This window comes from Corynebacterium sp. MSK047, from assembly GCF_030232285.1.
In the GTDB taxonomy this organism is placed as follows: Bacteria; Actinomycetota; Actinomycetes; order Mycobacteriales; family Mycobacteriaceae; genus Corynebacterium; species Corynebacterium jeikeium_D.
In genome coordinates this window covers 1-57,671 of the sequence record NZ_JASPJI010000006.1, presented here as the reverse complement: position 1 = coordinate 57,671, position 57,671 = coordinate 1, and the positions used below count along the sequence as shown (strand labels likewise).

At 56.7% G+C, this 57,671-nt stretch carries 50 protein-coding genes and 7 tRNA genes (1 of these 57 running past the window's edge); 24 read left to right on the top strand and 33 right to left on the bottom strand.

From position 1 onward, the window contains the following. The 4 genes from feoB to QP981_RS03560 all read left to right on the top strand — a co-directional run. Positions 1-418 carry the 3' end of a ferrous iron transport protein B gene (feoB, locus tag QP981_RS03575; protein WP_284857440.1) on the top strand. It extends 1,556 nt beyond the left edge of the window, so only the last 418 of its 1,974 coding nucleotides appear in the window; the start codon falls outside the window, past its left edge; it ends in the stop codon at positions 416-418. Between the two features lie 102 nt (positions 419-520). Continuing rightward, positions 521-838, top strand: a complete 318-nt coding sequence (locus QP981_RS03570; protein WP_016422622.1) for a FeoC-like transcriptional regulator — start codon at positions 521-523, stop codon at positions 836-838. Positions 839-913: 75 nt separating this feature from the next. Next, complete coding sequence (hflX, locus tag QP981_RS03565) at positions 914-2,521, top strand: GTPase HflX (protein ID WP_049189640.1); 1,608 nt, start codon at positions 914-916, stop codon at positions 2,519-2,521. 116 nt (positions 2,522-2,637) lie between these two features. Beyond that, positions 2,638-3,981, top strand: a complete 1,344-nt coding sequence (locus QP981_RS03560; RefSeq protein ID WP_224433128.1) for a uracil-xanthine permease family protein — start codon at positions 2,638-2,640, stop codon at positions 3,979-3,981. A gap of 92 nt (positions 3,982-4,073) precedes the next feature. On the opposite strand, the gene QP981_RS03555 is transcribed toward QP981_RS03560, so the two are convergent. The 5 genes from QP981_RS03555 to lexA form a co-directional block, all read right to left on the bottom strand. Beyond that, positions 4,074-4,346, bottom strand: a complete 273-nt coding sequence (locus tag QP981_RS03555) for an HPr family phosphocarrier protein (protein ID WP_016422625.1) — start codon at positions 4,344-4,346, stop codon at positions 4,074-4,076. Positions 4,347-4,486: 140 nt separating this feature from the next. Continuing rightward, complete coding sequence (locus QP981_RS03550; protein WP_049189641.1) at positions 4,487-6,646, bottom strand: PTS fructose transporter subunit IIABC; 2,160 nt, start codon at positions 6,644-6,646, stop codon at positions 4,487-4,489. A 35-nt stretch (positions 6,647-6,681) separates the two neighbouring features. Further along, complete coding sequence (locus QP981_RS03545; RefSeq protein WP_016422627.1) at positions 6,682-7,653, bottom strand: 1-phosphofructokinase family hexose kinase; 972 nt, start codon at positions 7,651-7,653, stop codon at positions 6,682-6,684. Continuing rightward, positions 7,650-8,429 (bottom strand): DeoR/GlpR family DNA-binding transcription regulator, encoded by a 780-nt coding sequence (locus tag QP981_RS03540; protein WP_016422628.1) that lies wholly within the window; start codon positions 8,427-8,429, stop codon positions 7,650-7,652. Before QP981_RS03540 ends, QP981_RS03545 begins: the two co-directional genes overlap by 4 nt. 93 nt (positions 8,430-8,522) lie before the next feature. Further along, positions 8,523-9,224, bottom strand: coding sequence for a transcriptional repressor LexA (gene lexA / locus QP981_RS03535; protein ID WP_016422629.1), 702 nt, complete (start codon positions 9,222-9,224; stop codon positions 8,523-8,525). 865 nt (positions 9,225-10,089) lie between these two features. Here lexA and nrdR point away from each other — a divergent pair. Further along, positions 10,090-10,572: a transcriptional regulator NrdR gene (nrdR, locus tag QP981_RS03530; protein ID WP_042388651.1), complete on the top strand. Its 483-nt coding sequence runs from the start codon at positions 10,090-10,092 to the stop codon at positions 10,570-10,572. On the opposite strand, the gene hrpA is transcribed toward nrdR, so the two are convergent. From hrpA to QP981_RS03515, 3 genes are all read right to left on the bottom strand, one after another. Further along, entirely contained in the window at positions 10,569-14,588 is a 4,020-nt protein-coding gene (gene hrpA / locus QP981_RS03525; RefSeq protein ID WP_284857437.1) for an ATP-dependent RNA helicase HrpA, read from the bottom strand. The two genes, nrdR and hrpA, sit on opposite strands and share 4 nt — an antisense overlap. Before the next feature lie 94 nt (positions 14,589-14,682). Further along, positions 14,683-15,615 carry an oxygen-dependent tRNA uridine(34) hydroxylase TrhO gene (gene trhO, locus QP981_RS03520; protein WP_016422632.1) on the bottom strand — a complete coding sequence of 311 codons (933 nt, stop codon included), beginning with the start codon at positions 15,613-15,615 and terminating at the stop codon, positions 14,683-14,685. A 61-nt stretch (positions 15,616-15,676) separates the two neighbouring features. Then, positions 15,677-17,179: a DUF1846 domain-containing protein gene (locus QP981_RS03515; RefSeq protein ID WP_070643044.1), complete on the bottom strand. Its 1,503-nt coding sequence runs from the start codon at positions 17,177-17,179 to the stop codon at positions 15,677-15,679. 216 nt (positions 17,180-17,395) lie between these two features. Here QP981_RS03515 and QP981_RS03510 point away from each other — a divergent pair, with 216 nt between their 5' ends. Together QP981_RS03510 and QP981_RS03505 are read left to right on the top strand one after the other, a co-directional pair. Then, entirely contained in the window at positions 17,396-19,498 is a 2,103-nt protein-coding gene (locus tag QP981_RS03510) for a neutral/alkaline non-lysosomal ceramidase N-terminal domain-containing protein (RefSeq protein ID WP_070643042.1), read from the top strand. A gap of 142 nt (positions 19,499-19,640) precedes the next feature. Next, positions 19,641-20,858 (top strand): hypothetical protein, encoded by a 1,218-nt coding sequence (locus tag QP981_RS03505; RefSeq protein ID WP_284857436.1) that lies wholly within the window; start codon positions 19,641-19,643, stop codon positions 20,856-20,858. Positions 20,859-20,983: 125 nt separating this feature from the next. On the opposite strand, the gene ahpD is transcribed toward QP981_RS03505, so the two are convergent. Then, positions 20,984-21,508, bottom strand: a complete 525-nt coding sequence (ahpD, locus tag QP981_RS03500) for an alkylhydroperoxidase, AhpD family (protein ID WP_038628796.1) — start codon at positions 21,506-21,508, stop codon at positions 20,984-20,986. 5 nt (positions 21,509-21,513) lie between these two features. Next, complete coding sequence (locus QP981_RS03495) at positions 21,514-22,110, bottom strand: peroxiredoxin (protein WP_016422637.1); 597 nt, start codon at positions 22,108-22,110, stop codon at positions 21,514-21,516. 105 nt (positions 22,111-22,215) lie between these two features. On the opposite strand from QP981_RS03495, the gene QP981_RS03490 reads away from it, so the two are divergent. Continuing rightward, the gene (locus tag QP981_RS03490) at positions 22,216-23,148 is read left to right on the top strand and encodes a hydrogen peroxide-inducible genes activator (RefSeq protein WP_101738653.1); all 933 of its coding nucleotides are present in this window, start codon (positions 22,216-22,218) and stop codon (positions 23,146-23,148) included. A gap of 78 nt (positions 23,149-23,226) precedes the next feature. Here QP981_RS03490 and QP981_RS03485 read toward each other — a convergent pair whose 3' ends face one another. Together QP981_RS03485 and QP981_RS03480 are read right to left on the bottom strand one after the other, a co-directional pair. Further along, positions 23,227-25,746: a DEAD/DEAH box helicase gene (locus tag QP981_RS03485; RefSeq protein ID WP_284857460.1), complete on the bottom strand. Its 2,520-nt coding sequence runs from the start codon at positions 25,744-25,746 to the stop codon at positions 23,227-23,229. 42 nt (positions 25,747-25,788) lie between these two features. After that, on the bottom strand, positions 25,789-27,006 hold the full coding sequence (locus QP981_RS03480; protein ID WP_284857434.1) for a PAC2 family protein: 1,218 nt from the start codon (positions 27,004-27,006) through the stop codon (positions 25,789-25,791). 262 nt (positions 27,007-27,268) lie between these two features. On the opposite strand from QP981_RS03480, the gene QP981_RS03475 reads away from it, so the two are divergent. Continuing rightward, positions 27,269-28,348: a DUF4192 domain-containing protein gene (locus tag QP981_RS03475; RefSeq protein ID WP_284857433.1), complete on the top strand. Its 1,080-nt coding sequence runs from the start codon at positions 27,269-27,271 to the stop codon at positions 28,346-28,348. A gap of 26 nt (positions 28,349-28,374) precedes the next feature. On the opposite strand, the gene galE is transcribed toward QP981_RS03475, so the two are convergent. The 6 genes from galE to QP981_RS03445 form a co-directional block, all read right to left on the bottom strand. After that, a complete protein-coding gene (gene galE, locus QP981_RS03470; protein ID WP_259802988.1) occupies positions 28,375-29,358 on the bottom strand; it encodes a UDP-glucose 4-epimerase GalE in 984 nt (327 codons plus the stop codon). Continuing rightward, on the bottom strand, positions 29,355-30,035 hold the full coding sequence (locus QP981_RS03465; protein WP_070438300.1) for an iron-dependent transcriptional repressor DtxR: 681 nt from the start codon (positions 30,033-30,035) through the stop codon (positions 29,355-29,357). Before QP981_RS03465 ends, galE begins: the two co-directional genes overlap by 4 nt. A gap of 303 nt (positions 30,036-30,338) precedes the next feature. Further along, positions 30,339-31,328, bottom strand: a complete 990-nt coding sequence (locus QP981_RS03460; RefSeq protein WP_016422644.1) for a sigma-70 family RNA polymerase sigma factor — start codon at positions 31,326-31,328, stop codon at positions 30,339-30,341. Positions 31,329-31,464: 136 nt separating this feature from the next. Next, positions 31,465-31,899 (bottom strand): D-aminoacyl-tRNA deacylase, encoded by a 435-nt coding sequence (dtd, locus tag QP981_RS03455; protein ID WP_070602501.1) that lies wholly within the window; start codon positions 31,897-31,899, stop codon positions 31,465-31,467. After that, entirely contained in the window at positions 31,900-33,465 is a 1,566-nt protein-coding gene (locus QP981_RS03450; RefSeq protein WP_284857432.1) for a DUF7782 domain-containing protein, read from the bottom strand. It lies immediately after the preceding gene. A 38-nt stretch (positions 33,466-33,503) separates the two neighbouring features. Further along, positions 33,504-34,043 (bottom strand): DUF3099 domain-containing protein, encoded by a 540-nt coding sequence (locus tag QP981_RS03445; RefSeq protein ID WP_284857431.1) that lies wholly within the window; start codon positions 34,041-34,043, stop codon positions 33,504-33,506. Positions 34,044-34,217: 174 nt separating this feature from the next. On the opposite strand from QP981_RS03445, the gene QP981_RS03440 reads away from it, so the two are divergent. From QP981_RS03440 to QP981_RS03425, 4 genes are all read left to right on the top strand, one after another. After that, entirely contained in the window at positions 34,218-34,466 is a 249-nt protein-coding gene (locus QP981_RS03440; protein WP_005509477.1) for a DUF3039 domain-containing protein, read from the top strand. Continuing rightward, on the top strand, positions 34,463-36,208 hold the full coding sequence (locus tag QP981_RS03435; RefSeq protein ID WP_284857430.1) for a DEAD/DEAH box helicase: 1,746 nt from the start codon (positions 34,463-34,465) through the stop codon (positions 36,206-36,208). Before QP981_RS03440 ends, QP981_RS03435 begins: the two co-directional genes overlap by 4 nt. Positions 36,209-36,247: 39 nt before the next feature. Next, on the top strand, positions 36,248-36,688 hold the full coding sequence (locus QP981_RS03430) for a hypothetical protein (RefSeq protein ID WP_016422649.1): 441 nt from the start codon (positions 36,248-36,250) through the stop codon (positions 36,686-36,688). A gap of 282 nt (positions 36,689-36,970) precedes the next feature. Continuing rightward, positions 36,971-38,578: an SLC13 family permease gene (locus QP981_RS03425; protein WP_284857429.1), complete on the top strand. Its 1,608-nt coding sequence runs from the start codon at positions 36,971-36,973 to the stop codon at positions 38,576-38,578. Between the two features lie 328 nt (positions 38,579-38,906). On the opposite strand, the gene QP981_RS03420 is transcribed toward QP981_RS03425, so the two are convergent. Both QP981_RS03420 and ppgK read right to left on the bottom strand, forming a co-directional pair. Next, the gene (locus tag QP981_RS03420; RefSeq protein ID WP_049193023.1) at positions 38,907-40,463 is read right to left on the bottom strand and encodes an RNA polymerase sigma factor; all 1,557 of its coding nucleotides are present in this window, start codon (positions 40,461-40,463) and stop codon (positions 38,907-38,909) included. A gap of 395 nt (positions 40,464-40,858) precedes the next feature. Then, positions 40,859-41,614 (bottom strand): polyphosphate--glucose phosphotransferase, encoded by a 756-nt coding sequence (ppgK, locus tag QP981_RS03415; RefSeq protein WP_070642196.1) that lies wholly within the window; start codon positions 41,612-41,614, stop codon positions 40,859-40,861. Positions 41,615-41,732: 118 nt separating this feature from the next. Between ppgK and QP981_RS03410 the strand changes: the two genes are divergently transcribed. Beyond that, a complete protein-coding gene (locus QP981_RS03410; RefSeq protein ID WP_284857428.1) occupies positions 41,733-42,311 on the top strand; it encodes an inositol monophosphatase family protein in 579 nt (192 codons plus the stop codon). Beyond that, positions 42,257-42,625 (top strand): inositol monophosphatase family protein, encoded by a 369-nt coding sequence (locus QP981_RS03405; RefSeq protein ID WP_284857427.1) that lies wholly within the window; start codon positions 42,257-42,259, stop codon positions 42,623-42,625. The genes QP981_RS03410 and QP981_RS03405 overlap by 55 nt, the downstream gene beginning before the upstream one ends. A gap of 9 nt (positions 42,626-42,634) precedes the next feature. Here the strand turns inward: QP981_RS03405 and QP981_RS03400 are convergent, their stop codons facing one another. Beyond that, positions 42,635-43,243, bottom strand: a complete 609-nt coding sequence (locus QP981_RS03400) for a LytR C-terminal domain-containing protein (protein ID WP_168168393.1) — start codon at positions 43,241-43,243, stop codon at positions 42,635-42,637. Positions 43,244-43,446: 203 nt separating this feature from the next. On the opposite strand from QP981_RS03400, the gene QP981_RS03395 reads away from it, so the two are divergent. After that, the gene (locus QP981_RS03395; protein WP_016422655.1) at positions 43,447-43,743 is read left to right on the top strand and encodes a DUF4193 family protein; all 297 of its coding nucleotides are present in this window, start codon (positions 43,447-43,449) and stop codon (positions 43,741-43,743) included. A gap of 110 nt (positions 43,744-43,853) precedes the next feature. Here the strand turns inward: QP981_RS03395 and QP981_RS03390 are convergent, their stop codons facing one another. Next, positions 43,854-44,330: a DUF3093 domain-containing protein gene (locus tag QP981_RS03390; protein WP_070866761.1), complete on the bottom strand. Its 477-nt coding sequence runs from the start codon at positions 44,328-44,330 to the stop codon at positions 43,854-43,856. Between the two features lie 166 nt (positions 44,331-44,496). Here QP981_RS03390 and dut point away from each other — a divergent pair, with 166 nt between their 5' ends. The 3 genes from dut (at position 44,497) to QP981_RS03375 (ending at position 47,248) form a co-directional block, all read left to right on the top strand. Further along, complete coding sequence (gene dut / locus QP981_RS03385) at positions 44,497-44,949, top strand: dUTP diphosphatase (RefSeq protein WP_070602517.1); 453 nt, start codon at positions 44,497-44,499, stop codon at positions 44,947-44,949. 118 nt (positions 44,950-45,067) lie between these two features. After that, positions 45,068-45,847 carry a DUF3710 domain-containing protein gene (locus QP981_RS03380; RefSeq protein ID WP_070602519.1) on the top strand — a complete coding sequence of 260 codons (780 nt, stop codon included), beginning with the start codon at positions 45,068-45,070 and terminating at the stop codon, positions 45,845-45,847. 135 nt (positions 45,848-45,982) lie between these two features. After that, positions 45,983-47,248, top strand: a complete 1,266-nt coding sequence (locus QP981_RS03375) for a class I SAM-dependent RNA methyltransferase (RefSeq protein ID WP_284857426.1) — start codon at positions 45,983-45,985, stop codon at positions 47,246-47,248. On the opposite strand, the gene QP981_RS03370 is transcribed toward QP981_RS03375, so the two are convergent. Next, the gene (locus QP981_RS03370) at positions 47,249-48,550 is read right to left on the bottom strand and encodes an HRDC domain-containing protein (protein ID WP_284857424.1); all 1,302 of its coding nucleotides are present in this window, start codon (positions 48,548-48,550) and stop codon (positions 47,249-47,251) included. It lies immediately after the preceding gene. A 40-nt stretch (positions 48,551-48,590) separates the two neighbouring features. Next, positions 48,591-49,145, bottom strand: a complete 555-nt coding sequence (locus QP981_RS03365; protein ID WP_016422661.1) for a DUF3000 domain-containing protein — start codon at positions 49,143-49,145, stop codon at positions 48,591-48,593. A gap of 170 nt (positions 49,146-49,315) precedes the next feature. Here QP981_RS03365 and hemE point away from each other — a divergent pair, with 170 nt between their 5' ends. The 3 genes from hemE (at position 49,316) to hemQ (ending at position 52,792) form a co-directional block, all read left to right on the top strand. Further along, positions 49,316-50,425: a uroporphyrinogen decarboxylase gene (hemE, locus tag QP981_RS03360; RefSeq protein WP_049173035.1), complete on the top strand. Its 1,110-nt coding sequence runs from the start codon at positions 49,316-49,318 to the stop codon at positions 50,423-50,425. A gap of 105 nt (positions 50,426-50,530) precedes the next feature. Further along, positions 50,531-52,009 carry a protoporphyrinogen oxidase gene (gene hemG, locus QP981_RS03355; protein WP_284857422.1) on the top strand — a complete coding sequence of 493 codons (1,479 nt, stop codon included), beginning with the start codon at positions 50,531-50,533 and terminating at the stop codon, positions 52,007-52,009. A gap of 84 nt (positions 52,010-52,093) precedes the next feature. Further along, positions 52,094-52,792 (top strand): hydrogen peroxide-dependent heme synthase, encoded by a 699-nt coding sequence (gene hemQ, locus QP981_RS03350; protein ID WP_049173031.1) that lies wholly within the window; start codon positions 52,094-52,096, stop codon positions 52,790-52,792. A gap of 91 nt (positions 52,793-52,883) precedes the next feature. Here the strand turns inward: hemQ and msrB are convergent, their stop codons facing one another. The 3 genes from msrB to QP981_RS03335 all read right to left on the bottom strand — a co-directional run bounded on the left by msrB (position 52,884) and on the right by QP981_RS03335 (position 55,514). Next, positions 52,884-53,309, bottom strand: coding sequence for a peptide-methionine (R)-S-oxide reductase MsrB (gene msrB, locus QP981_RS03345; RefSeq protein WP_048733231.1), 426 nt, complete (start codon positions 53,307-53,309; stop codon positions 52,884-52,886). Continuing rightward, entirely contained in the window at positions 53,302-54,558 is a 1,257-nt protein-coding gene (locus tag QP981_RS03340; protein WP_284857421.1) for a glycosyltransferase family 87 protein, read from the bottom strand. Before QP981_RS03340 ends, msrB begins: the two co-directional genes overlap by 8 nt. 143 nt (positions 54,559-54,701) lie before the next feature. Further along, positions 54,702-55,514, bottom strand: a complete 813-nt coding sequence (locus QP981_RS03335; protein WP_284857420.1) for a dihydrofolate reductase family protein — start codon at positions 55,512-55,514, stop codon at positions 54,702-54,704. A 103-nt stretch (positions 55,515-55,617) separates the two neighbouring features. Between QP981_RS03335 and QP981_RS03330 the strand changes: the two genes are divergently transcribed. Beyond that, complete coding sequence (locus QP981_RS03330; RefSeq protein ID WP_150963133.1) at positions 55,618-56,115, top strand: ferritin; 498 nt, start codon at positions 55,618-55,620, stop codon at positions 56,113-56,115. Between the two features lie 334 nt (positions 56,116-56,449). On the opposite strand, the gene QP981_RS03325 is transcribed toward QP981_RS03330, so the two are convergent. The 6 genes from QP981_RS03325 to QP981_RS03300 form a co-directional block, all read right to left on the bottom strand. Further along, positions 56,450-56,522 (bottom strand) — tRNA-Gly (locus QP981_RS03325). A 27-nt stretch (positions 56,523-56,549) separates the two neighbouring features. After that, a tRNA-Val gene (locus QP981_RS03320) sits at positions 56,550-56,624 on the bottom strand. A gap of 66 nt (positions 56,625-56,690) precedes the next feature. Next, positions 56,691-56,763, bottom strand: a tRNA-Gly gene (locus QP981_RS03315). Between the two features lie 27 nt (positions 56,764-56,790). Further along, positions 56,791-56,865, bottom strand: a tRNA-Val gene (locus tag QP981_RS03310). Positions 56,866-56,897: 32 nt separating this feature from the next. Next, a tRNA-Cys gene (locus tag QP981_RS03305) sits at positions 56,898-56,968 on the bottom strand. 66 nt (positions 56,969-57,034) lie between these two features. After that, positions 57,035-57,107: transfer RNA gene (locus QP981_RS03300), tRNA-Gly, on the bottom strand. 348 nt (positions 57,108-57,455) lie between these two features. On the opposite strand from QP981_RS03300, the gene QP981_RS03295 reads away from it, so the two are divergent. After that, positions 57,456-57,530, top strand: a tRNA-Val gene (locus tag QP981_RS03295). The last annotated feature ends 141 nt before the right edge of the window (positions 57,531-57,671 follow it).

Here is a 57,671-nt window from a genome sequence, read left to right as displayed (position 1 = left end):
CGCATACGGTGCAGTCAGCGAAACTATTGCTCCTGTGTTTAACCCGGCAGGTTTCGGTACATGGTCTCTGACAGGTCCGTTGGTGACGGGCTTTGTGGCCAAGGAAGCCGTCATTTCTACCTGGGCACAGACCTATGCAGTGGAGGACGTCACCGACTCCGATTCGAGCGAACAGGCCTCCAGCCCGCTCGCGGAGAATATTCGACGTGACTTTGACAATGCATCCGATGGACATGGATTGGCAGCAGTCTGGGCCTACATGATCTTCCTGCTGGCTTACACACCGTGCGTGGCTACGCTCGCGGCACAACGTCGAGAGATCGGCTTGAAGTGGACGGGCTTCGGTTTGCTAGCGCAGCTGGTCGTTGCATGGGCACTGGCCGTGATTGTTTTCCAAGGGTTGAAGCTGTTCCTGTAAAGCCTCGTTGATTCCTAGTAGCTTCGGCAAAGCTACTAAGTCACACTTGCGAACTAGAAATCAGATCCAACAAGAATCGCGATACGGAAAGGAGCTATCGCCGTGGGACTCTTTAGAGCCAGGAAGAATACGACGGTTACTCGTCGGCCTTCAGAAGCCGTTCAGGATGCAATTGCGCAGGGCATTAGCTCCCGACGCAAGATTTGCGAAATCACCGGATTGCAGCGAGCAACGGTAGACCTCATCCTTGACCGCATGGAACACACCGGCCAACTGCGCCGGGAATCCCTCGGTGGCATGTGCCCAGGCGGAGGTTGTTCCAACTGCGGAATGTCCGACAGCGGTACGTGTACTGGTGGTAGTTCTAAGAGTGGTCCGGTCGCACTGGTTCTGACACGCAGGCCACCTTCTGCAGCCTAAGTCTTGAGCTTCGGCTCGGTATTCTCCGCACACAATGCGGAGAATTTGGCTTGTCATGCGACAATAGCAGCTAGTATGACGAATTTTTCCAACAACTTTGATGAGGTCAGCGACGAAACGTCGCAGCAAGCTCGCACCTCGCACGAGATGGACGATTTTTTCATCGACGCTAACGATGCTGGCGAAAACGCCGATAGTGCCTCCGGGGATGCGTTCGCAACGGACGTCGGCACGCAAAGGGAACCTACCGTCGGTGATTTGGATCTGGAGGCGCGTTCCTCTCTGCGCCGGCTGACCAGGTCAGTAGCACATACTGAGTCTGAAGAAGTGATGGTCGAGTACCGTCAGCTCCGACTGGAACGCGTGGTGCTGCTCGGTGTCTGGACATCCGGGACCCTTCAGGAAGCTGAAGTGGCGATGGAGGAGCTCGCCGCACTGGCAGAGACTGCAGGTTCGGAAGTTTTAGAGATGGTGCTGCAGCGCCGCGATAAGCCGGACCCTGGTACTTACGTGGGATCTGGCAAGCTCAACGAGCTTCGCGATATTGTCGCCTCTACCGGCGCAGATACAGTTATTTGCGACGGTGAACTGTCTCCCGGTCAATTGGTGGCGCTGGAGGATCGCCTTGACGCCAAGGTTATTGACCGCACCATGCTGATTCTGGATATCTTTGCTCAGCACGCGAAGTCCAAGGAGGGCAAGGCGCAGGTCTCGCTGGCACAAATGCAGTACCTGTACACGCGTCTGCGCGGCTGGGGCGGCAACCTATCGCGTCAGGCTGGTGGTCGCGCGGGCTCCAACGGCGGCGTGGGTCTGCGTGGTCCGGGTGAAACTAAGATCGAAACCGATCGTCAGCGCCTACGCCAAGATATGGCGCGAATCCGCAAGGAATTAGCTGGCATGAAGACTGCGCGTGAGATCAAGCGCGCACGTCGTAAGGCTGGACACCTGCCGCGCGTGGCAATTGTCGGCTACACCAACGCGGGTAAATCTTCGTTGCTCAACGCACTGACAGGCGCTGGTGTGCTGGTGGAAGACGCGCTGTTTGCAACGCTGGATCCGACGACTCGTCGCACCAAGCTTCGCGACGGTCGCACGGTGATTATGACCGATACGGTCGGATTTGTTCGCCACTTGCCGACGCAGCTCATTGAAGCTTTTCGCTCGACCTTGGAAGAGGTGCTCGAAGCCGACGTCATCATGCACGTCGTAGACTCCTCTGACCCATTCCCGCTGGAGCAGATTAAGGCTGTCAACAAAGTCATCAACGAAATCGCGGAGGAAGAAAAGGCCGAGATTCCGCCCGAGCTGTTGGTAGTCAACAAGGTGGACAAGGCCGATGGCATTACCCTGGCGCAACTGCGCCACCAGCTCGATGATGCGGTCTTTGTCTCTGCGCGAACGGGTGAGGGGATTGGTGAACTGGAGACCCGACTCGAGCTTGCTCTCAATGAGTTGGAGTCTCACGTCCATATGTTGATTCCCTATGACAAGGGCAATATTGTCTCCATGCTCCACGAAGATGCGACCGTGCTGTCGGAGACATGGACAGAGCAAGGCACCCAGATGGATGTGCGTTTGCCCACTAGCCTCGCGGATGAACTGTCGGCATACCGCATCGAACCTGCAGCGGATCCTCACTTCACGGCGGATGCGAATGAGGATAGTAGCAACGACGCCTAGTCGGAAAAGGGAGAGCGGAGTTGGAATAGGGAGAGCGACAAAGAGCTCCGGCAGTCCTGGGTTTAATGCGGTATCCGTGGCGTGATCTGCGGTGGGCATCCACTAGCATTACAACCATGAATTCTACTTCTGACGCGGAGACCCAACAGGGAACCTCCGCAAATCCGCCTGCTGAAAACGCCGAACGTGGCCGTCTTTTCGGTTGGGATATTCACGGTGACGGTCGAAAGATTGCACCGGGAGCCGTGGTGGCTCCCAACGAACGCCTCGATTGGCCTCGTACAATTGGCATTGGCGCACAGCACGTCATTGCCATGTTTGGTGCAACTCTTCTGGTGCCGCTGTTGACTGGTTTCCCAGTCAATACCACACTGCTGTTCTCGGGTATCGGCACGATTGTCTTCCTGCTAATCACCCGAAACCGCTTGCCCTCTTACCTGGGCTCGTCGTTTGCCTTCATCGCACCACTGACCGCGACACAGGCGCAGGGTATTGGTGTTCAGCTCGGTGTCGTGCTCTGCGCCGGCATCGCGCTCATGCTCGTTGGCTGCGTTGTAAAGTTCGCCGGCAAGCGTGTCCTCGATGCAGTGATGCCACCTGCAGTAACCGGTGCCATCGTCGCTCTCATCGGACTTAACCTGGCGCCTGCCGCCACGGAGAACTTCGCCACTCAGCCGTTGGTCGCATTTGTCACGATGGCATCCATTGTCTTCGCAACCGTCGCTGGCCGCGGTATGGTCAGCCGTCTGGGTGTCCTTATCGGCGTACTAATCGGCTGGGTCTTCGCCGCTGCCACTGGAAATCTCTCGCCCGAGGCTACAGAAACTGTCGGCAATGCCGCCTGGATTGGTCTGCCCGCATTCCACGCGCCGGAGTTCCACTTCAATGCGATGCTGATTGGTCTGCCCGTCATCGTAGTACTCATCGCAGAGAATGTCGGTCACGTCAAGGCTGTTGCTGCCATGACCGGCCGAAACCTCGATGACATCGCTGGCGATGCTCTTATTGCAGACGGTCTAGCCACCACCATCGCCGGTTCAGCTGGTGGTTCTGGTACCACTACCTACGCTGAAAATATCGGTGTTATGGCCGCTACCCGTGTCTATTCGACCGCAGCTTACTGGGTGGCAGCTTTCACCGCCATTGCACTGGCTTTCATTCCAAAGTTCGGCGCACTCATCTTGACCATTCCTACCGGCGTGCTCGGTGGGGCAACGATGGTGCTCTACGGCCTGATCGGTTTGCTCGGTGTGCGCATCTGGATGGACGAAAAGGTCGACTTCAACAACCCGGTTAATCTCACCGCTGCCGCCACCGCGCTGATCGCGGGTATCGGTAACCTCACCCTCGACATTGGTTCGCTGACGCTGGAGGGTATTGCTTGGGGGTCGGTCGGCATTATTATCGGCTATCCAATTTTGAACTGGCTCTACAATCGCATCGGCGAGAACCGCTCGTAGGCCACCCGTCCAGGGCAGAATCTCGCACGAATGCTTAACGACGGACCCCGTGACCGTTGCCACGATGTTTCGTCGTTAAGCTCTTTTGCTTTTTAATCGCTCAGGTCTTGGGCGATGAGTTCGGCGATTTTCTCTACCGCAACCGCGTTACTACTGGTCACAGTGACTTCATCGCCGAATTCGGCACCGAGTGCCATGAGCATCAACGAGGATGAAGCATCGGCCGGTTCGTTGTCGGGCTCGTCTGAGTCAAGGAGCTCGACCAGAATTTCTTCCTGAAAACGGGAGGCACGCTCAGCGATGACCGTTGCAGGGCGGGCATGAATACCCACCTTGGAGCCGACGTGGACATGTTGAGTAACCATGCGAGCGGCATCCTGCCTTTCTGCTTCTCGATTTCCTCGATGCCATTTCTGAGCTTAATAGGTTGCCCGGATGGGTTGGGGAATGTTTGCTGAAAATCGTAGAAATGCTCGTTGGGATAAACCAGCCGGTGCGGTAAAAACTACGCTTCCGCTGAAACGTCTGCTTCTAGGTTTTGATTATCGGTGCTGACTTGCCGCGGCCACAGGCTTTTAGCTGCCACAACGAGAATTGCTGCCACTATGCTGCCCAAGACGATTGCAGTAAGCCATGCGACAGGGTTGTCGATTGCAAACAGCACAAAAATACCTCCGTGCGGAACACGTGTGGCCGCACCCAAAGCCATTGAGGTGCCACCGGTGACGGCACCGCCAATCACAATCGACGGAATCACACGTAGCGGATCTGCGGCGGCGAAGGGAATTACTCCCTCTGAAATGAAGGCCGCACCGAGCACCCAGCCCGCTTTGCCGTTTTGACGCTCCGCCGAACTGAACAGCTTTGGTCGGAGCACAACTGCCAGAGATGTAGCCAATGGAGGTACCATGCCCGCCGCCATCACAGCGGCCATAACCTTCCATGATGCGGGATCTGCTGAGGCGATGTTTGCGACGGCAAAAAGATAAGCAGCCTTGTTGATCATTCCGCCCATATCCACGCACATCATTGCGCCGAGAAGACCACCGAACAGGAACGCCGCCGTCGTATCCAGTGATTGCAGCCACTGCTGCAGAGCCGTCATCAGCCACGCCAGCGGCATCCCGAGCAGCAGGTACATGGTGAGCCCAACGGACATAGCGCCGAGCATAGGAATCACGACAACCGGCATCAGCGGTCGCAGCCAGTCCGGGACTTTCATCCTCAACAGTAGGGCTACAACTAGTCCCGCCAGGATGCCTGTCACCAGGCCCCCAAGGAAGCCGGCGCCAACCGTGACCGCGATGGCACCGCCAATAAAGCCTGGTGCAATGCCGGCTCTGCCAGCCATGCCAAAGGCGATATAAGCACTCATTACAGCCACAATGACCTGCATGCCGTGGTTGCCAATGGCAAAAAGCGCCGAGCCGAGATACAGCCACAGCCCACTACGATCAATTAGCACGGTGCCGAGATCTTCTGTCGGCACAGCAATCGGGGCATCGAGTCCGATAATCTCCGGCAGCCGCAAATCCCTAGTCACGGCGTCAGCTACTACACCAACCTGATGACCGCCGACGAGGAATCCCAGCGCAATCAACAACCCCGATGCGGCCACGAACGGCACCATATAGCTGACACCGGTCATAATGGCATCACGAACCCAGTGTCCGAAGGCTTTGTCACCGCCTAACGATGATTTATGTGCCCCCACCTTCGTAGTTGCTTGTACCCTCTCAGATGAAGGGTCTGCGCCTGTAGTACCGGTTTGCGAACCGGCCTCCTTGTCGTGGTCATCCTTAGGTTGCGGCGCCTTTCGGTCGTAGGCGCGAACCCGTGATTGTTCTGCTTTTGCCTTCGCTTGTTTAATAACCGCAGTAGGTTCATTGACTGCCTTACGAATTGGCACTTTGACCTGTGGTTTATCGCTGAAGCGCTTAAGCCCCGTAACCCCAATATCGGCTGCGATTACTAGCACGTCGGCCCGGACAATTGCCTCTGCGGGGGCTTCCTGGGTTCCTGCCGAGCCCTGCGTCTCTACAGTTAGTGTGACATCAGACATGCTTTCTGCCGCGCCAGTAAGCGCTTCGGCTGCCAAATAAGTGTGTGCGATGCCCGTGGGGCAGGCCGTGATGGCGACGATATTGGTCTTCGCCGGAGGTTTTTTCGCTTTCCGACGAGGCGCTTTGGTGACGTGCTCGCTAATGATCCGGGCAGTCTCTTCATCGCTTTCAGCACCGCGAAGAGCTGCGCGAAACCCCTTATCGCGAAGTGCTTTTGCGAGTGCGGCCAGAATATCGACGTGGACATCGCTGTTACTAGATGGGACACCAATGAAAAAGAGCAGGTCCGCCGGCCCATCTGGTGTGGTGAATTCTGTAGCGCTGGTTAAGCGGGCAAACATCAGGGTCGGCTTCGACCAGTCCTCATGGCGGCAGTGGGGGATGGCTATCCCTCCCGACAGACCTGTCGGGGCCTTCTCTTCGCGTTCGAGGGCTGCTGCGACGATGCCGTTGCTGTCGGTGGCGCGGCCGGTCTCTACAGCTTTAGCGATGAGATAGTTAAGGATCTTCTCCTTTTGCGGACCGATATCTAGGTCAAGGAACACTGTCGACTCATCGGCTAGGTCTGATGCAATAGCGGAAAAATCTGCCGAAGAAGACATGGTTTTCTAATGCTCCTTATCTAGGCATCGAAAAGCTAAGTGTCGAGCTGCCATAACCGGCCGGCCTCGGGGTGAACCTGTTCTGGATAGGGGATGGTCGTACCGGGAAGACTGGTTGCCGCCGCCCCATAAGCTACGGCGGTGGTTAGTGCATCTTGGTAGCTATCACCGCGTTCGCGGGACATAACGTAGCCGGCCAAAGCACAGTCTCCAGCACCGACCGTCGACTGAGCGACTATCGAGGGGGAGGTAGCAGCGAAACAACCGCCTGACTTCACTGAAAGCACCGCCCCTGCTTCGCCGAGAGTGGCCAGGACTTCGGAAACGCCAAGCTCGTTCAGCGCACGAGCAGCCTGCGCTACGGGAAGATAGTTCCCTTCGGCTGCAGCGGCCTCAAGTTCTTCGCCGTCCTGATCAATGATTTGACCAAGTTCGTAGGCGTTCGGCTTCATCAAAAAAGGTCGCACCTTTGGAAATGCGCGAACGACCTCAGTCAGTGGGCCGTCGCTCGTATCCATAGCAACACGAATATTCGGGTTGACCGAATACACCGCCTCGGTGCATTGAACGTAAAAATCCCTGGGGACACCAGGGGGCAATGAACCTGCGAAAACTACCCACGTGGCGTGTTTAGCATGGTGGATAAGTTTCTCCAGGACACGCCTACGGTGCGCTTTCGTCAATGTCATGCCAGGGGAATTGAGCTTGGTGGTCGTCCCATCTGGCTCTGCGAGTGTGAGATTAACGCGGGCTTCGTTAGTCGTGTTGATGGCTTCATGGGGTATGCCAGAGACTTCCAACAGGCGCGTGAATTTTCCGGAGTCCGATGCCGGGTAGAGCGCGAGCGTCTTTTCTCCGGCGTAGTGCAACGCCTTGGACACATTAATTCCCTTGCCACCAGCCATGTCCTCAGCCATTGGTAGGCGGAACACGCCACCTCGCTTGAGCTCCGTATCGAGTCGAGCAAGTCGATCGATTGACGGATTTACAGTCAAGGTCAGGATCATGAAGCAACCACAACCTCGACACCTTGCTCCCTGAGATCGTTGACGAACTGTTCCGGGGCAGAGGAATCTGTAATCACGACGTCGATATCTTCCAATGCTGCAAAGCTGACGAGAAAGTCGCGGCCAAGTTTCGTCGAGTCCGCCATAACGATGACCTTGCGCGCATTCGTAATCATCGCGCGCTTTACCGCCGCTTCCTGCGGATCAGCAGTAGAAAGACCGTGGTCAATTGTCAAGGCATTAGAACCAATGAAAGCGACATCGGCACGCATAACCGCGAGAGTGCGGAGTGCCGTATCGCCAGCAACCGCCTGAGTAATGACGCGAACTTGGCCGCCAAGGAGTTGAAGCTCAATGCGGTTCGATCCTGCGAGTGTGATGGCGTTGGGAAGAGAGTTTGTGACAACCGACCAACGGCGGTTATCAGGGGAGTGGACCATCAGCTCTGCAAGAGCCTCGGTGGTAGTTCCAGCATCGAGAAAAATTCCACCACCAGAGTCAGGCAGAAAATCCGCAGCACAGCGGGCAATAGAGAGCTTCGCGTCCTTTTGCGCGTTCTTTCGAGCGGCAACTGAAAACTCAACAGTCTGAAAAGAACGAGTAGCCACAGCGCCACCGTGTACGCGGTGAACTGCGCCCTCTGCATCCAACTGAGCTAGGTCACGGCGAATCGTCTCTGCTGTGACATCGAAAGCTTCCGCAAGATCAGCGACCGTCACGCGCCCTTCGACTGCTGTCAAAGACGCAATCTTCCGGCGGCGTTCCTCTGCGTACATTCCCCGCTCCTTAGCTGTTAAGAAATTTCAGCTTTACTATCTGTTCCCAGTATGCCCGTTTATGTCTGTTTCGGGCAACGAAAATGTGGGAAATTAGAGGCTGCGTAGGACGCTGACAATCTTGCCGAGGATTTTGGCGTGCTCCGCGGGGAGTGGGTCAAAGGCGCGATTATGGGGCATGAGCCACTTGCCAGCAGCGTCTTCGTGCCATTCCTTGACTGTTGCTTCATCTTCAAACAGGGCTGCAACGAAATCTCCCTGTTCGACCACGTCTTGGGAACGGACTACCACCCAGTCTCCGTCGAGAATGCCCGCGTCAACCATGGAATCACCCACGACCTTGAGTAGGTATAGCTGACCAGAGCCCGTAATCTCCATCGGAAGTGCCATGTGACTTTCCACATGCTGCTCCGCCAAAATAGGGTTGCCAGCCGCAATCTGTCCAACGATAGGAACGAAGATTGGCTCTGGCATGTCCTCTGGCATCTCGGGAGTTTGGGTGGTGCCAGTAGCCTTTGGCCCAGGCTTTACCGGAGTGAAAGTGCCAGCGGAGGACTTCGAATCCCTTACGTTTACCGCGCGGGGTTTGTGTGGGTCGCGGCGGAGAAAGCCCTTCTTCTCCAACTCCTTGAGTTGGTATGCCACCGACGAGGTGGAATTCAAGCCCACAGCATCCCCAATTTCTCGAATGCTCGGTGGGTATCCGCGAAGTACGACGGCATCCGAAATGACGTCAAGAATCCGACGCTGCCGATCGGTGAGTGTTTTAGGGTTCGCTTTCTTCTTTTGAGCCATGGAACATCCCTTCTCAAACTCTTTCGAATGAATCATAACTCAAAACTGTTCGAATCGTCGAGCATCGAACACTGTGCGCCCTTGAATTCTTTAGAAAACGTGTACATTATCCGTGCTCGGAGGCGGTGATGATGTCGAAAATCGAAAATAAATCCGGATAGCAGTAGACAATATTCGAACATGGTGTTATAAATCGAACATGACAAGTTACTCGAACAGTCGTTTGATGAAAGGGTCTAGACGGATTCTCCGCATCCGCCCTTGGACATAGTCTCCACAGCGTCGGGAAACGGTCGTACAACTCTTATTCTCTCCAGGCCGGCAACGGTGGGAGAGTCAACGTTGGAAAGGGAGAAAACATGATGTCTACGGTTTCAACCGCACTTGGTGTTAGCAGCACATCTGATATTGACTTTTCTCAAGTTTCCGAGCTCCCTGCTCGGACGACACGGAAAGCCCCGTTGGTGTGGGGTGAACGTAGTGCGTCTTGCACACAGCACATCGTTCGGCCCGGTCAGCGTGCACGTATTGCACAGCGCAATCGAAATGGGGCTTCATCGGCGCGAATGCGGAGGGACAGGTCGCGGCCCAGTCATGTCTCGGTCAACTACGGGCGTCCGTCTCTATCCGTTAGCAGGGCGCAGCAGTCCAATCGTAGTGATGTATCCGCAGGCACTAACCTGACTCGCCTGATGGCGGTATGGGCTCTAGGGCTTGGTGCTTTCTTCGGAGTTTTCGGCAGCATGGTCTTTGAACAGGGACAAAGTGAGGCGGTCGAAAGCACCTTTACGTCTACGTACGCTTCCTACTCCGCGCAATAATCATTCCAGTTTCCGGTGTTGGGGTGGGACGTAGACTGGAGACCGTGTATTGCCAGTTTTGTCATCATGATCAGACACGAGTCTTGGACTCACGGTTGATAGATAACGGTATGGGGATTCGTCGCCGAAGGGAATGCCTGAATTGCGGCAAACGTTTTTCTACGATTGAACGCTCGCAGCTGATGGTCGTTAAACGGGATGGAATCCCTGAGGAATTCAACCGCGAAAAGGTTATCCAGGGTGTTCGACGTGCGTGCCAGGGGCGCGAAGTATCAGAGTCTCAGCTGAAGAAACTTGCACAAAAAGTGGAGGAGAGCCTCCGCGAGAAAGGGACGCCCCGGGTGGACTCAAACGATATCGGCCTTGCCATCCTTGAGCCGCTCAAAGAACTGGACGAAGTTGGCTATCTCCGCTTCGCTTCGGTGTACAAGTCCTTTTCCTCCGCGGACGATTTCGCGCAAGAGATTGCCAGCATGCGCAAGGGGAAAGGACCGCAGGCTAATGGCAACGAGGTTAAAAAGAACTAACGCAGTTTATCCACACGTTTCTTTATTCGAGTCAGGGATACGCTCTGGGCGGTACCCAGCCGTTGTGCGAAAAGGCTGACGCGCAGCTCTTGAATGAGCCACTGAATATCCCGTACCTCCGCGGAATTCGAACGTGCCTTAGGCAGCTGCTGAAGCTTTGCCGCCAAGTATTCGCGGGCCTCAGTCACCTCATCTTCACGTTCGGCATCACGGTCCGGGTCACGGTTCATTTCCTCAAGCCGAATCTCCATCGCTTGGAGATAACGTGGCAAATGTCGTAGGTGCTGCCAACCGTGCCTTGCCACAGCGCCCTTAGGGAACATGAACTCCAGCTGGCGACGCATATCGTTAATAGCATCGCCTTCCCACTTGTTTAGCTGATTTACCACCGAGACATAACGAGGCATTGCCTGGGCAACGCCGACGACCAATTGGCGCACCTCTGAGGCGACTCCAGAACGAACGTGTTCGAGTAGTTTGTCGAATTCCTTCGGATCGCGGACCGGGCCGCCGGCAGCCATCATACGGTCGCGAATCACTGCGACACGGCAGTCCTCGACAAGCCCATCGGCGCCCCCATGTGGCCATGCGTCCACGCCAACACGTTGCTGGAGTGGAAGCCCCTTAGTCATTTGTGCACCATTTACTGGGCAATCCCGCAACAACATTGTCAAATTTGTGGTCGCCAACGTCGCCTCAGCCTGAGCCTTAGTTGGTTTGACCTCAATGGCCACGCCATCCTTGGTGGTCACCAGCGTCGGATACATCGTGACGGACTGACCGTCGACAGTACTTTTGACCGTTTCTGAGACGGCGCCCAAGTTCTCTGAAGTCCACTTTTTCACAGCTTCGCGTGCTGCAGACTTCGAACGTTTCGACACAGCAGTTGAGACCGTCGAGGCATGCTTGTCTCGAAGCGCAGCAAGATCCCGGCTCTGATCGACGATCTTTCCATGGCGGTCGACCACTGCGTAGTTAAAGCGCAAGTGTGCTGGCAGCTTCGAAGGGGCAAAGTCTGCACCATTGATGCCCGAGCCTCCGAGTCGTCGTAAAGCATCGGCAAAAACATCGACGAAGCGGCCTGAGTACGGAGTCATCGTCTCCAGCGCGCGGCGTGCGAAATCCGGGGCGGGGACAACGGACTTCCGCAGTGCCTTCGGCAGAGTGCGAATGTAGGCTTCCGCGAGCTCAGCGCGAAGACCTGGTACCTGCCAGTCGAAGCCATCTTCACGCAGACCTGCAAGAAGAGGCACGGGGACACGGAGAGTCACACCGTCATCAGGGGCGCCCGGTTCGAATTTATAGGACAGAGAGAAATCGACCGAGCCCTGCTGCCACATTTCGGGGAAGGCGTTGTCGTCGATGTCGCCGGCTTCGGGGTTGAGGAGCTTATTGGGATCAAAGTCCAGTAGATTTGGCTGCTTGGGCTTAGTTTTCTTCCACCAGCGGTCAAAATTGGTGGCCGTGGTGATAGAGGCGGGCAGCTTGGAGTCGTAGAACGCGTAGAGCACGTCGTCATCGACGACAATGCCGCGGGAACGCTGCTTTTCCTCGATCTTCTCGGCTTCGGCAAGTTTGGCCTGGTTGTTCTTGAAGAACTCGTGATGTGTGTTCCATTCGCCGTCGACAAGCGCAGAGCGAATGAAGATCGAGCGGGCGGCGTCGGCATCGACTCGGTGATATGGCACCAGGCGATCAACCACCACGGGCACGCCGTAGAGCGTCGACTTCTGGTAAGCCATCGCTGCACCGCGCTTAGTAGACCAGTGAGGCTCTGAGTACTGGTGCTTGAGCAGATGAGGGGCTACCTTCTCTACCCACTGCGGCTGAATCGTGCCGACGTTGCGCGCAAAAGTGCGCGAGGTCTCGACGATTTCCGCAGCCATCACCCAGCGAGGCGGCTTCTTTGCCAACGCGGACGAGGGGTGAATGAGGAACTTAGTGTTGCGGGTGCCAGTAAATTCCTTGCCCTCGCCCTCGCGCGTACCAATCATCGATAACAGACCCGGTAACAGTGACTTTGCCACCTCGTCGGGATTGTCGACACCGTTGGTTGAGCTGCGGGCCGAAAGATGCCAGCCCAGCTCGGCCGTTGCCTGGTGGAGCTGACGCACCAAGTCCTGCCACTCGCGAACGCGCAGATAGTGGAGGTACTCGCGCTTGCACATCTTGCGGAATTGGTTACCGCTAAGCTCGCGACGCTTTTCCTCCAGGTACTCCCAGAGCTTCAGTAGGGAGTTGAAGTCGCTGGTGGTGTCCTTAAAACGGGCATGTAGCTGATCTGCCTGAGCCTGGAACTCCAGTGGACGTTCGCGAACATCCTGCAGAGACAAAGCGGCGACAATGACGGTTACCGCCCCAAGAGTGGTGTTCTCGTACCCTTCGACCAGTATGCGGGCAAGACGCGGGTCGACTGGGATACGGGCAATTTGTCGGCCGATGTCCGTCAGCTCGGGGGCATCAGACCCCGACGTGGTGGTAATAGCCTGAAGCTCTGTGAGCAGGTTAATGCCATCGCGGATTGCTTTGTGCTCTGGTGGCTGGACAAAGGGGAAGTCCTCAATCGCGCCTAGCCGCAGTGAAATCATTTGCAGTACAACCGACGCGAGATTGGTGCGCAGAATCTCCGGATCCGTAAACTCGAGGCGCGAGAGAAAATCCTCTTCGCTGTAGAGACGAATCGCCACACCATCAGCTACACGGCCACAGCGTCCAGAGCGCTGATTCGCGGATGCCTGGCTGATGTCCTCAACTGGCAGGCGCTGCACCTTCGTGCGGGTGGAGTAGCGGGAAATGCGTGCGGTACCAGTATCGACGACATACTCGATACCAGGGACCGTCAGCGACGTTTCCGCAATGTTGGTCGCCAGCACAATGCGACGCCCGGAATGCGGAGTGAAGATCCGATGCTGCTCTGCATTAGATAGCCGACCGAATAGTGGAACGGCTTCTACACCTTTCCAGTGTTTGCCCTCGATGGCTTCGGCAGCTTCTCGGATCTCTCGCTCACCCGAAAAGAACACCAGGATATCGCCGTCGCCAAGCCGCATGAGCTCTTCACACGCTGCGATAACACCATCGATCTGCTCGATGGCGACTTCCTTTTCTTGCCCATTTTTCGCAACAACGGTCCGCACCAGCGGGCGATAGCGGATTTCCACCGGGTAGGTGCGCCCCGACACCTCGATGATGGGCGCAGGGTGCTCGTCGTCAGGCGCGAAATGACGAGCGAACCGTTCCGGATCGATCGTCGCCGAAGTGATAATGATTTTCAGATCTGGGCGCTGCGGCAGAATATGCTTTAAATATCCCAGCAGGAAGTCGATGTTGAGGCTGCGTTCGTGCGCCTCATCGATGATGATGGTGTCGTACTCGCGCAGCAGTCGGTCGAGGCCAATTTCGGCCAGTAGGATACCGTCGGTCATCAGTTTGATGCAGGTATCCTTGCCCACGCGGTCATCAAAACGCACTGCATAGCCGACGTGCTGTCCAATCTTTTCGCCCAGTTCATGGGCGATGCGCTCCGCGACGGAACGCGCCGCAATACGACGTGGCTGAGTGTGACCAATCTTGCCCCGCACGCCACGTCCCAGTTCGAGGCATATCTTCGGGATCTGCGTAGTCTTACCAGAGCCAGTCTCACCAGCAATAATGACGACCTGGTTGTTTTCAATTGCCTCTGCAATGTCGTCGCGGCGCGCGGACACCGGCAACTGGGCAGGGTAGGTGATGCGAGGAATCGCTTTACGACGATCTTCTAACCGCTCCAGCGCAAAGTCGAGGTCTGCAGAGATTGCAGACAGCGCCTTCGGCGCGGATGCTCGCTTTAGCCGGCGTCGGAAGGACCGAGCCTCCCGAATCGGCAATTGATCAGCGAGCTGGTAGAGCTCCTTTTTACGCGTGTCCTTAGCAGGTTTGCCAGAGCGCTGTGGCCTGGCGGAATTGCGGTGGCCGGAGTGGTGGTTTCCCGACTGGGCACGTGGAGCTGGTTTATCAGAACGGCTAGGAGTACTCATGGTTGCCTACTAGATTAGCCGCGTCTGGGGAGACAACCCACATCTGTGCTGATTAAGAGGTGCTCGAGATAGTCCGATGGCAGCAGGGAGCGTCCTACTTTGCCGCCGCTAGCTCTTCGGCAACTTCCTTGCAGTCCTCGCGCCCACAGTGCTGTGTCTCGGTGTGCTCCCAGCAATCATCGCAAATAAGCACCTGACGACGGCAGGTATCTTCGTTGATGCAGTTCTGGAAGGTGTTTGTGGGCTTGCCGCAGTGGACGCAGTGCCCGAGCTGTACGTAGTCCTCGTCTTCGATGCCATCGCCAAACTCCATATGCATGCGCTTGTCGAAGACATAGAGGGAGCCTTCCCACAGCCCCTTATTGCCAAACTTTTCGCCGTAGCGCACAATACCGCCGTCGATTTGGTAGACCTCTTCGAAACCGCGGTTCTTCATAAGTGCGGAGAGGATCTCGCAGCGGATGCCGCCGGTGCAGTAGGAGATAACCGGCTTGTCCTTCATCCAGTCGTACTTACCGGATTCCAGTTCGTCGATGAAGTCGTGCGTGGTCTTTACGTCCGGGACGACAGCGTTTTTAAACTTGCCAATCTCGGCTTCCATTGCGTTGCGGCCATCGAAGAAGATGACATCGTCGCCGCGTTCCTCGACCAGTTTATTGACCTCTTCCGGCTTCAAATGTGTGCCGCCGCCAATGACACCATCGACATCGACTTTCAGCTCACCCGGAGCACCGAAAGCGACGATTTCGTCGCGAACCCTGACGGAGAGTTTTGGAAAGTCATCAGCGCCGCCTTCGCTCCACTTGAACTGCATGGAGTGAAAAGCGGGGTACTGCTTGGTTTTCTTGATGTACTTCTTGCAGGCATCGAGATCACCGCCGACGGTGCCATTGATGCCGTGCTCGGACACCAGAATGCGGCCCTTGAGCCCTAACGACTCGCAAAGATCGCGCTGCCACAGCATGATGGCACGCGGATCGGACAGTGGGGCGAACTGGTAGTACAGAAGAATCTTGCTGATGCTCACGGGGACTATTCTAGTCTGCTCTCTCAGTTATCCTATTTTCGGCGTGAGCTGCTGGTATGGCTTAGTGCTTCTGATAGAGAGCCTTCTTCTGGTACTTAGGCTCCGAAGTCACTAGCACACCGAGGTTGCGGAAAATTGTTTCGTCCACGCTGCCCAGAATGGTAGTGGTGTGGACATCACAGTTTCGAAGGTTCTTCAGCTCGGCGAGGGCTGCGCGGGCATCGTCGCTGGTGGCCGCCGACACGGAAAGGGCGATAAGAACCTCGTCGGTATGCAAGCGGGGGTTGCGGCTGCCCAGGTGATGCGTCTTAAGCGTTTGAATTGGCTCAATGGCAGCAGGGGAGAGCAAGTGCAAGTCCGGGTCGATATTGGCGAGCTTCTTGAGAGCGTTGAGGAGCATTGCTGCTGAGCATCCGAGTAGTTCAGAAGTCTTGCCCGTGATGATTGTGCCATCGTGCAATTCGATTGCGCTGCCCGGCGCCCCGGTAGATTTCTCAACTTCAAGCGCTGGTGCGACGACTCGGCGGGCGGCTGTCGACACGTTGGCCTTGCTCATAATCATGGCAATGCGCTGCGAGACTTCGTCGTCTGCGCTGTTCTTGTGTTCGTCGACAAGAGCCTTGTAGTAACGGCGAACGATTTCCTGGTTGGATGCCTCTCGGCACACTTCGTCATCGTCGATACAGTAACCGGCCATATTGACGCCCATGTCGGTCGGTGACTTGTACGGTGACTCGCCCGCGAGCTTCTCCAACAGAGTGCGCAGCAGTGGGAAGACCTCGACATCACGGTTATAGCTGGTGACCTTGGTGTCATAGGCGGCCAAATGAAAAGGGTCGATGAGATTGATGTCATCGAGATCAGCCGTTGCCGCCTCGTAGGCCAGATTTACCGGGTGTTCGAGTGCCAGGTTCCAGATAGGGAAGGTCTCAAACTTTGCGTAACCGGAACGAATTCCGTGTTTGTGATCGTGATAAATCTGCGATAGACAGGTCGCTAGCTTTCCAGAGCCCGGGCCCGGCGCTGTAACAACGACCAAGTCCCGCGACGTTTGCGCCCATTCATTCAGCCCGAAGCCGGCTTCACTGACAATTTTCTCCGTGTTTGTCGGGTAGCCCTCGATATTGCGATGGCGGATGACGCTCAATCCGAGTCGCTGTAGGCGCTCAATGAAGTTCTTTGCCAGGGTGTTGTCGTCGGAAAGCTGCGTGACGACGACGCTGCCGACTAGAAACCCGCGTTCACGAAAGACATCGACGAGGCGCAGCACATCGTCTTCGTAAGTGATGTCGAGGTCAGCGCGGACCTTGTGGCGTTCCAAATCCTTGGCATTGATGCACACCATGATTTCCAGATCGTCTTTGAGGCGATCGAGCATAGCGATTTTATTGTCAGGCGTGAAGCCGGGGAGCACGCGCGAGGCATGCATGTCATCAAATAGCTTGCCGCCCATTTCGAGATAGAGCTTGCCGCCTTCACCTGCGATGTCTGCGCGCCGCTTCTTAATATGAGCGGATTGCATTTCGATGTACTTTTCGCGGTTAAAACCGACAGCCTGAGCCATGGTGCCCTTTCTGAAGTTGTGTCTGCGGGGAGCGCGCTAAAGCTTGCGAAATTCTACTGTGTCCATGGTAGTGATACTGCCTTGCGAATGTTGTATCGGTTACTGCTGTCGCGGGGGGAATTTTGGGAACTTTGGCTTATTAGGCCACGCGTAGGGGATTGTCTGATTAATCTCCCATGTATTGATATTCAAAAAGAAATATGAAGAGGATGTGACATGCTCGATCCCCAGATGGCATCATCGTCGAATTCGGCAGAACCAACCGCACGCGCCCCGTACCAAGTGGGCAGGCGAGGCTTCCTCGTCGGAGCAACTGCCGTGTCAGCTGCGAGTATGATGCCTGCCGTAAATGGTGCATCAAAGGCAAACGCCGCTCCTGCAAACGGGGCTTCTGCCGCCGCGGGGAATTCGACCACCAATTTGAATGTCGGTCGAGGAATGGCTGACATGACAGGCGAGCCACTCGGCGCTGGCATGAACGGGTATGCGGTCATGGACCAGACCACCTCGGGTCTGCGTCTTCGCCAGATGGCGCGTGCATTCATCTTCGGTGATGACAACGACAACCGTGTCGTCCACGTCACCGCAGATATGGGGCTCATGTTCCAGTCCATCCAGATGGAAGTTCTGCGGCGACTGCGAGCTCTCTTCGGAGACCTCTACCACGAGGGCAACGTGCTTATCTGCGCATCTCATACGCATGTCGCGCCGGGTGGTACATCGGGCCATCTTATGGTCGACCTGACTACTCTCGGATTCCGTCCCGTCACTTTCGAAGCTGTAGTCGTCGGTGTGGTCAAGGCTATTGAACGTGCACACGCTGATTACCAGCCGTCGACTATCCACCTGACCAAGGGGATTGCCCAGGATGCGGGTGTTAACCGCTCCCTGGAGGCATTCAGGCGTAACCCCGAGGAAGAACAGCGTCTTTTCCCCGACGGAGTCAACCCGGAAAGCCATACACTGCACGTGAGTCGTGGTGGTCGCGAAGTCGGCTTCATTAACTGGTATGGAATTCATCCGACCACCTTCGGCCCCGAGCACACCATCATCGACGGCGACAACAAGGGCTACGCAGCATGGAAGGTCGAGGTCGACCGCGGGGTTACCCACCGTGAGCCGGCCGATGCCCCCTTTGTCGCCGCATTTACCATGTCGTGCCCGGGTGACATCAGCCCGAACATGGGGCTCGTGCCAAATTCGGGTCCCGGCAACGGAGACGAAGCAGAGTCCGCCCGCATTCTCGGGCAGCGTCAGATTGACGCTACCCAAGGCCAGACCATTGCACTGCCAGGAGGCGGAATCTCCACCGTCCACAAGTGGGTCAACCTCGGCGATGTCGACATCGATGGCCAATTCACGCCCGATGGCCAGCCACACCGCACTGGACCTGCAATCCTCGGTGCGGCCTTCGCAGCCAGTAGCCAGGAGGACGGCGGCGGCGAACCGGCCCTAGGTTTCAACGAGGGTCAGCGTGGAGGCACACCGTGGGTACGTCAGCTCAATAACGTCGTACTCCCGAAGAATATCGGGGAGATTCAGGGTGAGAAAGAGTGCCTGCTGCCAGTGGGCTACATCGATGGTCTTCTCCAGCAGACCCATATGTTCTCCATCACCCGCATCGGTGGCTTCACCTTGATCACCAACGGCCTTGAACCCACCACGATGTCGGGTTACCGCATGCGTCAGCACGTCGCCGAAGTCCTCGGCGTTCCAATCGACACTGTCATCTGCCAGGGCTACACCAACAGCTATGGACACTACGTCGTTACCCCAGAGGAATACGATCAGCAGGACTACGAGGGCGGCGCGACGGCTTTCGGCAAGTACACGCTCAGTGCGATGATCTCCATCTATCACGATCTCGCCCACGCGCTTGCCGACGGCATGGCTGTCGACCCGGGTGGTGCTGCAGGTGATCTCACTGGCATCATCCCGCCGTCGCCAGCAGGAGGAAAGATTATCGATTCCGCACCAATGGGCAAGAATTTTGGTGACGTGCTCGAATCGACTGCAAGCATCACGGTAGGGCAGAAGGCCGTTGCCCAATTCGTCGCGGCAAATCCGAATAACGACTTGCGACTGGAAGACGGCTACCTACTTATCAAGAATGACCGCGGCGAGATTGTTTCCGACGACTGGGACCAAGCAACTGTCATTGAGTTTGCCAAGGACGGTATTTATACCACCGCCAAGGTCACTTGGGAGACCGCAGGAGTCGCGCCGGGCAAGTATGACATCATCGTGCGTGGTAGCGCGTTGGGTGTCGGTGATTCACTGAACGAATTCGAGGGAGTCGCCGCGGTGGAGCTCGTGTAAGAACGTCCAATTAAATACGTCCATGCGCATAATGTGACTTATACTTCGGCCTTTAAAAACTCATCAAGGGCTTGTCTCACGTATAGTCCGTTGTGCGCATTATTTGTATGTATCCGTCAATTTGGCAGGAGCAATTTGCTTCATGAGTACCTCAAACGATCCATATAGCAACAACGATCCTTACGGTGACGGCAGCCGGGACAATGAGTCCAATAACTATGACTCCCAGAGTCACGGTTTTCCCAACGATGGTTCGCAGGATTACAACCCTTACGGGTTCGATTCGGACGCACAACATGGCCCGCGTGGACCAGAGGATTCGCCAGAGTGGAATCAGGCTTACGGCCGTGAACAGGCTTATGGCGAAATTCCTTCTTACGGTACTGGCGAGTCTCGCGATAGTTATGCCGGGCAACCCTATGGTGCGGACTCGAGCTACTGGCAGCAACCGGCAGGTGGGAATCCTGCAGCCGGCGCGCTTGCTCCAGGTGTCAACATGCCAGGTGGCGATGAGCCGCCGGTGAAGCCTGTGGCACAGGGGTCGACGAAGGTCGACATTGGACGTGCCTTTTCCGCGGCGTTTCGTAGTCTAAACAGCAATTTTGCTTCCTGGCTTGGCATCATGCTGACGTTCTTCGCCGTACTAGTTGCCCTGATTGTTGGCGCAGCGGCAATTCTCTTTGCATCTGGTGACTTCGATCCGGACTTTGAGCCGAACTATCCAGGCGATGTTCCGTTTGAGGATTTAGGGTCGATGTTCGCGACTCTCGGCGCGATGGCACTCCTATTTGCCGTGGGCATGTTCGCGATGCAGGCATTTATGCTGCGCGGTGCATTCGAAGCTGTCGACGGCCGAGTGCCGAGCTACGGTACTTTCTTCCGTGTAAACCGGTGGGGATCTCTTATCGGTGCCTACATTGTCACGTTCCTGGTGGGGCTGCTCGCCATGCTTCCGGGGATGGTGCTCTTCATCGCTGGAGTATCCCTGTCTGCCAACGGCAGTGAAGCTGCAGCTGCGATGATTCCACTGGGCTACTTGGTTTTGTTGTTGACGTCGATTTTCATCATGCCAATTACAGCGACTATGCCACTACTTGTTTTCGATGGTCGAGCAACTGCGCTTGAGGCGCCGGTTGTCGCTTGGCGCCTGGTAAAGCCCCAATATTGGACGATGCTTGTTGCATTCATTCTGACGTCGATTGTTTCTTCCGCAGGTGCGATGCTCTTCTATATTGGCATCCTGTACACAATGCCGCTGGCTATGCTGGTTCAGGTGCACATCTACCGCCAGCTCATCGGTGGCCGGCGAGTTATTAATGACGCGCAGGAAAATCCGGGCTATTACCCTCCGCAGCAGTAGCCGAAACGAATAAGAAAAAGCGCCCAAGGAACCGGTACAAATTGGTTCCTTGGGCGTTATTTGATCAGCAGGAAATCCTGCGGGGGAGCGTTCGACTATCAAAGCCGAACGTATCCTCCTAATATTTAGCGGGTAGCCTCAGCGAAGACAGCCTGTGCAATGCCAGAGACGGTGCCTGCAATCTTTACAGCTTCCCAGACCTGCTCCTTGGTCAGACCAGCATCGCGGACGACCTTTGCGTGGGAGGTCACGCATGCTTCACAGCCGTTGATGGCAGAAACTGCCAGAGACCACAGCTCGAAGTCTTCCTTCTCGGCACCCGGATTGGAGATGATGTTCATGCGCAGACCGAACTTGACCTGTGCGTAGTCATCACCGAGCATGTGGCGAGTGCGGTAAGCGACGTTGTTCATGCCCATAACGGTGGCCGCACCAAGCGCAGACTCGAAAGCCTCGTCAGACAGGTGCTCCTTGGCTTCCTCAGCAATCTCGGAGAAAACGGTCTCGTTGCGGGTGGCAGCAGCAGATGCAAGCAGGGTACCCCACAGCTGCTGTTCGGAGAGTTCCGTAGAACGGGTGAGAGTGCCAAGGTTCAGCTTCATGTCCTTGGCGTACTCCGGTAGGCCGGAACGAAGGTTATCGATGCTCATATGAGTTACTTCAGCTCCTGCTTCAGAACATCCATCTTGTCGATGTTCTTGGTCGGGTCATTCTTCTGCCAGTTACATGCGCAGACCTCTTCAGACTGAAGAGCGTCGAGAACACGCAGAACCTCGTCAACGTTACGACCGACAGCGTCCGGGGTAACGGAGACGAACTGAATGATGCCGTCCGGGTCAATGATGAAGGTTGCGCGGTCTGCAACACCGTCAGCGTTCTCGACGCCGAGTGCACGCATCAGGTCGTGGCGGATGTCGGAGAACATCGGGAACGGGATGTCCAGCAGTTCCTCGTGGGTTGCACGCCAGTTGAAGTGGGAGAACTCGTTGTCGCCAGAGCCACCGAGAATAACGGTGTCGCGGTCTTCGAATTCCTCGTTCAGCTTGCCGAATGCAGCAATCTCAGTCGGGCAGACAAAGGTGAAGTCCTTCGGGTAGAAGAAGACGACTTTCCACTTACCCTCGTAGGACTCATTGGTTACCTGCTCGAAGTAGTCATCCGGAGAAGAAGCGTTTGCATCACGCAGGTTGCCGCCCTTCAGAGCGGTCAGAGAAAACTCGGGGAACTTGTCGCCAACAGTCAAAATTGCCATGGAATCCTCCTGAATGTATTCCTTTTGGGGTCACACACCATTATGCCTATGGATTCCCGAACCGTCAAGAGGAAAAAGTTAATAAGCTCGTGTAGGCTTATAGGTATGCGTAATAGAGATTATCGGCCCACTTTGCCTCAGTTACGTGCCTTTGTCGCGATTGCCGATACCGGTCACTTCGGTCAAGCCGCTGCCCGCCTCGGCATTTCACAGCCCAGCCTGTCACAAGCGCTTTCCACCCTTGAGCAGGGACTGGGGGTGCAGCTTGTAGAGCGTTCGACTCGCCGAGTGCTGGTGACGCCACTCGGTCGCGGTCTGATTCCATATGCCCGCCAAGCATCTGAAATTGTTGACGAGATTGTTGCTCGCGCCTCTGGCCGTACAGATGATTTGTCCGGACCACTATCCATTGGTGTTATCCCTACGGTTGCTCCATACGTGCTGCCCAACTTCCTCCAGTTGGTTCGTGACGAGCTGCCAGATCTAAAGCCTAGGATCGTCGAAGAGCCGACCGAGCGCCTCATCGAATCACTTCGCTCCGGCACCATTGATGCAGCCATCATGGCACTGCCGTCCGATGTGCCTTCCTTTGAAGAGATTTACCTCTACGACGAGGAGTTCTACATCGTCGTGCCAGAGGATCATCCGCTGGCAGGTAAGGATGACGTAAAGCTTGAGGCAATCAGGGACTTGGACTTGCTTCTGCTTGACGATGGTCATTGCCTGCGCGACCAAGTGTTGGATATTTGTCGCAAGGTCGATGCTGTTCACGGCGAGACCTCCAGCTTGGAAACACGGGCGGCTTCTCTATCGACCGTCGTGCAGTGTGTTGCCGGTGGGTTGGGGCAGTCGCTTGTACCGGAATCGGCTGTCAAGATTGAGGCCGACCGCCCCGGCCTGGCTGTTGCACGATTCGAAGGTCCGGCACGGCCGGGACGCACCATTGGGCTGGTTCACCGCGCATCATCGGTACGCGGCGGCGAGTTCAATCGAATTGCCGAACTGGTACGGCAAGCATACATAGACGCTGTTGCCTAAAGCTCTCTTGGCGCATGCCGCAGTAGCGTACGAAATAAGCAAAAACCGGGCTGGCAGTTCCAGCCCGGTTTTTCGCGTCTATCCCTGAATAATTCGCAGCGATGCCAACCTGACCTCGCCGTATTCATCAGATGCAGCCAAGTCAATATCCGCTTCAAAGCGCCAACCGTGGTCGCCCTCGGGATCATCAAGTATCTGAATCACGTGCCACAAGCCCTCACCAGCCTGGCGGTCAATCGAAATCATATCGCCACCGCGAGCCTTTGCATCGATGCCTAGGTCATCGTATTCATCGAAGTAGTCATCCATCGCGGCAGGCCAATCCGGTGCGTCGTCGAGGTAGTTGTCCAGGTCGGCCAGCTCCTCCTCCTTTTCAAAGGCAAAGAGCTGCACGTGGCGGAACATGAGATTGCGCACCATACGGGTGAATGCACGTTCGTTGCCCGTAAGGGGCCGCGACTCGTCGGTGCCAAAAGCCGCTTCCTTGAGAGTTTCCTCGTCCAATGGCTTGTCCGGATCGGCCATCTGCGCCCATTCATCCACCAAGGAGTTATCCACCTGTACAACGAGCTCGCCGAGCCATTCCACAATGTCCCGGAGCTCCTCGTTAGCGGCTTCCGGTGGGAGAGTATGTCGCAAAGTGCGCCAGGCATCGGTGAGGTAGCGCAAGAAAATACCTTCGGAGCGGGCAATTCCATACTCAGATACCACGTCCGAGAAAGTCATGGCCTTTTCCACCATCTCGCGCACCACAGACTTGGGCGACAGCAAAAACTCACGCACCCACGGGTGGCCTTGAGCATAGGTGTCGAATGCACCCTCCAGCTCGTCGGCAAGCGGCATCGGCCATGTGATGTCTTCGACGATGTTCATACGTTCGGTGTAATCAACGCCTTCGGCCTTGAGCGCGGCGATCTCTTCACCGCGTGCCTTTTTCTGCTGCGCGATGAGCAGTGGGCGAGGGTCTTCCAGAATTGATTCAAACACACTGATGACATCGAGTGCGTAGTTCGGGCTGTCCTTATCCAGCAGTTCGAGCGCGGCGATCGCAAAAGGCGACAGCGGCTGATTGAGCGCGAAGTCACGCTGCAGCTCCATTGTCAGCTCGGAGCGGCAGTCATCGCCCTCGCCATGCGTGACGACGATTCCCGCGTTGACCAAACCGCGGTAGAGCTCAATTGCGGTCAGAATAGCCTCATTTTGCTGGTGGCGGGTGTCGTGATTGGTGCGCAGCAGATGACGCATGTGTTCGTAGGTATCGCCACCACGAGCAATGACGTTGAGCAACATACCGTTGGTAACTGCAAAGCGGCTGGTCAGCGGCTCTGGCGGCTGAGAAACGATTTTGTCGAAGGTCTTCTCTGACCAGGTCACTTCGCCCTTGGGAACAGACTTCAGCCGCAACTTTTTCAGTTTGGCCTCATCCTGGCCGGCCCGGCGCCGCAGCTTGGCGTTTTCGATTTCGTGTTCAGGTGCTTCGACAACTACGGTGCCCTCGGTGTCGTAGCCAGCACGGCCGGCGCGTCCAGCAATCTGGTGGAACTCGCGTGACTTGAGAATACGGCTACGACGGCCATCGAACTTGGCCAAACCGGTAATCAGCACCGTGCGAATAGGCACGTTGATACCGACGCCGAGGGTATCCGTGCCACAGATGACCTTCAGCAGACCAGTCTGAGAGAGACGCTCAACCAAACGACGGTACTTCGGCAGCATTCCCGCATGGTGGACGCCAATGCCCTGGCGCACCAACTTGGAAAGAACTCGACCAAAGGCCGTGGTAAACCGGAAATCGCCAATCTCTTCGCGAATCCGCTCCTTTTCCTCCTTCGTCAGCAGCTTCAGACCGGTCAGTGCTTGCGCCTGTTCAGCTGCTTGGCGCTGGGAGAAAAAGACAATGTAGATTGGGGCTTTGCCGGATTCCAGCAACTCCGCCAGCGTGTCATGAACTGGTGTGTAGACATAGTGGAAATCCAGCGGTACCGGGCGCGTCGTACCTGTAACGAGGTTGACGTCGAGTCCCGTGCGTTCCTTCAAGTCGGTTTCAAACTTCGAGGTGTCTCCGAGAGTGGCGGACATCAACAGGAATTGGGAACGGGAAAGCTCGAGCAAGGGCACTTGCCATGCCCACCCGCGATCGGGATCCGCATAGAAGTGGAATTCATCCATTACCACCTGGTCAATATCGGCGTCGGCCCCGTCGCGCAGCGCGATATTGGCGACAATTTCCGCAGTTGCGCAGATGATGGGTGCACCACCGTTGACGGTGGCATCGCCGGTCATCATACCGACGTTCTCAGCGCCAAAGACCTCGCAGAGGGCAAAGAACTTCTCGCTTACCAAGGCCTTAATAGGCGCCGTGTAAAAGCTGCGTTGGCCACGGGCAAGCGCGCAGAAATGGGCGGCGATAGCCACCATCGACTTGCCCGACCCCGTTGGAGTGGCAAGGATGACATGGTCGCCACCGGCCAAGCCGATAGCGGCCTCTTCCTGCGCCGGGTAGAGCGTGATGCCCTGATCCCTGGTCCAGGCAATGAACGAGTCCCTAATCGCATCGTCGAAAAGGGACTCTGGAACCTCAGCTAGGTCGGGAAGCATTTCAGATAGTGACACGCTTCCCACCCTAGCGGTAACCCCGGATTAGAAGCGGAACCAGGGCTTCCAGCCGCGCCGACGGCGAGGCTTTTCCGGTTCACCGGATTCGTCGCTTTCCGCCTGCTCTTCCCGAGGCTGTTCAGACTCGGGCTGTTCTGACTCAGGCTGTTCGGCAGTGTCGTCTACAGAAAACTCCGCAGACCTATCGTCCGCCGAGGCCGACTCGGGTTCTTCCGAGTGTGCGTCAGTGTCCTCTGATGTAGTTGCCGAGGAATCCGAGTTGGCCGGGGTCTCCGGCTCGTCGTCAAGCAAGGAAGAATCCTCTACTGGACGCAGTGGTTGAGAAGCGAGGAACTTCTCGAACTCAGCGCCAATCTCGTCGGCCGAAGGCATCTCGCCGTTAGGTCCAAGCAGTGGAGACGTCTCCAGCTCTTGACGACGTTGAACTTCCTGGTCGTACTGTTCCTCGAGAAGATTGACCAGCTGAGAGACCTCGCCGGAATCATTCGTCTGCGTATTGAGCAGCTCCGCCACCCGCGCGGATTCCTTCTCCAACGCCTCAAGCGGGAGCTCGAGCTTGGCTAGTTTTGCTACCTCCTGCAACAGCCGCAGTGACGCCAGCGGATACTCAGTGGCCGCAACATAGTGTGGCACCTGTGCGGTGAAACCAAAGGCATCACAACCGCGGCTTGCGAGCTCGTACTCAATGTTCAGGCTCGCAGCCCCCGGAACTGTGACGCGGTTTCCCCAGGTATGCATATCACCGAGTTTCCGCTTATCTGTGCCGTGGGCGATGATGCCCAGCGGTCGGGTGTGCGGAACCGTCATCGGCGCCGAGTACAGCGACACAGTCCGACCGACATCGTAGCGCTCCGCCAAATCTGCCACGGCAGTCGAGAAAGCCTCCCACCGCATGTCTGGCTCAGGGCCAGAAAGCAGCAAGAACGGCTTACCGACGTTGTCGCGAACCACATTGAGTGACAGGTTCAAATCGGATACATCCACAATCTGGTCGTGGTTCATCGTCACAGAGGGACGGCGAGAACGATAATCAATCAGCTCGTCGATAGAAAAGTTCACCAATGGACGGTGCTCGAGAGCATCCAGCAGGAAACTAGCTGATTCCGAGACGGCATTACCGGCATCCGCATAACCGCTAAGTGCAATGACCAGGGTCAGATGCCCCTCGCTTCCCGTTACGTCAGGAACCGGGAAAACTACCTCGTACATATTGCCCTGAGGCTTGTCGGTCGGATCACTCACGTTCGACTACCTCCTGCATCACATTTTTCGTCATTTGAAGTAAACAACCACGATACCGCAGAAATTATTCCAGTTATCCACAAGTTGAAAGTAGTCCACAGATGGGTCGATTTTTCCGGTCGCGCACAAGCAAGGCTATTGCGGATTCGATAACAATGAGAGCCACCAGATGGCGAGAGGATTGTCCGCTGGCGAGCTAGTCCAATGGGGGAAAAGGGGTAAGGAATCAATGGTAAATAAAAAGAACTTTGGTGCAGGAAAAATGCCTGAGATCGAGCCGAGTGTCTTTCTGACGAACCTGCCGGGAATCGTTGGATTCTATCCTCGGGGGCAGGTAGTGATTGCGGCGTTGTACCGTCAGCAGGTCGAAGATCTCATCGATGGCAAGGTCGAGTTTGACCCGACGGCGCATGCTGGCCCGATGCTGATCAAGGATGTGGCTTCGATGGAGAGCAATCCTGACTTGGTGCGGGCAGCTGCGGACTTCCTGCTCGATGAAGGATGCACTCACGCAGATGTGTTTATCATCGACGAATCCTGGGGGATTGAAAAGGACTCCACACCTATTACAGGCTGGCTGCGAGAAGGCGGCCTGCATGAGGTGCGTTTGGCGGGTGTTTCCACTATTGCTGCGGGGGAAGTTGTCACGGACGAGCAGGGAGAGATTGTCGGCATTGTCGGTGACAGTCTGATGACCGAGAACGCAGATCTAATCTCTCGGCAGGGAGAGCAGATTTTCAAAAACTATGAGGAGTACCGCAGCTATTTTCGCGGTGGCCAATTCCGCGACAGTAAAGACAGGGCTCTGATTGAACGCCTCCGGGAACGAGCGACAGCCGTTGAGCAGCCTAGGAAGCTCAAAATTGGTTCGGACAATCCCGCGCTCATCGAGCATTTCGACATGCTAAAAGCGGCCGTGGAAAACGTGGCCGATGGTGTGATGGATGCACATGAGGCGGTTCGCGATGAAACCGCGGGATATGCCATTGCTGCAGCACTGACCAACGTCACCTTGCGCGATATGTCCATGATTTTCGTTACTACGCAGTTGGCGCAATCAATGGGAGAAATCTGGCGCGAGGCCGCAATCGTCCACCGCGGCAGCCTGCGTGCTAACGCTTTAGCGTGTTTTGCCATCGCAAAGTTCGCGGCTGGGCTGGAGAACTATGCGCAAACAGCTCTCGATGAGGCAGCGGGGGAGCAACCGAATCATTCACTGACTCAGTTGCTGGAAATTGCGGTCGCCAATCAAATTGTGCCGAGGTGCGTCGGCACAATTCTTGGGGCAGCACAAGAGGTACTGCGCAGGGTATACAAGGTGAAAATGCCGCGTATTGATTAGCGCCCCTGCAAGCTGTACTGCAGTACCTAGCGGTGCGCCGAGTGGGCTCGGTCGCCGAGGTTCTTGGTGTACTCCCATGCATCGGCGACGATGGTTTCAAGCTCCGTCTGGTTGGGCTTCCATCCGAGCTCGTCCATGGCACGCTGAGAAGAGGCAATAAGGGTTGCCGGATCACCGGCTCTACGCGGTGCATCCTCAGCAGGAATCGGGTGACCAGTGACCTTACGGCAGGTCTCAATAACCTGGCGAACCGAAAAGCCGTCGCCAGAACCGAGGTTGAAGATACGGTGGGTTCCCGGCGTGTTGGACTCCAGTGCCAAGACGTGCGCATCGGCGAGGTCTTTGATGTGGATGTAGTCACGAACCGCGGTGCCGTCCGGAGTCGGCCAGTCATTGCCAAAGACCATAATCTTGTCGCGGTGACCGAGCGCAACCTGCAGTACCAGGGGGATGAGGTGAGTTTCCACCTCACGGTTTTCGCCAAAACCGCCCCAGGCACCCGCCACATTGAAGTAACGCAAGCTGGTAGCGCCGATGTTGTATGCCTTGGCGTAAGACGAGATGGCGTAGTCCATGGCCAGCTTGGTGGCACCGTAAGGGTTGGTCGGTGCGGTTGGCATGTCTTCGGTAATTGGTGTCTTCTCTGGCTCACCGTAGGTTGCAGCTGTCGAAGAGAACACCAGGTTATTCGTACCGGTATCACGCATTGCGTCGAGTAGCTTCAGGGTTTGGCCCACATTGTTGTGCCAGTAGTCGGAAGGAACCTCAACAGACTCGCCAACAAGCGATTTCGCAGCGAAATGAACGACGCCGTCGAAGCTGTCGGAGGACAGAACCTCGTAGGCCTTGTCCGCCACATCACCCTCGACTAGGGTCGCGCCCTCCGGCACTGCATCACGGTTGCCAACAGAGAAGTTGTCCAGAATGGTGACGTCGTGGCCAAGAGAAATCAATACTGCCGAGCACACGCTACCGACGTAGCCGGCACCACCAGTGACGAGGAGTTTCATTTGATAATCACCATGATTGCGTGAGACAGAGTATCCGGAATGTCAAGAGAATGATCACCACGGGCGAGAGTCACGCGGCCGGCGGCAACCTCGGCAAGTGCCTCAGTACCCGGCATAATTCCAGCCTTGTGGAGACGCTTCATGTAGCTCTGCTCGACCTGCAGGATTTCGTTAATCTGGACGATCTCAACGGTGTACTCGCCGGGGTTTAGATCGGACAGTCGGCGAACGTTCTCTAACGGCTCTGGTGACTGAGTCCCACCGAGGTCTCCCAAACCGGGAATCGGATTGCCGAATGGGGAGCGTGTGTAAGAGTCAAGCACGTCGAGAAGTTTGCGCTCGACCTCGTCACTCATTACGTGCTCCCAGCGACAGGCTTCGTCGTGAACCTTGTCCCATTCGAGGCCAATGACATCCGTAAGTAGGCGCTCAGCTAGGCGGTGCTTACGCATGACAGCCGTGGCCAGCCTGCGGCCCTCGTCGGAAAGCTGCAAGCTGCGATCTGGGGCAACTACGAGAAGGCCATCGCGCTCCATGCGCGCAACGGTTTGGCTAACGGTCGGCCCCGACTGCTCAAGGCGTTCGGCAATGCGAGCACGCAAAGGAATGATGCCCTCTTCTTCGAGTTCGAAAATCGTACGTAAGTACATTTCCGTGGTGTCAACCAAATCCCTCACGGTTTTCCTCCGATAACACAGTCTTAAAAGTTTTCACTCAAGTATTAGGATAACCACACTTGCGCAAGAAAGATGTTAGGGCTCGCAAATCCAGCGGCTTTGGTGCTGATTGGGCAGCGAAAAGCTTGGTTCGGTGGGCGCTGCTGAGACGTAAGGGAGCGTACGCGATGTCGAAAGCTCGACGTGCAGACGAAAACGCCGACCGCCAGTGTGGATGAAACTCCCGCACGGGGTCGGCATTGAAGTCCAGCTCTATCTCAGGGCTGAAAGTGGGAACCCTATCGATGTCACCGCCATGTGGCGTTAGTTTGCGTACTCACGCAGCTTGTCAGCACGGTCACCCTCGCGGAGCTTGGACATAACTTCCCGCTCAATCTGGCGGACGCGCTCGCGAGACAGGCCAAAGTGGCGGCCAATCTGATCCAGCGTGCGGGGCAGGCCATCGTCGAGACCGTAGCGGAGCTTAATAACTTCCTGCTCTCGAATCTCGAGAGTGGACAGAACCTTGCGGACATCGTGGTGACGCAGGGAAGCGACAACTGCCTCCTCGGCATCAGTTGCCTCTGAGTCCTCGATGAAGTCTCCCAGAGGAGCTTCCTCATCAGTGCCCACCGGCATGTCCAAGCTCACCGGGTCGCGGGACTGACGCAGCAGCATCTCGATCTTGGCCTCTGGAATGCCGGATTCCTCTGCCAATTCCTCATTCGTAGCCTCACGGCCGAGTTGCTGGTAGAGCTCACGCTTGATACGAGAAATCTTGTTGACCTGCTCAACCAAATGAACAGGGAGGCGAATGGTGCGCGACTGATCAGCCATACCGCGGGTAATAGCTTGGCGAATCCACCACGTTGCGTAAGTGGAGAACTTGAAGCCCTTGGTGTAGTCGAACTTTTCCATGGCGCGGATTAGGCCCAAGTTGCCCTCCTGGATTAGATCCAGCAGAGGCATACCGCGGTTGGTGTAGCGCTTCGCCAGCGAGACCACAAGACGGAGATTGGCTTCGAGTAGGTGGGCGCGTGCAGCCTTACCTTCCTTTGCCAAAATCTTGACATCACGCTTCTTTGCGCGGGTCATTTTCGCGCCGGTCTGCAGCAAATGCTCGGCGTATACACCGGCTTCAATGCGCTTAGAAAGTTCCACCTCTTCTTCAGCGCTGAGAAGAGCAGTCTTTCCGATGCCGTTCAAATACACACGAACCAAATCGGCGGACGGATTGGAGTTATTGCCAGTGCGGCGCCCCTTGTCCCGTGGCTGACCTTCCAGTTCGTCATTTTGAATATCGGCACTCTTCATGAATCTGCCTCCTGGATTTTTAAGTGGACTCAATAACTACAACGCACGGAGTTACGGAAATGTTCCCGTGAAAGTTGATGAATGTCAATAGGGTAATTTTGCCATGCAAATATAATGTTAAGAAAAACTGCCGCGACTAGCATTCTACGAGAACTGTAAAGGGTCCATCATTGACGGATGCGACCTCCATCATCGCTCCAAATTGTCCCGTTTCGACCGTCAAGCCACGATTGCGCAAGTTCTCGACAATTTTTTCTATGACGGGTTCGGCCTCTGGGCCCGGAGCCGCGTCTACCCACGACGGCCGCCGTCCCTTCTTTGTCGCCCCCATCAACGTGAATTGGCTAACAATGAGCACCGGGGCGCCAGCGTCGACAGCGCTGAGCTCGCCATCCAGAATGCGCAGCTCCGCGATCTTGCGGGCCATCGTTTCCCAAGCATCGGCAGTGTCCTCGCGGCCAACACCTACGAGCGCCAAAATGGCGCCGGTATCGCCTCCGTCAACGTGGCCAACAACGGAGCCGTCGACAGTGACTGACGCGGATTTAACTCGGGTGAGAACGGCTTTCATTTACTGTTTATCCTCCAAGAGCTCGGTGGGGAGAATCAGACCATGGCGAACCAGGTCAACGACGATGGGAACTAGGGCGTCCTTGATTGCAGGGACTTCGGACTCATCAAAGGCTCCAAACATTGCCATGATGTCGATGACGGAGCCCAGGGCAGCTTCGGGATGCAGTGCACCCAGGATGGTTGCGACGGACTCATCGATTGAGTGTGTCCAGGCGGGGCCGTCGGTGCGTGAGATGCGTGTATCGAACTCAGTGAAGCCCTGGCCGCTGTCGACGTCGGCAAGCGAAACGCGTTCTAAGGCGACGCCGGGTCGCACAGTAAAGGCAGCTTCGAGGATGGTGTTAGCAGTTTGTGCGCGAAGCCATTCGGCGCGGCCGAGATACTCCTCGGCTTCGGCGGCGAAGGGAGCGGCCAAAGGCTGCGGCATTTCTTCACACACAGCGGAAGTCGGGCCGTCGATGCGTTGGACTGTGATGTAGCCGAACCCGATGCCTGTCACGCCGCTGTTGCGGAAGTGCTCCAGCCAGGCACGGGAGCGCTCGCAGCCTTCTGGGCTGCGGGGGTCGATGGACTCGTCTCGAAGCCAGGTGCCGATGTATTCCGCCGGCGTGGCGACATCTCGTTGTGTTACCCACACTTCGAGGCCTTCAGCAGGGAGCCAAGAGGCGATGCGCTGTTGCCAACTTTCGCCTTCGATATGGGCCCAGGCGCCGAGCAGATGCGCCGTGCCGCCGTCGGTGAGATGGTCGGCCAGACCGCGGATCATAAGTTCGGTGGCACCGTCCAGATTCAATCCTGAGTCACGGTAAACATGTTCCACACTTGGCAGCCCTACGACGAACGGCGGGTTCGCCACAATGCGGTCAAACTTCTTGCCTGCAACCGGTTCAAACCACGAGCCTTCGAGGGCCTGCGCCTGGTCGAAGCCATTTGCTGCGAAAGTAGCGCGGGCAAAAAACAGCGCCCGGGGGTGAATGTCCGTCGCGACAATCGACTTTGCATCCGGCTGGGCAAGGCTCTGGACACCACAACCGGCACCGAGGTCGAGTACGGATTCCACCGCCGAGGTCGGCGAAATATCGAGGAGGGAGCGGGAAGCCCGCCCTACGCCCAAGACATGATTGGGTCCAGGAACGTGATCGCTCATAGAGGCATCGCGGTCGGAAAAGACAATACGGTCGACTCCCGCAATCTCAACCGGGCGCACATCGATACACACCTGTGCGTTGGTGGCGGTGCCGGCAAGTATGCCGCTGTCCAGTAACTTGGCCGTCAGAGCAGGCCCAAATAGCTGGTCTGCGTCGGCGAAGTCGCCCAGGATGAGAAGACGCAACGCGGTCACAGTGTCCGCAGAAACGCCCTCAGTTTCGGTAAGTAGAACATCGACAACGCCGGGCTCACCGCGGTCCAGCGCGGCCAGTCCCTCGGCGCCTAGGACTCGACGCAGTGACTCGCTGGAAAACTCAAGGCGCCTGAGCGCGGTGGCAAATTCCTCCGCACATTCGACAAAATCACGAAGCTGCTGATCAGTCGGTGGGGTGAAGGTGGAGGGGGAAAAGGTCATCGTAGGCACTACCTTCGTCGTAAAGCGGGGCGGAGGGGCTAGTTAGGGGAGCTTGACGACGGATCGTCGTCTTCCGGCATATCGATGACATTTGCGTCATCGAAGGGGGTTGAGATGGTCTCACTACCGGACTGTGGCGGTGCGTCGGTGTCTTCGGTACTGGCGGCAGAGCCGAGCGCGCGCATCTCCGCTTCCTTGAGGGCGCGCTGGCGCTGCTGCTCCTCCCATCTGCGGTTTTGCTCGCGTACAACTCCAGGCTTGTAGACGCGCGGCTTACGCTTGTCAGCGGGTTCTCCAACGCCATTGGCGATGACAACCGCGATCCACGGCATGGGTACGGAGACGACCATGAGAATCGCTGCGATCCACGGCACATCCCACCACAGATAAAAAGCGCCGGAAAGAAGCAGCAGCGGAATGCGAGACCATTGCAGAGCCGCGTAGACGTGGCGGCGGTGGTCATAGTTGCGAATCCGAGAGCCGCGGGCGTCGGTAATCAACGCCGCGTCTTTCTTGCGTCGCCGGGAACTTCCGCGTTTCGGCAGCGCGGAGTCGCGACGGTCATTGATTCGCGCCATGGTTGTCTAGCATACGCCTGTGGCGTGGGGTCGTCTCAACTAGCTATGCCCGTTGCAGCCGCATGCTCGCGTAGTCACAGCGATGTTGTGGATGGCTGTGGAAGGCAGCAGTCAGCAGCGGCCAGCACCTGGGTCGCTAGGCATAATTTGACCGATGGGGCACAATTGGAATCTGTGAGCACTCCATTGAAGACGACAAAGACGATTGAACGCACCGATACCCGCGTCGATGAGTCGACGAGGGACGACACTCCGAAGTTCTTCCATTACGTCAAGAAGGACCAGATCGTGAACTCCGCGGTCAACGGCTCCTACGTCGTTGCTCTGTGCGGTGAAACCTTCCCTGTGAAGAAGTCGGCGAAGCCGGGTTCACCGGTATGCCCTGACTGCGAGCGGATTTACAAGTCCCTGCGTCGCAAGTGAGCGGGCTTCGTAAATGGCAGCATGAGGCCCTCGACAAATACCTGGCGACTAACCCCAAGGACTTCCTTGCAGTGGCGACACCGGGCGCAGGAAAGACGACCTTCGCCCTGCGTATCGCCAGTGAGTTGCTGTCGCGCCGGATCGTCGAGCGCATCATCGTCGTGGTTCCCACTGAGCACCTGAAAGTGCAGTGGGCTGCTTCCGCTGCTCGTTCGGGGATTGCGTTGGATCCCAAATTCACCAACGCCAAGGGTGTGGTAAACCCCTCCTACCAGGGAATTGTTGTGACCTACGCCCAAGTCGCAGTGCATCCGTTTAAGCACCATGCCGTAGCCACCGCTCGGCCGACATTGGTGATTCTGGATGAGGTGCACCACGGCGGCGATGCCAAGAGCTGGGGCGACGGTATTTCCGAAGCTTACGGTGATGTCGAACGCCGCCTGTGCCTAACTGGTACGCCGTTCCGCTCCGATGACGCGGCGATTCCGTTTGTTCGCTACTCGCCGGACGGCGATGGTTACTCGCGTTCCGTCGCCGATTACACGTACGGCTATTCCAATGCGCTTGCCGACGGCGTCGTGCGCCCAGTGGTTTTTTTGGCTTATTCCGGTGAAGCTCGCTGGCGTGATAGCGCGGGTGATGAGTTCGCTGCGCGTTTGGGTACTGTGATGAGCCCAGAGGAGACCACGCGTGCTTGGCGCACCGCGCTTGACCCAAAGGGCGAGTGGATGCCATCTGTGCTGCGGGCAGCGCACACCCGTCTCTCGCAGATGAGGCAGCATATCCCGGACGCGGGTGGCCTGGTTATCGCCTCCGACGCGGCAACTGCCCGTGCGTACAAACGCATTCTCGAGCAGATTGCCTCTACGCCGGTGGCGTTAGTGCTCTCGGATGAACCGGGCTCGTCGGAACGAATCAAGACTTTCTCCGAGTCCACCGATGAGTGGATGGTAGCCGTGCGCATGGTCTCCGAAGGCGTGGACGTGCCGAGGCTGGCGGTCGGTGTGTACGCGACAAGTTCCTCGACTCCACTATTCTTCGCGCAGGCTATCGGACGATTCGTGCGAAGCCGCATGCCGGGGGAGACTGCTTCCGTCTTCTTGCCGTCGATTCCGGTGCTGCTCGACTTGGCCTCGCAGATGGAGGTGCAGCGCAACCACGTGCTCGGCAAGCCGGATCGGCCTTCGGAGGGCTGGGAAGATGACTTGGTCGCTGAGGCCAATCGCCGCAAGGATGAGCCCGATGAATTGCTGCCGGCCTACGAATCCATTGGCGCGGATGCTGAACTCGACTACCTCATCTACGACGGCTCCTCCTACGGCACCGCAACCGTTGCTGGTTCCGCCGAAGAGGCCGATTATCTGGGTTTGCCAGGGCTTCTCGACGCCGATCAGATGCGACTCTTGCTGCGTCAGCGGCAGGATGAACAGCTTAAAGCCGCCAGTGCCCGAGAGAAGGAAGCCCGCGAGGAGGCGAGGGAATCGTCGTCAAGCGGAGGCGAAGGGGGCGCGGTGCACCGCATTGAAGGATCGGCGTACCCAAGGCCGCAGAAGGTGGCCAGTGAGGTGTTGCCGAAGTTGCGGAAGGAGCTCAATACGCTGGTGTCGATGACAGCCGCGCGAACCGGTAAGCCACATGGTCAAGTGCATAACGAGGTTCGGCGCGCCTGTGGTGGCCCGCCGACTGCGCTATGTACGGAGGAACAGTTGCGTGATCGCATTAGCTACCTGCGTAATTGGTAGGGTTTCAAACGAACTGAGCAATCTATGGTGGAGAGAAGAATGTCGGCAAGCAGTGATAAGTCGAGGCCGTCGGAATTGACCGGCGGTGGTTTGTCAGCTGTACCAGGCAATGACGGTCGGACTATTGGCGTGCTGGCGCTGATCTTTGGCGTCGGCGGACTCTTGATGTCCTGGATGATTGTTGGTGGCATCCTCGGTGTCTTTGGCATTGTTCTGGGCATCATCGCGATGGCGAAGGCAATGAGTGCTAAGAAACGCGTGCAGGCAGCTGGGGGAGACGCGGTCATCAGCGGTTCGTTCGGATTGGGCGTGGTCGGCATTGTGACGGGTATTGCAGCCGCCGTGGTGTCGCTGATGCTGTATTCGTCGACATCAGATGCGATGTCGAAGTGCGAGAAGTTCGAGCGCACCTCTGGAGAGTATGCCGAGTGCATCTCTAAGCAGATGGGTACTGATCAGCCAAAGAAACAATCGGAGTGAGTTCGGAAGCGACATCAATGGCGGTCTTACTTTGTGCCCGGAGTTTTCGGTCAACGCCAGATACGCAATCAGGAAATGAGCTAACCCCGTAATCCACCCCCGAAGCCCAACTGCCTGCAGTTTCGGCCGGGGGTTTCTTAGTGAAATCTCATATTTGGCCGAGTGTTGGTAATGATATTGGTGTCAGAAAGTACCCACATTTGGCATCCCCTACATGCGGTAAACGTTTGAACATGCGTGCAATACAGGATGTCTGCTGATTATTAAATAGGAGCGTGAATCGTGGCAGCGACATCTACGCGCGACAACTCCCCGGAACTGTCACCTGGCCAACAAGACCGTGGATACCTCAGCCGGGAGCTTTTCCGTAAGCGCACCGGTCTAGGACTCGGTATCATCTTGGCCCTGCTCGTGTACTTCTTTATGCCGGCTGAGCTCGATCACAACCTGCGTGCAACCGCAGGTGTAGCAGTGCTTATGGCCGTGTGGTGGATGTCCGAGGCTATCCCGATTGCCGTTACGGCTCTGCTGCCGCTGGCTCTATTCCCGATTCTCAACCTCGCGGAGATTAAGGATTTCTCGGGCAAGTACACAGACCCGACCATCTTCCTCTTTATGGGCGGCTTCCTGTTGGCGCTGGCGATGCAGCGTTGGAACCTCCACAAGCGCGTCGCATTGTGGGTTCTGGTGCTCATGGGGTCGTCACCAAAGATGCTGATTCTCGGCTTCATGGTGGCTACTGGCTTCCTGTCGATGTGGGTCTCCAACACGGCCACGGCCGTGATGATGCTGCCAATCGGTGTGTCCGTCCTGAGCCTCATTGTCCGAATGCTGCACGATGAAAAGGTTGCTGGAGAGGATACGGGCTCTGCGAGCGAATCCGTCGCTGAAACCCCCGGTGGGGATGCGCTGGAGGAGGCCGAGGAGTCGTCGTCAAGCTATGACCCGATGCCAAAGTCGAACTTCGGTATCGCGCTGATGCTGGGTATCGCTTACGCGGCATCGATTGGTTCGCTGGGCACCATTATTGGTACTCCTCCGAACGCTATGCTGGCGGCCTACATGGCGGAGCAAGGCGTCAATATTGGGTTTGGCCAGTGGATGCTGCTCGGTGTCCCGGTGGCGATTGTGCTCATGTTCTGTGCCTGGTTCCTGTTGACGAACGTGCTGTTCAAGCCGGAGATTACGCACATTCCGGGTGGCCGCGAACTCATGCGTGATGAACTCAAGCGCCTCGGTCGTATGTCGGCTGGTGAGCGTCGCGTGCTCATGGTGTTTATCGCGGCTGCGCTGGCGTGGGTCTTTGTTCCGGTGCTGCTGCCCGACACCAAGATCGCCGATGCGGTTATCGCAATGACCGTGGGTATTGCGCTGTTCATTATTCCGGGCGGTCCTGATGGCGTTAAGCTTATGCGTTGGGAAAATGCGTTAGAGCTGCCGTGGGGCGTGCTGCTGCTGTTCGGTGGTGGCCTGGCACTGTCCTCGCAGTTCGGTGCCTCTGGGCTGTCGGACTGGATTGGCGAGCAGCTGTCTACCCTCGGCTGGATGCCAGTGGCTGCACTCGTAGTTGTCGTCGGTGCCGTTGTTCTGTTCCTGACCGAGTTCACTTCTAACACAGCGACGGCTGCGACCTTCCTGCCGTTGGTAGGTGCCATGGCTATCGGTCTGGGCCACGACCAGATGATTTTCGCCGTACCAGTTGCACTGGCAGCTACTTCGGCCTTCATGATGCCGGTTGCAACACCGCCGAACGCCATCGCCTACGGCTCCGGCTACGTCAGCATGGACAACATGGTCAAGGCCGGTGTCTGGCTGAACGTCGTCGCACTGATCGTGATTTCTGTGGCATCGCTGACGCTGCTGCAGTGGGTATTCGGCGTCGTGTACTAGCTGGGTATGTAGTAGCCCGTAGTGGATGGTGGAGCAGTGCTCTGAACCGCCACCGGGCTTCTCCGCCTAGCGTTGCTCAGATGCTCCTTCGCCCCGTTCCACTTTGGTGGTTCGGGGCTTTTGGCTGCAAATGTGAAACTGTGTGAGTTTATGACACTTTCAGGCCATTTTTCAGGCCATTTTTGACATAAACGCAGTCAGTAACCCGCTGGCCCTGACCCTAGCCCCCCCCTTAAAGAGAACCGGGCCCGAAAAAGGTGTGAAACCTCATTCAAGCCCGATTCTCTGGGTCTAGCTGTTAGCCCCTGAACAACTTCAGGTTAAAACTTTACTCCAAGTAGTCGCGCAGAACCTGCGAACGCGATGGGTGACGCAGCTTGGACATCGTCTTGGACTCAATCTGACGGATACGCTCGCGTGTCACACCGTAGACCTGACCAATCTCGTCCAGGGTACGCGGCATGCCGTCGGTAAGGCCGAAGCGCAAGCGGACGACACCGGCTTCACGTTCGGAGAGAGTCTCCAGAACGTCGCCAAGCTGGTCCTGGAGGAGCGTGAAGCTGACGGCGTCCACAGCGATGACTGCCTCTGAGTCCTCAATGAAGTCACCGAGCTGAGAGTCGCCCTCGTCACCGATGGTCTGGTCCAGCGAAATGGGTTCACGAGCGTACTGCTGAATCTCGAGAACCTTTTCCTCGGTGATGTCCATCTCCTTAGCGAGCTCTTCCGGAGTGGGCTCGCGGCCCAAATCCTGGAGCAGCTCACGCTGGATACGGCCGAGCTTATTAATGACCTCAACCATGTGAACCGGAATACGAATGGTTCGAGCCTGGTCGGCCATTGCACGAGTAATGGCCTGGCGAATCCACCACGTTGCGTACGTGGAGAACTTGTAGCCCTTGGTGTAGTCGAACTTCTCGACCGCACGAATCAGGCCGAGGTTGCCTTCCTGAATCAAGTCGAGGAAAGCCATGCCACGGCCGGTGTAGCGCTTTGCCAGGGACACCACAAGACGGAGGTTGGCCTCGAGCAGGTGATTCTTGGCGCGCTGACCGTCGCGAGAAATCTCGCGCAAGTCGCGCTTTTGAGCGTAAGCGATGCGCTCGCCGGCTTCCTTGGCCTCGTCAATCTTGTACTGCGCATACAGACCGGCCTCGATGCGCTTTGCCAGACTGACTTCTTCCTCGGCAGTCAGCAGCGCGACCTTACCAATCTGCTTGAGGTAGGCGCGGACAGAGTCGGCGGAGGCGGTGAGGGCAGCATCTTTGCGGGCCTGACGCAGACGAGCGGACTCGTCCTCGTTCCAGACCTCGTCGCCCTCGTCCTCTTCATCCTCGTCTTCGTCCTCGTCGTCCTCTTCTTCATCATCGTCGAGGTCGTCGTCTTCGAGGTCGTCATCATCCAGATCGTCGTGAAGATCATCGTCTTCGAGATCATCATCCAGATCCGGGTCGTAGTCCTGCTCCTGCTCCAAGTCGTGGTCGAGTTCCTCGTCCTCGAGCTCTTCGTTCTCAGTTGCGTCGAGAGCCTGCGCGTCCTTCGCCTTCGCTGCAGCAGCCTTGGCCGCGGTGGCCTTCGCAGCCGTTGTCCGCTTAGTTGCCTTCTTGGCGGCGGCCTTACGCGTGGTTTTCTTAGCGACGGACTTCTTGGCCGCCTTCTTCACGGTCTTCTTGGCCGCTGCCTTCTTAGCGGTCGTCTTCTTCGCCGCAGTTTTGGTAGCAGCCGTCTTTTTGGCAGCAGTCTTCTTCGCGGCAGTCTTCTTTGCCACGGTCTTCTTCACTGCCTTCTTGATGGCCTTCTTTACAGCCTTCTTTGCAGGAGTAGCTGAACCGGTGCCACTCCCGGTGGATTGGTCCTGAGCTTGCCCCAGTTCGTTGCCTGCCACGAACGCCCTTTCACGATGTACGTTGTGTGCGCCGCCAAAGCCGCCGCCAGCTTCTCTCGGTCGAAGAGAAGCTCAACGCGCCAGTGGTGCGCCTTTACTTCGTCTATAGCCAACTAGCCGAATGGAAAACATTCAGAGCTGACCTTTTCGTGCCACGGTCATCAGTGTTGCTTTCTGGCTCCTAGCGAAGAAGTAATCGGTGAAAATCCTCATCGAAGCAGTGCGCTGGAATTCGATTTTCCCAATCCTCCTCGAGCCTGTTGATTATTCAACCTTGCCGTGAGTCAACTTCTTATTGTAAACCAATTCTGAAAATCGCCGCCACGGGGCATGGCTTCAAGCACGTGTCACGCCCGACACGTAGCTACCAATCCCCATATAAGAAATGAAAGTGGTTAAGGGTAAAGTCCCTGGTCAGCTGCAAAGGCGGCGCCAGCAATACCCGCATTATTATCCAGACTTGCGGGGACAACTGGAGTCTTACATGTCAACAGCGGAATCCACTTTTCGTGTTCGCGACTGATTCCGCCGCCGACGATGATCCGTGACGGCCAAAACAGCGCCTCGTAGGTCTTAAGCACCTTGCTCACGCGCTCAGCCCACTCTTCGAAGCCGAGCCCCTCCACATCCTTAACTCTCGCGGATGCAAAGTGTTCGGCCTCCATGCCATCAATGATGAGGTGGCCTAACTCCGAATTGGGGTAGAGCAGTCCGTCATGAATAAGCGCGGAGCCGATGCCTGTACCAAAAGTTAGCAACAACACGGCGCCTGTCTTATTGCCCGGATCGCCAAACTGGACTTCAGCGAGGCCGGCAGCGTCAGCGTCGTTAAGCACGTGCGCCTTGTTGTTGGGCAGGTATTTAGCGAAGAGCTCTTGGCAGTTCGTATTAACCCAAGAACCGTCAATATTGGCGGCCAGCAAGGCAATCTGATTCTGTACGACGGACGGAATCGTGATGCCGACATCGGAATCCCACTTCGCAATGTCCACAATTTCTGCAATGGTCTCCGCAACCGCTTCCGGAGTTGCCGGCTGTGGCGTGAAAATCTTAATGCGGTCACCAATAAGCTGCCCAGTATCAAGGTCCACGCGGCCACCCTTGATTCCAGAGCCTCCGACGTCGATGCCAAATCCAATTCGTTGTCCCATAGCTCAAATTGTACGAACCAGACACAATGGGGGCATGAGCATTAACTCGCGTGGCACCGAACAACTCGCTAGCAGGGCAGATAATAGGGGGTTTAGTGCGTCGAATAGCCCCGGTTCCGTGCGACCCAGCGTCAGGGAATTGCGCGATCGCGCGGTACTTATCGCCCGCGCAGCCGCGGCGCACATCGCCAGTCGTCGGCTCGAACTCGGCTCCGATGGCGTTTTAGCAAGCTCCGAAACGAAGTCTTCAGCTGTAGACCCCGTCACCGTCGTCGACCGTGAATCTGAGGAGCTCATTCGTTCGCTTATCAAGACGTTTAGCAGCTCTGACCGCATTTTGGGCGAAGAAGGCGGGCTTGACGACGGCGCGAGTTCCCCAGCGCAGGCTGCCAACGAGGGCGAAGCGGTGACCTGGATTGTAGACCCCATCGACGGTACGGTGAATTTCCTCTACGGCATGCCCAATTTTGCTGTGAGTATCGCTTGCGCCGTAGGCGATGAGGTAGTGGCGGGTGCAGTGGCAAATGCGTCCTCGGGAGAGATTTACAGTGCAGCTAAGGGAGAGGGCGCTCAGGTTTCTCGACGGGACGGCACTGTGCAGACGCTAGTTGTTCCCCAACGGCCGAGCTGGAAAAGACACTTGTGGCAACGGGATTCAGCTATTCCGCTAGTCTCCGGCAGGTGCAGGGTCGGATAGCGTCGCAGTTGCTGGGGGAGTGTCGAGATATTCGGCGCATGGGATCGGCGGCGCTGGATTTGTGCATGGTGGCGCACGGCCGTGTTGATGCGTATTACGAACACGACATCAAGGTTTGGGATTATGCAGCTGGTGCTCTGATTGCGGCTGAAGCAGGCGCAAGGATTAGGGTCCCGGAATTCACTCAGTGTGCCAACGTTACTGGCCGGCCGGAGGGAGACCCGCTCGACTTTGGTGTCGGTGCGGCGAACTCTGAAGTTGCCGATGCGTTCTTCGAGGCATTGGATGGTGCTATCGCGAAGGCTAGGAATTAGTGCGTCGGTCTAGGAGCAGGTGCTCGAGCCTAACGAGCTCAAACCCTCTAGGTCGGCTTGTTCGCCACGGTTCAATGCGGACATCGTTTCCTCAACCTGGCTGGCTACTTCGAGATCCTTAAACCCCTTACCCAACGACACATCGACGGTTGCATCCGGCCGACCATCGTGGATGAGCTCAAAGCAGGGGAAAAGAGCGTGAAGCGCCGCGGCGTGGCCATTGAAGTCCTCGCCATAACGCAGCTGGCCGAAGCAACCGAGGTCTTGGTTTTCCACAATAGGGTCGTTGCCGTAGGGAACCTGCTCATCGAGGACAAAATCGAGCTGCCGCAATTGCTCGGCGACGGTTGTAGCCTGGCCGACTTTGCCGTTGGCATTATAAACGCGCACATGAACATCCGACGGTGGAACGACGTGCTCTCCGATTAGCGTGGTGGAGGAAACAGGGGTGCCAGCCGCGGGGAGGGAACAGGACACCGGATAACTTGCCGGTTGGCTGCGGAATGCCAATACCCACAACGTAGCGGCAATCACTACAGCAACGACGGAAACCACCACGTAGGGAACAATTTTTCGTCGATGTGATGTGCTCGAAGTGCTTGCGGGGCCTGAACTCATAGCCATCATGTTATCCTCTCCTCGGCTTATGGGCATAGAAACCTATTCTGACCTGCAGAGATGACAGATTGCGTGAATTGTCTTAATATCCGCTGAGAAAGGCACTGGAGAGTATAGGGTGTCAATCGTCTCAACGCGTTGTATTCTCCGAGAAAAAGTCAGTTCACAATGTCTAGCAAAGGTCCAGAAAGAAGGTTTGGGACATGGCTGTAAACTACGATGCCCCGCGTACTCGTGAAACCGAAGAGCTGGAGACCGATTCCCTCGAGGGCCTTCAGGCTGCATCTGCTGAGAAGGAAATCGACGACACTGACGACGGCGAAATTGTTGAGCCGTTCGAGTTGCCGGTTGCCGACATCGCGGGTGAAGAATTCGATATGGATGTTGCCCCGAAGGGGGAGGATGAATTCACCTGTGGCTCCTGCTTCATGGTGATGCACCGCTCAATGATCGCAATCGATAACGGCGATGGATTCCCCATCTGTCAGGACTGTGCCTAATCCCCGCACAGCCGGGATAGCTTCCTAGGAAAAAGGAAAACCGCCACTACCACGGTTCTGGCGGCGCTGGGGCCGTCGGCAAGCGTGTAGCGGCGGTGAGAGATTGTGACCTAGCGGTCGAAGAGACTATCAAGCAGTGCCTCGGGGTGGCGGGTGGAGACCAGCCAATAGGGGGTGGGGTCGTCCGGATCGTCGAGGACTAGCAGCACCATCGTGGGAATCCACGTGTGCGTAACCAGGAATGCTGCTGGATCGAGCTGACGGCCCAACGCATTGCGCTGTGCGGACTTCGGTACCACCAGGGATTTGGCAACAACCGATGCTGGCAAAACTGCCGTGCCAGCGTGAAGCCAGCGTTCACCAGTGCTGTCCACTTCCACGGACACCGTGGTCTTCGACATAGTCAACAGCACCCACACGCCCACGGCCAGACAAATAATGCCGCCGATGACAAGCCAAATCGGTGAACGGTTAAAGCCAATCTGGGCCGCGCATACAAAAACGGCAGCAGCGCCGAGTACCCAGAACCACCAGGGAACCCAGAGCTTTTCGGAATAGACAATCGATGAATCTCCGCTCGAGCTCATTGTTATTGCCGCACCTTCAGAGACGGATGCTGAGCTGTCGTCGCGACGAGGCTGCAGGTTATCTTTTCCACTCACGGTTATCCATTCTAGGGCACGGCTATGCTCGGTACTGACAAGGCCGAAGTGCGGTTCTTAAAAGACGCGACAGCGAAGGATATACAAAGAGATGACTTATGCCCCGGTGCAAGTGAAAAAGCTCGCTAAAGACGCTGTGATTCCCCAGCGTGCGCATGCCGATGATGCCGGTGTGGATTTGAGCTCAGCGGAGGATGTCGTCCTAGCACCAGGGCAGCGGGCGCTCGTGGGAACCGGTATTGCCATTGCTTTGCCGGCGGGCACAGTGGGATTGGTTCATCCTCGCTCCGGATTGGCTTTCAAAAAGGGGCTGTCCATCGTCAACGCACCCGGCACTATCGATGCCGGTTACCGTGGTGAGCTTAAAGTCTGCCTGATCAACTTGGACCCGACCAATGCGGTGGAGATCGCCAAGGGCGATCGAATTGCCCAATTGGTTGTGCAGAAGGTCGAGCTCAGCCCGCTGGTGGAAGTCGATGAGCTCGATGAAACTGAACGCGGCGCGGGCGGTCACGGGTCAACCGGAGTGTCCACGACGCTTTAAAACACCTCTGACAGCGCGGGGACCCTACCAAGTGTGGTTCAATGCGTGAAGAGCTCAATAAAGCGTTTACAAAAGCGTATACAAGGATTTCTTTTTAGCGAGGTGTCAATAAACCACCATGTGGCCATTTGGAAAGAAGAACCAGCCAGAAGAACCAGCTGCTGAGGCAGAGGCCGTTACCACCGACTCTGCGGCGCCAGCTTCTGAGGAAGCTACCGCAACCGTGCATGACGACGCGTCGGAAACCGCCGCGGAGAACGCACCAGCAAACGGCCCCTTCGACATCAACAGCGCTAGCCCGACGCAGTTTGATTTTTCGGACTTCGCGAAGGCCAGCCTGAACCTCGGTTCGATGCTGCTGCCTATTCCTCACGTTGGTGATATTCAGGTGGAGATGGGGCCGACAGGTCCAACCATGCTGCACGTCGCCACTGAGCATGGCCGCGTAACTCCTGTAGCATTCGCTGCTCCGACGTCGGGCGGCCTCTGGGAGGAGTCCGCTCAGGAAATCAAGGACGGTCTTGAGTCCGATGGCCTCGATGTCCACGTCGAGCAGGGGCCGTGGGGTTCTGAGGTCGTAGGTCGCACCTCCGATATGGAAATGCGAATCATCGGCGCCGACGGCCCGCGTTGGATGCTTCGCATGACGGCTTCCGGTCCGGCTGATCGGGCGGAGGAACTCGCAGATCTCGCCCGCGGTCTCCTTGCCCGTAGCTTCGTCTCTCGCGGTGAAAACCCGATGCCAGCAGGTCAGCCGCTTCCGGTTACGCTGCCGTCCCAGATGGCCGAGCAGATTCGTCAGGCATACCAGCAGCAGACCCAGGCTGCCCAAGCTGAAGGTGAACCCGGGCAGGTGCCAGGCGCTACTGGTATCAACCCGGATGGCTCCACCAATTAGTTTGGTCAACCCGCCAGCAGAGAGAAGCTAGCTACTTGACCAGTTAGAAAAAGGATCTGCAGGCGCCACTGTGCACTGCCCGCCGCCGTCACCCGACGGCGGCTTTTCTCTTGTCAGCGGGTAGTATCACACTGCGTGAACATCGAAGTGACTATTGACCGGCCCGCTGCCGGCGGAGAATTCATTGCCAGCTACGACGGACGAATCGGTTTCGTCACCGGCGGTATCCCCGGCGAACGCGTTGTTGTCGAAATTGCCAAACCTGATGCCAAGCTGTGGCGCGGCAATGTCGTTGAGGTTCTGGATGCCTCAGAGCATCGAATTTCGCAGCGTTGCGAAGCAGCTCAGCAGGGCGCGGGCTGTTGCGACTGGGGTTTTATTGATCCTGAGCACGCGGCGCGTCTCAAGGCTGATGTCTTGACCGATTGCCTGCGCCGTCTTGGACGTTTCACCGCCGACGAGCTGCCAGCTATCGATGTTCTTCCACTGGCTCCGACCTCCCGTTGGCGCACGCGCGTGCGGCTGGGTGTGGATTCCCAGGGACGAGCGGGATTACGTCGTTCCCGTTCCCACGAGCTCGTCATCGGCTCCGAGTGCGTCCAAACAGTTCCCAATCTCATCGCTGGCTTTTCGACGGCCGGAACCATCCCCGCCGCTAAGCCTGCTCGCGGTCGAGGGAGCAAGAAGCCGAAGCCAGGAGAACTCCATGTGGCCATGGACACGGAGGGTAACCGAAGTGCTGTGTACGTTTCCGGCAGCGGCAGGAACCGCAAGCAAACGGTGATTGAAGGCGAGCCAACCACACAGCACACTGTTCACGGAATTACTTTCGATGTGCCGACTACCGGTTTTTGGCAAGCCCATTGCCATGCCCCTGAGTTCTATGGATCACGCATCATTGAACTGTTGGCCGGTCAGTCTTTCTCCTGTGGTTGGGATCTTTACGGTGGCGCAGGCGTTCTGTCGGCGGCACTTCGCAAGCTTGTTGACGCAGAGGGCTCAATTCTCTCTGTCGAGGGTTTTGCAGCGGCAGCGACGGCGGGGCGCAAGGCCTTCACTGCAGCTGACCACAGTGCGAATGCGTCGTCTGCGGCACCAGTCCGGTTCGTTACTGGGGATGTCACCAAGGTAGTGCGCCGCGAAGTTGCTAATGAGGAAACACCAAACCCGGATATCGTCGTTCTCGACCCTCCGCGCTCCGGTGCTGGTAAGGATGCCGTTGCAGCTATTGCTCAGGCAAAGCCACGCGTGGTTGTACATTTCGGTTGCGATCCGGCGACTTTTGCCCGCGATGCCCGGTACTGGGCTGACTACGGCTACGCGTTCAAACACCTCGAGGTCGTTGACGCATTTGGCCTAACGCATCACTTTGAAACCATCGCGGTGCTAGAGCGGCTGTAGCTAGAGTGGCTGCCGCATGGGCGCAAGAACGTTGGCGCCGATCACGTCGGCAAGCAAATGTGCCTGCCATGGGCGAAAACCCTGTTCGCTGAGGTGAGCGGAGATTTCGGTAACGGCTGGCAGGCCGCCAGCGTAGTTGTCGTGGTGGCGGAATACGAATGAGCCGACTGCGCGACTGTGAATCCACCACACCAGTTCACGTGTCTGCGCGGAAGTGATGAGTGTGTCTTTGCGCAGGTGTATTTGGGCACAGACGTTGTCGATGCAGTCTCGCGTGGTTTCGAAAATCTCGGCGGCTTGTGGGGCATGTTCAGCCCAACGCCGAAAGTGGGGCATCTGGTTGGGAGCCTGCTTCTGGGGCTTCGGCCATGACGACCTGGGTTCCTGACGGGCTTCATTAACGACCTTCAACCAAGCGTCCGCAGCACCGCGACGGCGACGTGGAAATCCACGGATTGCAGTCAGTTCACGCTGCGTACCGGGGAGTTGTTCTGCGATTGTACGTAGAACGCTGTGACCCATGACGTGTGTTGGGGCGACATCACGGCGCTGCGCGATTTCGTCACGCTCAGTCCACAGTGCACGGGCGACGTGAAGTTGTTCGGGAGTGCGCAGCTTCCCAATCCCTTTGAGCCCCTGCCACGAGTGTCCGACGTGCAGGCCATCGAGGTATTTACGGTTTAGAGCGAGTTCGCGTTCGCATTCCTGTTCCAGCCATTCCAAACGGTCGAGCTCAGTCAGCGCCTGACAAAGAACCTCGGCGAGTTCGATGAGCAGCTCGACATCCAAGGCTGCGTAGTCCAGCCAATCTGCTGGCAGTGGACGAGTAGACCAATCCTCTCGACCGTGCCCCTTGGCAAGTCCAACTCCGAGGAGTCGCTCTGTCAGAGCTGCTAAGTTGACTCGCTCCAGGCCGAGAAGGCGGCCGGCCAGCTCAGTGTCAATGACTTTGGTGGGGTAGAGGCCCAGAGCTGCGAGGCAGGGAAGGTCAGAATGAGCGGCGTGAATAATCCAGGTCAGGTCGTTGACTGAGGAACCGAAAACGGCCATCGCCTTGCGACCATCTTCGGGATCGATGAGAAAGGTGCCCGCTCCACGGCGGCGAAATTGAAGCAGGAAGGCGCGGTCGTCGTAGCGATATGCCGAAGCTCGTTCAGTATCGACTGCGAGCCAACCGTGTCCTTTGGCCAGCTGCTCACCGGCGTCAATAATGTCGTCGATGGCAGAAAGCACGCGTGGAGTTCCCTCGGCTGGGGCAAGTCTTACTTCTACGTCGGGACTAGTTTCCACGTCGGAGCTCATCGCACGCCTCTTCGGTCGTCGGTATCAGCAGTCGCCGGTATCAGCCCAGCAGGGAAACGCCGACGGGTGGCAGACCAGCGACGTTCGCTAGTACCTGAGCGAAGGATTCAACGTGGGTGCGCAGGTCGGTGCCACGAGCAGTCCACGATGCGCGCATTTCTAATTGAAAGGCCTGTGGCTTGCCGCCGATCTCGCCATAGCGGACAGAGTTCGTAGTTGTCACCGTGCCACCCAAGTTCGACAGTTCGGCGTTGTTCTCAGCCAGAGCCTCGGTGAGCCATTGCCAGGCAACCTGGGGAAGCAGCGGATCTTCCGCGAGGGAGGCATCCATATCCGCCTGGATGTATGCAACCAAGCGCATGTCACCGTCCCAGGTTTCCTCACTGCGGGGGTCATGGAGCAAAATTAAACGACCAAAGGCATCGTCGTCCGAGGACTCGGGGACGATATCAGCTTCGGGCTGCGTGACCTCAAGCGAGACAGCGTGGCTAAACGGTGCCAGCTTCTGCGGTGGCCGAACGGTGCCCAGAGCAATCTCAGGTCGCAGTTCAGCAGAGTGCATTGACTGGACCGCGGCGCGGAAGTTCTGTGGCATTGAATCGGTTCCATTCACGCGCCTGAACTTAGCCATATGACGCTTGCGTTAGTGGGAGGCGCGCCGAAAAGAGTGGGAAGCGACCAAGCGGTTCGTCGAAAACGCACAGCAGGGCGAGCGATTTCCCTGTTCTTAGTACCCCACACATCAATTTCTAAGGAAAGTGGGGCATGATTGTCCGTATGAACAATCGTCGCACTTTGACTGATGCCCCGATTCTTGATGCAGCTTACGGTCGAACTCCGTCGCGCCGCCCGGTGTGGTTTATGCGGCAAGCCGGTCGTTCACTGCCTGAATACCGTGAGGTGCGCAAGGACATCGGTATGTTGGACTCCTGTTTCCGTCCGGAACTGCTCGCTGAGATTACTATGCAGCCGGTACGTAGGCACGACGTTGATGCTGCGATTCTTTTTTCCGATATCGTCGTGCCGCTGAAGGCTGCGGGTGTCAACCTGGATATTGTTCCTGGCCGCGGTCCAGTAATGGATACTCCGGTGCGCTCGGAAGCAGACATCAAGGCTCTACCGGAAGTCACGGAAGAGCAACTCGCTCCGGTGGCCGAGGGTATCGGCCTCATTCTGCAAGAGCTGAATGATACCCAGGCACTCATTGGTTTCGCCGGTGCACCGTTCACCTTGGCGTCGTACCTGATTGAAGGCGGTCCATCCCGCAATCACGAGCGCACTAAGGCGCTGATGCACTCGGACCCTGAATTGTGGGATCACCTGATGCAGAAAATCACTCCGATGGTGATTGCTTTCCTGCGCGCGCAGATTGGCGCTGGTGTGGACGCTATTCAGCTCTTCGACTCCTGGGCTGGCTATCTCACCGAGCGTGATTACCGCCGCTTTGTGTTGCCGTACTCGAAGGAAATCTTCCAGGCTGTCGCCGACGCCGGCATTCCGCGCATCCACTTCGGTGTGGGCACCGGCGAGCTTCTCGGTGCGATGGCTGAAGCCGGCCCAGAAGTCATGGGCGTCGACTGGCGCGTGCCACTGGACGTTGCTGCCAACCGCATTCGTGCCACGCTTTCCGACGTTCACCGAGGCGCAGACCCGGCGGAAAACAGCCTTGCATTGCAGGGCAACCTTGACCCGGCGATTCTCTTTGCCGGTGAAGATGCAATGACCCAAGAGATTCAGCGCATCTGCTCTGAGGCGGACCGTGCAATTAAGCGTGGTGACGCCCGTGGACATATCTTCAACTTGGGTCACGGGGTGCTACCGAATACCGATGCCGACGCGATTACGCGCGCCGTTGAGATCATTCACGCAACGTAAAAGCCGACGCAACAGGCGTGTAAAACACGCACTAGCTAATTTCCTACAAGTCTTATCGACCGTGCCCGCTCGAGGCGCGGGCATAGAGAAAGCGTACGAAATACCGTGGTTGCACAACCTTCTACCATTGCCGTCATAGGTGGCGGTATCTCCGGCCTGACCGCAGCGTATGAGTTGCGTAAAAAGCTCGGACCCGCCGCAAGAATAATTGTCATCGAGTCCAGTTCACAGGTTGGCGGCAAGCTGAAGACTAGACCAGGAGCTAACGGCCCTCTTGAAGCGGGCGCTGAGGCGTACCTGGCGTTCCGTCACGATGCCACCGAGTTTTTCAAGGAACTCGGTTTGGCAGATCAGCTAGTCGCCCCTTCGGGGCTGCCTTCCAAGCTCTACATTGGCGGTGAACTCAAGGACCTTCCGCGTAACACGGTCACCGGTATTCCAGGAAGCTCAGAGGGGTTGGGCTACCTCCTCAGCGAGGCCACCCTCGCCAAGATTGATGCCGAGTCGAACCCCGAGCTCACTCCAGCCTTGCACTGGGTACTGGGAGACGACATGAATGTCGGCCAGCTGGTCGCGGCGCGGCTCGGTGAGGAAGTCGTCGACCGCATCGTCTCCCCGCTGCTTGGGGGCGTCTACTCAACCACCGCATACGATCTGGGTCTGCGTGCGACCATCCCACAGCTGGCGGCAGCGCTTGATGAAATGGCCAGTGCCGGTGATCATGTCAGCCTCACCGGCGCTGTCCAGCGCGTTCTGGAAGCACGTAAGCAGGCGCAGCAGGCGCGTCTGAGCAGTGAGGCTGCGACAGACTCGACGAAGACGAAGCGGCCGGTGGTCTTCCAAACGTTCCGCGATGGCTTCGAGGTTCTCTACAACACGCTTGTCGACGAATCGGCAGCCGAACTCCTCTTGTCGACGAAGGCTACTGGTCTGCGGCAGCATGACAATGGCTTTGAGGTCACTGTGGAACTGCCGTCGGAAAGCGGCACGAGCGTTAGCACTATCGACGCCGACGGTGTTGTGCTGGCGGCACCTTCTGCAACCACATCGGAGCTCTTGAGCAATCTTGCGCCAGAGGCGTCGGAGCTGATTGGCGGGGTAGACACGTCTAACTCGGCGGTGGTCGGTATGTGTTTCGACTCGTCCGAGGGACTGCCGGAGATCAACGGTGTGTTGTGCGAGATTGGTGCGGATCTGTCCGCGAAGGCTTTCACAGTGTCGTCCCGGAAGTGGCCACATATTGGTGAGCGCTACGGTGCCGTTGTGAGGGCAAGTTTCGGACGTTTTGATGATGACTCGCACGTGCATCGCAGCGACGAGGACCTCATCGCCAGGGCAAAAGCAGATTTGGCTAAGGCGACTGGCTTTGATGCTGAACCGACAGCGGTTTTCGTCCAGCGTTGGTGGGCGGGGATTCCACGCTTCGATATGGGGCATGGAGGCCTGATGGATTTTGCTCGCCAGGATTTGGCCGAGGTGCCTAAGCTTGCAGCAACAGGGGCGTGGCTCAGTGGCCCGGGCATTCCGGAATGTATCTCCAACGCCAAGGCTGCGGCCAGCAAGATTGCTGCGGAGCTGGCATAAAGCTGCGAGATTGGTACTGAGTACGAAACTGGCGCTGACCCATCGTTTGTAAACAAACCTTTCAACCGAATTAGGAGACAACTAATGACCAAGCTCGATTTCAAGAAGCTCAACGACACCATCCGCTACACCATGTGGTCTGCCTTCAAGGTGACCCCAGGTGCACTCGGTGATAACCGCGAAGAGGCAGTGGCTAAGACCAAGGAATTCCTGGCTCGTTACGAAGACACTGATCTGATCATCCGTGGTTTCTACGATGTTTCGGCCATGCGTGCTGAAGCCGACTTCATGTTCTGGATCCACGCAGAGAAGCTGGAAGACCTGCAGGCGTTCTACAACGCCTTCCTGCGCGAGACTCCGCTGGGCAAGGCATCCACTCCGCACTGGTCGAACGCTGCGCTGCACCGTCCAGCTGAGTTCAACAAGTCGCACCTGCCGTCGTTCATCATGGGTGAAGAGCCGGGACGATGGATTGCGGTTTACCCCTTCGTTCGTTCCTACGACTGGTACCTGCTGGAGCCGACCGAGCGACGCCGCATCCTTGCTGAACACGGTATGGCCGGTCGTGACTACCCGGATGTGCGCGCCAATACTGTCCCGGCGTTCGCACTCGGTGACTACGAGTGGATCCTTGCATTCGAGGGGCCGGAGCTCGACCGCATTGTGGACTTGATGTGGAAGATGCGTTACACCGAGGCTCGTCTGCACGTCCGCGAAGAGATTCCGTTCCACACGGGACGTCGCGTCGATGACATCGCAGAGATCATCAACGTTCTGCCGTAGCTCACGCAATCAACGAGAGAATCAGCAGCGCCGCTGGTCAAGCCCCGTTAACTGACGGGATTTTGACCAGGGGCGCTGCTTCTCTATCTAGTTATTCAGCCGTCTTGTCCGGTTCGAGCGTGAGTGAAATTGAATTGATGCAATAACGCAGGTCGGTCGGAGTATTGTATCCCTCACCCTCAAAGACGTGGCCGAGGTGAGACTTGCAACGACTGCACAGCACTTCGGTACGGACCATACCGAGGCTGGTGTCTCGGCGCTCAATAATCCGGTCTCCAGCTAGTGGAGAGAAGAAGGATGGCCAACCGCAGTGAGAGTCGAACTTCTCGTTCGACCGAAACAGCTCGTAACCACAGGCCCGGCAGCGGTAGACACCTTGAGTCTTGGTATCGGTGTACTCACCGGTGAAGGCGCGTTCAGTACCTGCCTGACGCAAAACCTGGTACTCCGCGGCACTGAGGCGTTCGCGCCATTCTTCTTCGCTCAGATTCCAGTCTTCGCTATGCGAATCAACCATTCTGAATAGCCTCCTCAGACTTGAGATCAGATTCCTGATTAGACTTCCTGCCTGCTATCTTCCAGTCGCTCAGCCAGCTGAAGCCGGATGCAAAGCTACGCCCATTGACGGCATCCACAATCGTCATTCGAATGAGTGCTGCCGTGATGGAGAGAATAAGAACGGCCCATCCAATACCGCCGATTGCAACCGTGAACCACGGGAAAAAGAGGTCATCTTCATCAATCCACCAATTGGCGTAGAAGAAACAGAGTACGACTCCGAGTCCTGCGCCCCAATTCAACATGACTGTCGAACCAATATTTCCTTCATTGTCGCGATCCAAAACCAATGGGCGAAGCACGGTGAGAACCATTGGCAAGAGCGTCATCGAGTAGTACTGCTGTCCCAGGCTGGAAAGGAAGAACGCGCCGGTGAAGAGAACTCCGGAAGTCGTAGCAATCCAGAATTTCTCATCCCTTTCGAGCCAGCGAAGAAGGAGCACGACAGATACCAAGACGAAAATGCCGAAAAAGACTTGCCACAGCAAGATCAGTGTCGGGTGGGCGCCCAGCCAAACAAGCTGTCCAGTCAGTGAAGCATTTGCAAAGTCACGGACAACTCCTAGGTAGGGGATAGTGATATCTAGGTAGTCACGTGGTTGGACCATGAGCGGCCACGCGATGACATTGGCTGCAATTACCACCCCGATACTGGTCAGTACCGTAGAGAACTGCCTGCGCATGAACGGTAGGAACAGCATTGGCAAGAATACGGGCTTGATAGTGATTGCGATACCGATAATCAGGCCGGCTAGGATATTGCGTCGCTCGGTCAGTGCAATAAAAAATAGCACTAATGCAAGGAACAGTGAACCGTTGACGTTCGTAAAATCAAGGGTGTTGGTAACGGGTTCCGTGAGGTAGAGCAGTGCTATCGACGCTGGAATGATGGGGCCAGAGCGCGCAATACCAAGCCACCTCAGTAGCAGCACAATTGCCGCAATGATTGCAGCTGACTGAAATACCGCAAACCAGATTCGGCCCGTTTCAAGCGAGCCGAACAAGTCAATCGGGGCTAAAAGTAGGGTAGCGCCTGGGGAATACAGATAGTGCGGATCGGCTGTTACGTAGTCTTCCGAATAAACGGGTACCTGCGATACGAATCGATTAATTGCCGACCAGACCGTCGTAAAGTCATCTGTGCCAGAAACGTCTTTCGGCAAAACCCAGGTGCGGTGAAAAATCACCACAGCTGCGATAGGCCACAAGAAAGCGCTGAGTCCTCGCGACACGTGCCGAGACAGAGGGCGTGTTGCCACCGAATTTGTCTCTGGCGTGTCCTTGGACGTTTGCGTTAATGCCGTTGCGCTTGCGCTCACGTCGATTTTTGGTTTACTCACAATACTCCACCCTACTGGGTGAAGCTGCGGGAATAGTGTAGGAAGATGTGTGAGTCGGAACGTAGGATATCTCGCACTTCAAAAGCCTGCGGGTTCGTCGAGTTTCCGTCATCATCAGGGTCGTTCTCGCCGAAAATCAGGGGACCGTTACCCACCCACATCGGCGACAATGTCAGGAACAGTTCGTCGACGCACCCGTTTTTGAATGCTTCTCGATACATCGTCGGTCCACCCTCTACGACAATGTCCCGATACCCATGTTCAGCCAGCCAGGTTAACGCCGCTTTTACCGAGGGGTTAGGGAGCTTAACGACGCGAGCCCCGGCCGACTCCATCTTTTTAGCTTTGTTCTTGTGAGCGGTCTTTGCTCCTTCATCATTAAAAGCATCTTCAGTCGGGGTGAAGATTATCGGAGGATTGACTTCTGCATTCGCGAAAAAGTCGGATTCTATATCTAGATCCAACGAGCGCGAAAGTGTGGACATCGCCACGTGCTTGGAGCGACCTAGCTTCTGTCGAACGGTCTCTAGGTACTCTGGTATCTCAACTGGCCCGTAACCCTCAGCCGCGATGGTGCCTGTACCAACGAAAACGACGTCGGCAAGCGCGCGAAGCGTGTTGAAAACCGTGGCATCGATGTCATTCCCAAGCTGGCCTGAGGTGCCTTCGACGGCGCCGCGTCCGTCCAAGCTGGTGACGGCGATGGCAGTGACGGTGGAGGTGGCGAGGGGTACCGCTGCTGAATCATGTGCCGTTTGCGCAGGTCGAGAAAGAAACTGCAAAACTTCATCGGTCGATGGGCTTCTGGAGGTGAGTGTAGCCATACCGCCGAGGTTAAGCCGACGATTGCAAAATAGGCAAGGCCTGGCTTATAAGGGAAGTATTGTAATCGTTGTCATTTATGAGGGTTGGGCTTATAGTAGGGGCATGCGACTAACAGATACTCTTGAGAAGGCATTCAACGACCAGATCACTATGGAGCTCACCGCTTCCCACGTCTACCGCCAGCTGGCAATCGAGCTGGACCTGCTGGATCTCTCCGGCATGGCAGACTGGATGCGTGCACAGGCGGATGAGGAAGTTGATCACGCGAATCAGTTCATCGCACACCTCGATGCTCGCGACAACCACCCGCAGATTGGTGCTGTCGACGCACCGGAGGTGAAGGTCACTTCCGCAATCGATGCATTCCGCATTGCTCTCGAGCATGAAGAGAAGGTTTCGGCATCTATCCGTAACCTCCGCAAGCTTGCTGATAGCGAGGGTGATCTCGACTCCCGCCCGCTGCTGGACAGCTTCGTGGTTGAGCAGATTGAGGAAGAGGACACCGTGCGTGGCATCATCGGTCGCCTGGAGATCGTTGGCGACAACGGTGCTGGCCTGCTGCGTATCGACCGGGAGCTCGGTGCTCGCGACGCAGCTTAATATCGAGCTCGGTTCACAGTTTCGATAGAAATGACCGCCCCAGGCACTTATCCCTGGGGCGGTCATTTCTATTCAGCTGGAGTATCAATTGATGGGCTTGGCGTCCAGCCAAACCGAAATTCGTGGAGCTGCCATGGGGTAAGCTTCCATAGCCTCTAGCTGAGCGAGGAGTCCAGCCAAGCCCGCCGAATTGAGAAACCCGGCAGCCGAGACGCCAGGCGGAAAGCATATTTTGCTGCTTAACCGAGGGGGAGCGGTAGGACTCAACGAAAATGGTTGTCGAACAAGGCTAAACGAAAACTCCCTCCCGGATGCCCTGGAGGGAGTTAATCTGAGCGGATGACGGGACTCGAACCCGCGACCCTAACCTTGGCAAGGTTATGCGCTACCAGCTGCGCTACATCCGCAAATACGTTCGCCCATAAGGGCTTACGTGGTGCGCGATACTAGGATTGAACTAGTGACCTCTTCCGTGTCAGGGAAGCGCTCTCCCACTGAGCTAATCGCGCTGGGGTAAAAGCTATATAGAAGCTTTCAAGCGCAACCCCCTTCCAGGAGAAGGGGGTTTTGCACTGAGCGGATGACGGGACTCGAACCCGCGACCCTAACCTTGGCAAGGTTATGCGCTACCAGCTGCGCTACATCCGCAAATACGCTCGCCCATAAGGGCTTACGTGGTGCGCGATACTGGGATTGAACCAGTGACCTCTTCCGTGTCAGGGAAGCGCTCTCCCGCTGAGCTAAACGCGCATTACATCGAAACCGGTAAGGAATCTCTGCTGAGGTGGAAACGGGAATCGAACCCGTGTACACGGCTTTGCAGGCCGTTGCCTCGCCACTCGGCCATTCCACCGTGAGGCTGCCGCCTCAGTGGTTGCCTCGAAGTTATACCACAGAGCTTAACTTCTTGAGAAACCAGAGCGGATGACGGGACTCGAACCCGCGACCCTAACCTTGGCAAGGTTATGCGCTACCAGCTGCGCTACATCCGCATCACGTTGCAAGGAGAGCGAAGGAGAATCTCAATTGCTCCCTTGCGGTGCGAAAGATACTTTAGCGTGATTGTGTGAGGGATTACAAATGCCCTGGTGAATGTGTTTATTGGGGCAGTCGAGGTATGGCTAGTTTGGTGATTGTGAAGTGTTTAAATGGCAATGATGTCATTTTGAATCGGGCGGACGTTATTTGGCTGGGTCAAGCCATGTGGTAGCGATGTCGGGCGTAGTTGAAGTTCTGTATTTAAAGAGGGTGATCCTCCGAACAGCGTAATTATGGAAAATTCTAAGACGCGTGCTAACTTATTGCGCAGAGCAGTGAGGTTCACTTGAGTCGCCTGCCATAGTCCCATAGCTCAGTGGAAGAGCGTTCCGTTCACACCGGAAAGGTCGCTGGTTCGAACCCAGTTGGGACTACCACGTGTAAGGAGCTCCCAATTTTTTGGGAGCTCTTTTTTGTTACTTCGAACTGCGATGTGTCGCAGGTGGGTTAAGTAAAGAAAAGTGTGTCTTTTCCGGGCGTGTTGCGGTTATTTGATCCAGCCTTTTTGGATGCCGAGG

Excerpts from the sequence above, each read along its gene's own strand:
- hflX (WP_049189640.1), top strand. The coding sequence starts at position 914 with ATGACGAATTTTTCCAACAACTTTGATGAGGTCAGCGACGAAACGTCG.
- QP981_RS03560 (WP_224433128.1), top strand. The coding sequence starts at position 2,638 with ATGAATTCTACTTCTGACGCGGAGACCCAACAGGGAACCTCCGCAAAT.
- QP981_RS03555 (WP_016422625.1), bottom strand. The coding sequence starts at position 4,346 with ATGGTTACTCAACATGTCCACGTCGGCTCCAAGGTGGGTATTCATGCC.
- QP981_RS03550 (WP_049189641.1), bottom strand. The coding sequence starts at position 6,646 with ATGTCTTCTTCGGCAGATTTTTCCGCTATTGCATCAGACCTAGCCGAT.
- QP981_RS03545 (WP_016422627.1), bottom strand. The coding sequence starts at position 7,653 with ATGATCCTGACCTTGACTGTAAATCCGTCAATCGATCGACTTGCTCGA.
- QP981_RS03540 (WP_016422628.1), bottom strand. The coding sequence starts at position 8,429 with ATGTACGCAGAGGAACGCCGCCGGAAGATTGCGTCTTTGACAGCAGTC.
- lexA (WP_016422629.1), bottom strand. The coding sequence starts at position 9,224 with ATGGCTCAAAAGAAGAAAGCGAACCCTAAAACACTCACCGATCGGCAG.
- hrpA (WP_284857437.1), bottom strand. The coding sequence starts at position 14,588 with ATGAGTACTCCTAGCCGTTCTGATAAACCAGCTCCACGTGCCCAGTCG.
- QP981_RS03515 (WP_070643044.1), bottom strand. The coding sequence starts at position 17,179 with ATGGCTCAGGCTGTCGGTTTTAACCGCGAAAAGTACATCGAAATGCAA.
- QP981_RS03510 (WP_070643042.1), top strand. The coding sequence starts at position 17,396 with ATGCTCGATCCCCAGATGGCATCATCGTCGAATTCGGCAGAACCAACC.
- QP981_RS03505 (WP_284857436.1), top strand. The coding sequence starts at position 19,641 with ATGAGTACCTCAAACGATCCATATAGCAACAACGATCCTTACGGTGAC.
- ahpD (WP_038628796.1), bottom strand. The coding sequence starts at position 21,508 with ATGAGCATCGATAACCTTCGTTCCGGCCTACCGGAGTACGCCAAGGAC.
- QP981_RS03495 (WP_016422637.1), bottom strand. The coding sequence starts at position 22,110 with ATGGCAATTTTGACTGTTGGCGACAAGTTCCCCGAGTTTTCTCTGACC.
- QP981_RS03490 (WP_101738653.1), top strand. The coding sequence starts at position 22,216 with ATGCGTAATAGAGATTATCGGCCCACTTTGCCTCAGTTACGTGCCTTT.
- QP981_RS03485 (WP_284857460.1), bottom strand. The coding sequence starts at position 25,746 with ATGCTTCCCGACCTAGCTGAGGTTCCAGAGTCCCTTTTCGACGATGCG.
- QP981_RS03475 (WP_284857433.1), top strand. The coding sequence starts at position 27,269 with ATGCCTGAGATCGAGCCGAGTGTCTTTCTGACGAACCTGCCGGGAATC.
- galE (WP_259802988.1), bottom strand. The coding sequence starts at position 29,358 with ATGAAACTCCTCGTCACTGGTGGTGCCGGCTACGTCGGTAGCGTGTGC.
- QP981_RS03460 (WP_016422644.1), bottom strand. The coding sequence starts at position 31,328 with ATGAAGAGTGCCGATATTCAAAATGACGAACTGGAAGGTCAGCCACGG.
- dtd (WP_070602501.1), bottom strand. The coding sequence starts at position 31,899 with ATGAAAGCCGTTCTCACCCGAGTTAAATCCGCGTCAGTCACTGTCGAC.
- QP981_RS03450 (WP_284857432.1), bottom strand. The coding sequence starts at position 33,465 with ATGACCTTTTCCCCCTCCACCTTCACCCCACCGACTGATCAGCAGCTT.
- QP981_RS03445 (WP_284857431.1), bottom strand. The coding sequence starts at position 34,043 with ATGGCGCGAATCAATGACCGTCGCGACTCCGCGCTGCCGAAACGCGGA.
- QP981_RS03430 (WP_016422649.1), top strand. The coding sequence starts at position 36,248 with ATGTCGGCAAGCAGTGATAAGTCGAGGCCGTCGGAATTGACCGGCGGT.
- ppgK (WP_070642196.1), bottom strand. The coding sequence starts at position 41,614 with ATGGGACAACGAATTGGATTTGGCATCGACGTCGGAGGCTCTGGAATC.
- QP981_RS03400 (WP_168168393.1), bottom strand. The coding sequence starts at position 43,243 with ATGAGTTCAGGCCCCGCAAGCACTTCGAGCACATCACATCGACGAAAA.
- QP981_RS03395 (WP_016422655.1), top strand. The coding sequence starts at position 43,447 with ATGGCTGTAAACTACGATGCCCCGCGTACTCGTGAAACCGAAGAGCTG.
- QP981_RS03390 (WP_070866761.1), bottom strand. The coding sequence starts at position 44,330 with ATGAGCTCGAGCGGAGATTCATCGATTGTCTATTCCGAAAAGCTCTGG.
- dut (WP_070602517.1), top strand. The coding sequence starts at position 44,497 with ATGACTTATGCCCCGGTGCAAGTGAAAAAGCTCGCTAAAGACGCTGTG.
- QP981_RS03380 (WP_070602519.1), top strand. The coding sequence starts at position 45,068 with ATGTGGCCATTTGGAAAGAAGAACCAGCCAGAAGAACCAGCTGCTGAG.
- QP981_RS03370 (WP_284857424.1), bottom strand. The coding sequence starts at position 48,550 with ATGAGCTCCGACGTGGAAACTAGTCCCGACGTAGAAGTAAGACTTGCC.
- QP981_RS03365 (WP_016422661.1), bottom strand. The coding sequence starts at position 49,145 with ATGCCACAGAACTTCCGCGCCGCGGTCCAGTCAATGCACTCTGCTGAA.
- hemE (WP_049173035.1), top strand. The coding sequence starts at position 49,316 with ATGATTGTCCGTATGAACAATCGTCGCACTTTGACTGATGCCCCGATT.
- hemQ (WP_049173031.1), top strand. The coding sequence starts at position 52,094 with ATGACCAAGCTCGATTTCAAGAAGCTCAACGACACCATCCGCTACACC.
- msrB (WP_048733231.1), bottom strand. The coding sequence starts at position 53,309 with ATGGTTGATTCGCATAGCGAAGACTGGAATCTGAGCGAAGAAGAATGG.
- QP981_RS03335 (WP_284857420.1), bottom strand. The coding sequence starts at position 55,514 with ATGGCTACACTCACCTCCAGAAGCCCATCGACCGATGAAGTTTTGCAG.
- QP981_RS03330 (WP_150963133.1), top strand. The coding sequence starts at position 55,618 with ATGCGACTAACAGATACTCTTGAGAAGGCATTCAACGACCAGATCACT.